Here is a 56,160-nt window from a genome sequence, read left to right on the forward strand (position 1 = left end):
ATCATCAAACGAATGAAGCATATATGTGTTCTTTGCGTTTGATATATATCAAACGAATAATTCTACAGGAAAGAATAAGGAACAATTATAATGGCCCAATCAATTCTTTCAGCCTAATTCCAAAAACATATCATCAAAATTAATTACAACCCGATGAAATAAATTAATAAAATCCATTCATTTAATACAGATAAAGATCAGCCAGACCGAAACACTCTCTCACCGGGAAGCGGAGATCCTGCGGCTTCTATGTCAGCATACAAACGATATGCTACACAGGAACCCCGTATTGCTAAGAGCTATGGGGAGACGATAGTTTTTTCAACGCCCGGAGTATGGACGTGTTTATTACTAAACTACGTAAGAAACTAAAAGCCGATCCCTCGGTTCAAATAATAAATATCCGTGGGATCGGCTATAAGCTAATTATTTAAAATGATCAAAAGAACAATTCAGGTTCGCGCCGTGCACTGAAGTTTTTATGAAGCATGGCCGTATAAGGCGTATCAAACGTACGTGCTCCTTCCGGGCATTCCTTCACACAGGCACAGCATTTAATACAAAGAACAGGATCACTGAACATCCGGTCATCGACAATCGAAATGGCAGTAACCGGACAAACATCAATACAATATTCACACAGTGTACATAGCTCTTCATCCGTAACCGGAGCCTGTGGTGTCGACGGTCCTTTTACTTTATAAGGGTAATTCCCTTTCACCTCCAGCACTGGCAATTTCGACAAACAGCCAGCATCATCCAGTTTCTTCAGCGTATCATGTCCAAACTGAGAAGCCTTGAACAGATCATCCTTATCCGGACGACCTGCCGCAATAGGCATATCCTTCCGGCTATAAGAATGTTCACCGACAAAAGCACCGGCACTGACAGGAATAAATCCCTGCACTACCAACGTATCGCTCAGCTCTTTCAAAGCATCTTCGTAATCGCGGTTCCCATAGACAACCACTGGTATGACCGGCGTATCTTTTCCCTGAAACATACGGATACGTTCCATCGCCGTTTCTGCAACACGTCCGCCATAGACCGGGACAGCAACGATCACCAGTTCATTCTCTCCTATTAGCAACGGTTCCTTTAAGCCTTCGCAGGTTATATCCGACTCAGATAAAGTTTCCGCTTCCAATCCTTCCGCAATAGCATAAGATATCTTAGCCGATGTATGCGTCGGAGAAAAATAGATTAAATGTATATTCTTATACTGCATATCTTTTATTTTATCGCCGCATCGATCTTTTTCATCAATTCGGCAAACTCTTCTTCCGTATATCCTTTGCCGGTATAGATCACTTTACCGTCCTTACCTATCAAATAGGTTCGGGGAATCAGGTTCTTGGCAAACGCACCGAAGATCGCCCGGTTCTTGTCGGGGTATAACGGGAAAGTAAAACCTTTTTTCTCGTTGTACTTCGCCAGTTCGGCATCCGTATGTTCACGACCGATCACCAGCATTTGAAAACTCTTGTTATCCTTATACTTCGGCCACAGTTTCTGCTGTACCTCAGCCAGTTCTTTCTGGCAGGGAGGACACCAAGTGGCAAAAAAGTTTATCAGGACTACTTTTCCTTTCAGAGATGCTGACGACGTTTGTGTTCCGTTATCGGAAACGATCGTAAATGCAGGCATCTGGTCACCTACCTTTATTATGTCTGCATCGTTTTGTGCATGAGTAATAAAGGCAAAGATCATAAAGATGGCGGTTAAGAGACTTTTTTTCATAAAAATTTTATTTTAAACTTTGGGCTACGTCATAGCCTGCTTTCAATGCTTTCAGGTTCATCTCGACCACTTCTTCACCCTTACGGCCAAAGATATGACGGATACCATCTGCTATTTTATCATATTCGATACCGATAAAAGGAGTTGCTGCCCCCAGCATAACAATATTCGCAGCACGGGCCGTAGCCACTTCTTTTGCAATTGCCTCCACATCGAGAATTACTTTATGCGGCAGCTTATTCAATTCTTCATTCACCTTGTCGATATCCGGATAGTTGGGGATATTGACAAACGGCTGTGAGTTTGTCACCAGCCAACCCTCTTTTTTCAGATAAGGAAGATAACGGAGACTCTCCATCGGTTCCAGTGAAATGATCAGGTCGGCATGTCCTTTCGGGATCAGATCGGATGCGATCGGCTGGTCTGACAAACGCAAATTCGACTGTACGTCACCTCCGCGCTGGCTCATTCCGTGTACTTCCGCTTGTTTCATATACAGACCTTCTTTCAAAGCTGCTTCTCCAATAACGGCGGCAATAGAGAGGATACCTTGTCCTCCTACACCTGACAATATAATATCTGCTCTCATTTCTTACTTGCTTTTTTCTTTCTGGTTAATGTCTGGATACATTCACGACGCGGGATCAGGACAGATACGCCCTTATATTCAATCTCTTCGCGGATGATCGTTTTCATCTCTTCGTAATTCTTTTTCAACGGGATCATCACACGGATATGAGCCGGATCGACGCCGATACCGGCACAAATAGCTTCCAGACGTCCTGTTCCGGCTGAATCTTGCCCACCGGTCATCGCCGTTGTTTCATTATCGGAGATAACGATCGTTATATTCGTATTCTCATTTACACAATCCAGCAAACCGGTCATACCCGAGTGCGTGAAAGTAGAGTCTCCGATCACTGATACCGCAGGGAATACACCGGCATCGGAAGCACCCTTTGCCATAGTGATAGAAGCCCCCATGTCAATACAGGAGTCGATTGCACGGAATGGAGGCAAAGCACCTAACGTATAACAACCGATATCACCGAATACTTTCGGATCTTTATATTCGGCCAACACTTCGTTCAGCGCTTCATAGACATCGCGGTGACCGCAACCCTGGCACAAAGCGGGCGGACGCTGTTCAACCACTTCCGGTATCGCATAGTAACTGTTAATTTCTTTACCCAAAGCCTTCCCAACAGCATCCGGAGTCAATTCACCGTCACGCTGTAAAGTTCCGTCCAAACGGCCATGTACAATAACACCTTTCCCCAAGAAACCTTTCAATTGTTCTTCCACTACCGGATAACCTTCTTCCAGTACCAGGATTTCCTTGCATTCGTTTGCGATCTTTTCCACCAACTTACGTGGTAACGGATACTGGCTGATCTTCAGTACCGGATGCTCAAACCCGTCCGGATAATTCTCAGACAGATAATTGAAAGCAATTCCTGTAGTAATAATACCCAACTCTTTATCCGGAGCATCGAAATACTTGTTATATATTGAGTTTTCAGAAGATTCGGTAAATACTTTCTGAGATTCCAGTAATACTTTGAAACGCTTACGTGCCAAAGCCGGAAGCAGGATAAAACGCTGGCGTCCGTCCGGCGGGCAATTCATTGTATTTTCATCTTTGATCGGACGTGTCACTACACCTGCACGGGAATGTGCCATACGGGTAGTAATACGCATCAGGATCGGATAACCCAGTTTTTCAGAAAGCTCGAAACCTTCATACACCATATCGTAAGCTTCCTGCTGGCTGGAAGGTTCCAGCATCGGGATCATGGCAAAATTACCATATACACGGTTATCCTGTTCATTTTGTGAAGAGTGCATAGATGGATCATCCGCTGTAATAATGATCATACCGCCGTTAATACCACTCATTCCTGCATTCATAAAGCAATCTGCTGCCACGTTCAGTCCGACATGCTTCATACAGCACAAAGAGCGCTTTCCGGCATAACTCATACCTAATGCAGCTTCCATTGCAGTCTTTTCATTCGCACTCCAACGGCTATGTATCCCCCGTTCTTTCGCTACTGCCGAGCCTTGGATATACTCGGTAATTTCTGTTGAAGGAGTACCCGGATAGGCATAAACACCGGAAATACCGGCATCAATCGCAGCTTGTGCGATTGCCTCATCCCCCAAGAATAGTTGTTTTTCCATGTATATTTGTTTTCTTAAATTGATTTTTATGTTATACCAACTGCCAAAGATACAGTTTTTACCCCAACAAGCGGTAAAAAATTTATCGAATCTTTCTCCTGTTAAGCTCAGCCCTGTAGCGGTTTGCATTACGGTTATGTTCCGTCAATGTCGCTGCAAAATTGTGGCGTCCCGAAAAATCCTCTTTGGCACACATATAAAGATAATTATGCTTCATATAATTCAAAACGCTGTCCATCCCTTTGATGGTAGGAATACGTAATGGCCCCGGTGGAAGGCCGGGATATTTATATGTATTATAAGGAGAATCGATCTCCAGATGTTCAAACAGGATACGCTGCAAGGTAAAATCACCTACGGCGAACTTCACAGTCGGATCTGCCTGTAAGGGAATTCCACGATGCAAACGGTTAAGATATAATCCTGCTACAATCGGATATTCATCCGTGGCTGCTGTTTCTTCCTCCACAATAGAAGCGAGAACAGAAACTTCAACCGGGGTCAGGTTTATGGCCTTTGCTTTTTCCAAACGTGCATCTGTCCAGAAAGATTTATACTCCCGTTTCATACGTTGCATCAGTTTCTCTGCCGGAATATTCCAATAGACTTCATAAGTATTCGGGATAAACATTGCCATGACTGTTTCAAGCGTGAATCCCAACGAATCACAGTAGGCGGAATCATTGAGCAAAGAGAGCAATTCTTCTTTATCCAGCATCAACTGGTCATCCATACGTTCGGCTAGATCATCCTTGAAACGGATATTATTAAATGTAAGACGGGTTGCCACCTGATGTCCGCGCCGCAGATCGTTCAAAAGCTCCAGGTTACTCATCCCCGGTGATACGGCATATCGCCCGGTCCTTATGTTCTCCTGATATTTCAATATCCCTGCCAATTGCTTAAAGCTACCGAGCCGGCTACAATCAGCGGAATCGATCAATTGGCGACACAGGTCATCAAAATTTTTTTCCTTTCCTATATATAGGTAGACTGTTTCTTTCGACATAAAATTCGGAGCCCATGCCAGACGATATCCCCAAAAGCCCGCTCCCGCCAGCAAAAAGACTAAAAATACGACTCCCCCGATTAGTATATTACGTTTTCCTCGTTTTTTCTTATTCATTTTTTAATCCAATAAAATACTGATTATCAGAACAGGTTACAAAAGTAGTATCTTTTTCTCAAAAAATAGATGCAAAATACTTTGTTTATTAAAAAACATACGCCTATCTTTGCAGCGCAATTCTAAGGAAGAAGCACAGAACACATGGAAGTGTGGGTGAGTGGCTGAAACCACCAGTTTGCTAAACTGACGTACTCGTAAGGGTACCGCGAGTTCGAATCTCGCCGCTTCCGCTCCAAGGCTGTTAGTCGAAAGACTGATAGCCTTTGTTGTTTTATCCACCTCCAATAAAACCATTTTTCAGATCCTTTCAAAGTATTTTGTCAATGGAGTGGCACAACTACGCCATCCTAATGGGAGTCTTCATAAGTATAAGTGTTCAAATACTTTTTTAACTGATAATACCTGTAGAATCCAATGAGAAGCAGAATCACACTAACACCTATGCATATCCATGCTACTGCTATCAGATGTTGAATACTTTTGATTTCAAATATGCCGAACCCGACGGTCAAAAGATATAACGAGGTACGTATATAAGAAAAAAGAGTTCGTTCATTTGCCAACCTGGTTCTTTCCAATGCCAGATAATCCCTCAATATAATTTTCTCATAATTTTTAAACCCATTCATTTATTATCCCTTTCTTTCTATATAACATGATGACTTTATATTTTAAACACACAAAACAGAGCTGTTGTTTACCTGCTTTTTGAGGATATTTTCATCAGATTTCCACGATTCCACAATCCAATTCCACAATCACATCACCATTGAGAAAATAATCATCACTGATAATCAGCATTTTACTCAGAACAAATCATTTTGGCATGCCAATTGAACTATCATAAATGTATTAGCATAAAAGATTGTTTAATTAAAAATTTAAAGTCATGAAAAAAGTATTAGTTGTTATGGCAATGGTGATGGGTGTTGGTTGTATGAGTGCTATCGCAGCAGAAACAAGCGTTGATTCAGTGGCTTGCTGCCAGGCGTCACAGGATGAATACAAAAAGATTGAAGTAACGGAAGTACCGGATGTTGTGAAAAGTGCAGTTGAAAAAGCATATGCAGGTCAGACAATCAAAGAAGCCTCTGTAGCAGAAAAGGACGGAGCAAAAACTTATAAACTGGTAATCGCTACAGCTGAAGGAACTGAAAGCACTGTTACTTTCAATGACAAAGGTGAAGAAGTAAAATAAATTAACAACCCACAGGTTATAAAACGGTTAAGATAAAATGTCCGGGACTTTTAAAGAAGCCCGGACATTTTTGTTCTTTAACTTTCATACTTTTCAGCCCATCCCAGAATTACCGGACTGTGTACATCGACACCGAATTCTTCCGCTTTTAACAGGATGCGATGTGCCAATAAAGACTTTTTATCTTCCGGCGCATATCTGAAATAAGCTTCGGCTGCCCTTACATGAGCACCGTCCGGCATTGGGAATTCCCGCGTTTCAGGAAGACCGAAATCAGAAGAGGGAAGTTCTTTACGTTCTTCTGTCGTTAATTTGTCACTAAATTCATTTGCCATAACAATCCATTTTTCAATTCGCTTATAATAACCCGGACAGCAATCGAAAAGCTCACTATTATGACAACATTTAGTAATTATTCTATTAAAACAGAATCAGTCAACAAGAAACAGAGAGGTTATTCTTCCTTTTTAAGCAAGATAATATCCAATATGGAACTGACAATATCCGCTTTCTTCACCACCATTAAATGATCACCTCCTTCAACCGGAAAAACATCTTCGAGCCGGTCATAAGGAAATATCTGGTCGGAAGTTCCATGGATATGATAGAGATGTTCGCTTTTATTATCCGGTACCCAGTCTGTGATCTGTTCCACCGCCCATTTTATATAAACCGGATCAGTTACCGTCATATATTCAGCCAGATCAGAATTGGATGCATTATATACCAAACGGTTAAATGCATTCGTTATAAAATCAGTCGAAGAGAAAAGCCGCTTAGGCATAAATTCCATCAGATTCACTTTACGGACTGCCTGGAAAAGAATAGGGATTTCTTTCTTGCTTTTAAAAGAAGAAATAATCACACATTTCTCCGGTTTCAGGAAAAGGGTCATTTCCTGCATGACCACTGCACCGAAAGAATAGCCGATCAGGATAAACGGAGAGGAAGTATCGATCACTTTTGCCATAGTCCGGGCATATTCGGACAAGGATTCGTCCGGCCGGGGAATATACCATTCAATATAAACCTTCCTATACCCTTTCGGAAGCCTCAGCTTATCAAATACCTTACAATTATAGCACATTCCGGAAATAAAATAGACATCGATATTCTTTACATCCTTCTTCCGGAACCAGTTTACCAACGATGATAAACGATTCCATATTCCGGGAGATTGTGCTTTATTTCCTTCCATACTGCTTTTACTCTTTATAAGCATAAAGATAGTGGTTTTGTTCAAAAACCTTATATTTATAACCAAAAGAATGTTTTACTCATAAAAGAACACGAAGATGACCGAAAAAGAAAAAATGCTGGCCGGTGAATCATATGATTGCGGCGACAAAGAGTTAATCACACGCTGGCACCTTGCCAAAAAACTGGCAAAACAATATTACGATACAGATACAACCGATAAAGAACAGCTGAACAGTATCCTCGACCAGTTACTCGGATCAAGAGGTGAAAATGTATGGGTTTCAGCTCCTATTCATGTCGATTATGGCGAAAACATACACCTAGGAAACAATATCGAGATAAATATGAATTGAAGTTTAAGTTTATTACATGTACCGGGGAAACGTCATTTCCATCGTTAATGTTTACATATTCGGATAAACCTTGCAAACAAAAATGCAGCCTTTGCATCCTTTGCAAAAACTGCATTCCATTAATTATCCACTAAGATCACAATATCAGATATTACCTACCATTTTAGACGGATCAACCCAATTATCAAAATCTTCAGCCGTTAACAAACCCGATTCGACGGCCGCCTGTTTCAAAGACTTATTCTCACGATAAGCCTTCTGGGCTATCGATGCAGCCTTGTAATAACCGATCTTCGGATTAAGAGCCGTTACAAGCATCAATGAATCGTCCAGATGTTTCTTTATATTCTCTTTTACAGGCTCGATACCGATAACACAATTATCATTAAAGCTCCTGCAACCATCGCCAATCAGGCGGGCACTATGAAGAAAGTTATAAATAATCATCGGTTTGAATACGTTCAATTCGAACTGCCCGTTTGCCCCACCTACCGAAATAGCCACATCATTGCCCATCACTTGTGCGGCGATCATTGTCAATGCTTCGTTTTGGGTCGGGTTTACTTTACCCGGCATGATGGATGAACCGGGCTCATTCTCCGGAAGATGGATCTCACCTATCCCGGCACGTGGACCGGAACCGAGCATGCGGATATCGTTTGCAATCTTCATCAGACTGACGGCTATACCCTTCAGTGCACCATGGGTAGACACGATCGCATCGTGAGTAGCCAATGCTTCAAACTTATTCGGCGCGGTAACAAACGGCAACCCGGTCAGTTGTGCAATTTTACGGGCAACATTCTCTCCAAAGTTATCAGGCGTATTGATACCCGTACCGACAGCAGTACCACCTAATGCCAGTTCTGCCAAATGCGGCAAAGTACTTTTCAGGGCATGAATACCATATTCCAATTGAGCAGCATAACCACTAAATTCCTGGCCAAGCGTCAACGGCGTAGCATCCATAAAATGGGTACGTCCTATTTTCACGATCGGCATGAACTCACGGCTTTTCATTATCAAACTCTTATGTAGCATCTCCAGGGCCGGGATCGTATTCTCCCTAAGCATTTTATATGCTGCGATATGCATAGCCGAAGGGAAAGTATCGTTCGACGACTGCGACTTATTCACATCATCGTTGGGCGACAATATCTTTACCTCATCCGTCAATTTTCCACCATTCAACACATGCCCGCGATAAGCTATCACTTCATTCACATTCATATTGGTTTGCGTTCCGCTACCGGTCTGCCATACAACCAAAGGGAAAGAGTCATCCAATTTTCCATCCAGTATCTCATCACAGACACGTACAATCAGGTCGCATTTTTCCTGAGATAAAACTCCGGCATCTTTATTTGCCAGGGCCGCTCCCATCTTCAAATAAGCAAATGCCCGGATAATTTCTTTCGGCATCCGGTTTATATCCTGTGCAATCCTGAAGTTTTCAACACTACGTTGGGTCTGTGCACCATAATAGGCATCGATTGGGACTTTCACGTTTCCCATCGTATCTTTTTCTATCCGACATTCCATAAGTCTTTTTCTTTAATATCTTTTTTATAAAACCGTACAGATAATGAAATGTTTATACCTCAGGAGCATATATTTTGAAGTAACGAACCTTCATATAGCCATAAGTAAGGACGAAAAGCACGAAAACATATAAAAGCTCGGCCGTCCAGTAAACCATCAGCGGGACATCAAACTGTACCAATACCAAAAACAGATAGGCAAGATAAATCAGGATCGTAATCAGTTCAAAAACAAAAGCAGTCCGTGTCCGGCCCGTTCCCGTTACAGCATTACAATAAATATGTGCCGGAACCGACAGGAAATAATTGGAGAGCATTACAACAAAAGGCCAGAATGCATTCCGGATCAACTCTTGATTTTTAGTATAAATACCTAATACCTCATCCGAAAAAAGGAAGGTAAATACAAGCAACGGGATTCCCTGCATGTAGCTCAAACCCATCATCTTCCGGCATAAAGGCATGATATTACGATATTCCCCGGCACCGATCAGATTGCTGACCAAAGATCCTGTTGTCGTTGAAAAGGAACAGACTATTACAAAAAATACAGTAGAGATACTACGGACTATATTTGCAATGGCTAGCTGCTCCTCTCCCAAATGTTCAATCACCACAAAAAACAAGAACCAGGGAGCCACGGCCGTAAAAGAATACATCATGCTCCATACCGAAAGCTTAAATAGCCGAAGTTGCAATTGCCAATCGTATACAGGCCGTAGTCCATAATAACGCTTGTCTATTTTGCGGCAAACATATACCACTAAAACGATCAGAAAAGAAAGTTCCGAAATGGTGGAAGCCAATGCGGCTCCGGATATTCCCAGCCGGGGAAACCCGAAGTTACCGAATATCAACAGATAATTCAATACAATATTAGTAATTACCATTACGACTGCCCCCGTTGTCAGTATCCGTGTCTTTGTTATTCCCACAAAGAAAGCCCGGAAAGCCAAAGCCGGAAAAGTAAACAACAGACCGAACGTACGCCAGTCCAGATATTTTATTACAGCCTCATACACTTCTTCCGATGTGATCAGTTCAGATAATAAGGCCGGAGAGAATAACCAGGACATTACGAACATAGATCCGGCCAACACAATAAGAAAGAACAGTCCCTGAAAGAATACTTTCCCCGTCTCATTATAATTCCCTTCTCCGTTACGACGGCCTACCATCACTTGTAACCCCAGACTGAAACCAAACCCCAGCATATAGATAGCCAGGTAATACATACCCGCCAATGCGGCAGCTCCCAACTCCACCTCTCCATAGTGTCCCAGAAAGATAGCGTCTGTAATATTAATCAATTGCTCTATAAGAATGCTCATCATCACAGGAAAGTTGATGAGCCATATTTGTTTGTATGTGAAATTCATAATTCAACTTAGTATATATGCGTCACTATACATTCTTTTCAGAAGAATGCATCACGACAATTAATTATAAAATAAGATTTGTACCCTGTATGATAAGAGGATAGCGAATTACAGACAAAGAAGGTCTTTGCCTTATGTCAAAGGAAACTACGCTATATACAGAGTTGACACTTCATAAGTTGAATAATCGGATTATTTGTAACAGTTGCAAATGTAAACGTTTTTCCTGACTATGACTACTAAAACGGCAGAAAATGAAAAATATAAAAAGGACGACACTCCTGCCGTCCTTTCCGTTCAATCACAAATGACCTTCTTATCTGTCGGAATACAGTCCAATCGTATTTCCTTCACTATCGGAAAACATAGCAAAATATCCGCGACAGTCAGCTTCAATCTTTGTCTTTTCCCTAAGAACCTTTCCCCCGTTGGATTTGATCAGAGAGAGTGTAGCTTCCATATCGTCTACATGCAAATGGATAAGTACACCGTTCTTTGACGGGAGAAAATCGGCAGCCCATGATACGGCACCCGGAGCCAAACCGTCTTCATCAGGGAAGAAAGCCATCTTTTCGGCATCGCACTCCATCACATCCAACTTCAGGCTCAACACTGTTTCGTAAAACTTTACGCCCCTTACGAAATCAGAGGCCGGAATCTCGAAGAAAGAAATTAACTTTTTCATGTTCACTTTTTTAGATAAACAGTTTCTGTCTTTTGACAATGCAAAGATAGAGTATGCCAAAAGCCGAGACTTGGAAAAAAAGGACATTAGCCGTTCTCCTGTGAGAAATAATCGGAATAGGGAGCACAAACGCCCAGATACTCTTTCGGGGTATATCCGGAGAAAACCTTAAATTCATTAATCAGATGCGGCTGGTCATAGAAGCCACATTCATAAGCCAGTTGGGAAAAACTTATATCCGGAGTAGATTGCAGTACATATAAAGCATGCTGGAAACGGACAATCCGCAGGAACTCCTTCGGGCTGATCCCAACATGTCCGGTAAAAATACGTTGAAACTGTTTAGTACTCAGATAAACAGATGAAGCAAGATCAGAGATACGCACTTCTCCTCCCCGCCGGTTGATCGTCCGAATAGCAGAAAACATCCGTTCGAGATTATGTTCTTTCGGAGGATTGAGACGGGACAGAAGGAAATGTTCGACCAGGCAGATACAATTCCTGTCGTCTGCTTCATATAATATACGGTCTTCCAGTTCCTGCAATTCGCGGTCGCCCAACTCATCGGCAGAAACTTTTTGGTTGCAAAACTCACTGACGGGCATCCGGAAGAATGCACTTACCGAATGTGTATGGAAGACAACGGCCAGTATCCTGATCGTTCCGGAAAAGCTCAGTTCGGAGTAACCGACATACTGCCCGCACAAAATAGACTGGCTGTTTACACGGCGGCTGTCGTGTGAGGAAGATAATAATATTGGATTCCCCCGATAGAAAAGCATCTGCACATTCCCGGTCGGGATGATGCGCTCCGTGTTTTCTATAGGACTATCCGTCTCCAACAACCAGTAATGCCTGACATAAGGAGCAAGTACCGGCAAAGGTAATAGTATCTGAAACGATTCCATGCCGGCAAATATACGAATTTATTCAATCGGTATATGGATTTCAGTCACCAGCTCTTCAGGGGCCGTGTTAGCCGGATTATTCAGATACTTTTCATATCCCGGCGCATCAAGCGGCCTGTATCCACTTTCAGGAATCAGGTGCAGATAGATCGTATCATATACCGATTTCAGATGTTCATACGAACCTTTATAGCGGAAGATTAGATATTTAGCAGCAGGTAATTGCTTTACGCCAACCTCCCCTTTCGGTTCGGCTGTTTTCGGTAAAACCAGGCAAACATACGTGCGCAGCTTGTCAGGTTCCGTCACTTTTGGGTCGTCATGATAGATACAGATATGCTCGATCCCTTCCGAATACAGGTTCTGTTCTTTCACAAAGGCCCACAGTTTCTGCCAGGCCCCGCAAAAATCGAGAGTCATATAGGCTCCCGATAAACGGACATAGGCAATCTGACGGTCAGGATATTCTTTTACTTCAGTTTCTATATTCAAATCATGTCTTACTTCAACAGGTCTCATAATAATGTAATCTTTATTTTTACGATAATTATTAGGTGAAATACCATAGAACAGTTTAAAGGCCTTCGACAAGGAAGACGGGACATCATAACCTACGCGCCAGGATATTTCCTGTACCGACATATCCGAGTAACGCAGTAACCGAGCTGCAGTCTCGACCCTCATCCTGACAATAAAAGCACCGATATTCTCTCCCAGGAATGCTTTTACGATCCGGTGGAAATGCCAGGGCGAAAAACCGGACATCTCTGCCAGCATATCCAGATCAATTGTTTCGCTCAAATGATTGTTGATATACTCTACCAGGATATTTATTTTACGTTGATACTCTTCTTTTGTTGCGGGTCTTTGTTCCATATTCATTTTGTATTTCGCTACAAAGATAAGAGCGGGGAGGATAAGATACTTTTCCTATCTTGCTAAAAAAGGGCGACCATCACTGGCCACCCTTTCCATGTTCACGTTGAATTATCGTTTGTTTTTAAATCAGAGAGTGAATGTTTAATATCTAGTTGTTATAGGAATTTTACATAAGATTTATTTCTTCCGTTAGTAATCATCCTTATCGTACTCATCCGGATGAAACTCCCATACATCATCAAAACGTATAAGCCCACTCATGCCAGCTAAGACAAAACCTCTCTTGCCATTTGAGAAAGATGCCTGTGCCTTACGACTTACCCCTTTGAATTTGGCTACATTCTCCCACAAATCAGTTGAAGGAGAATATTTCCAGGTATCGGTACACAGACTTCCGCTTTCACCGCAAGTCAGATAGGCTGAACCATCGATAACAAAAGTTGCTGCCGACACACGAGCTATCGCATACTCATCATCATAACTTTCTTCCGAAGTATCCGAAATATTACGCAATTGTGTCCATATCCCTGTTGAAGGGTTGAACCTCCAGAAATCATCTGCATAAACTCCGTTATTCAATCCGCAGCAAATATATGCCTTGTCGTCGATCACGAAAGCGGATGCGCCACTCCGTTTACATCCATCGAAATAGAGCTGTTCCCAACTATCGGTATCCGGATCAAACACATAAAAGTCTTTCAAAAAACTGCCGTCATAGCCGCAACCGACATAACCTTTACCATCGACACCGAAAGCCACTGCATCATAACGTGCACCGCCGGGAAAGTCGGCTCTTTGTGTCCAACTATTGGCTGCCGGATCATATTCCCAGAAATCATCCAACTTATTGCTTCCGTCATATCCGGTTCCGAAATATCCTTTCCCGTCAACCGCCATGGCAACTCCCGAGTTACGCGCCGCACCGGGAAAGTTCGCTTTCTGTGTCCAGGTATCCCGGTCCATATCATATTCCCAGAAATCCGACAAACGGCTCGTTCCATCAAATCCACAGACCAGATATCCGTAATCTCCGATCGTAAACGATGCGACATCACTACGGGGAACCCCGTCAAAGTCGGATATACGATACCATTTTCCCATCAAGCAATCTTCCGTGTCATCATCATCGGGAATGATATCGTCATCCTCCTTACAAGAGACCATCGTTACGGAGAACATGGTCAACAGCAATAGAAACAACCTCTCAAATACATTCATACCACTTCTTCTATTTACTGATACAAAAGAACAAAGTATCTTACCTACGCACAAATAAAATCGACCAACAGGACTAATCTCCCGATGAACAGACTATTATAAAAGGTAAAGCCCATTCAGACGCACAAGCAGTAATTGTCTTTACAAAAAGAAAGGGCGACCATCACTGGCTACCCTTTCCGACGTTCACGTTGAATTATCGTTTGTTTCTAAATCAGAGAGTGAATGTTCAATATCACCAATTGTTATTGAAAAATCCTTGTTATTTTTAAGCCTTTCCAGGACCAGCGAACCGATCTTACGGGCACTGGCCTCATCCGGGAAAGACCTCAGCGTGTCAATTGCAGGAATGGAGGGCTGATATATCAACACCTTCTTGTTCATCACGATCTGATAGCCCCAGCCATCCTCCAATTGAAACGTTTGCAACTCCGGTTGCCGGCCGTCGGGAGACCCCACATCTCCATGACGGAAATAAAGAAATAAAACAAGTACCGGTAACAGCACCAGGCCCCAAAGAGCCTTTCTACCTTTAATAATCATCATCGTCGTATTCATAAGGGTGAAGTTCCCAAATGTCATCAAAACGGTAAGTGCTGCTCTTTCCCGTCGCCACAAATCCCCTTTCACCATTGGAAAAAGAAACAGCAACTGTACGGGCCGTACCTTTAAACTTGGCTACATTCTCCCACAAATCGGTTGCAGGATAATATTTCCACGTGTCGGAACGTATACTCCCACTTTCCCCGCAGGTCAGATAAACTGCCCCGTCGATAACGAAAGCCGATGCATTCGTTCGTACTATATTATAATCATCATCATAACTTTCATCCGAGGTATCGGCTATGTCGCGCAACTGAGTCCATGTCTCTGTTGAGGGATCGAACATCCAGAAGTCATCCACATAAGTACCGTTATTCGTTCCGCAACAAATATATGCTTTATCGTTCATCACGAAACTGGTTGCACCGCGCCGTTTGGTTCCGCCGATGCTGACGATCTGTTGCCAGCTGTTGGAACCGGGGTTAAACGCATAGAAATCTTTCAGATAATTCCCATCATAACCACAACCGATATATCCTTTGCCACTTACACCGAAAGCGACAGCATCATAACGTGCACCACCGGGGAAATCAGCTTTTTGTGTCCAGCTATTGGCGGTAGGATCATACTCCCAGAAATCGCTCAGTTTATTCGATCCGTCATATCCGGTTCCGAAATACCCTTTACCGTCAACTGTCATGGCAACTCCCGAGTTACGCGCCGTACCGGGGAAGTTTGCTTTCTGTGTCCAGGTATCCCGGTCCATATCATACTCCCATAAATCCGACAAGCGGTTTGTTCCATCAAATCCACAGACCAGATATCCCTTATTCCCGATAGAGAACGAGGAGGCATCACTACGGGCCAAACCGTCGAAATCGGATACGCGATACCACTTTCCTATCAAATCATCATCATCGTCATCCCCACAGGATATCATTACCAGAGGCAGCAAGGCCAGCAGGAACAGAAATAGTCTTTTTTGTGTCATCATATAACGTGTTACTGTTTACGGATGCAAAAGAATAAAGTATCTCAAAATCCGGCAAATTAAATCGACAAACAGCCTTTCCTATCCGATGAATGGGGATTTTAGGAAGGTAAAATCCTTTTTGGGCCTTATACCGGACCTGTTACCGGCTAATCTGTGCAATCAGGCCATTAACAGAGAAATCCGGGGCATTGGCAGGTTATTCTTGCATGAAAAAGACTGAATCCGGTTCTTTGTGCGGTCAATTGAACAGTATATAATAATATGAAAAGAAACATTTTTCTGTTATGGATATGCCTGGCTATGGCCGGCAGCCTTTTCCAATCCTGCTATGACGAGAGTAATAAGTATGGTAACGGATTAGTCGACTCGGCTTTCCGCAACATCAGTACGGACACCAGCACAGTGACGGTTACCGCCCTGCTGATCGACTCGTTGGAGACTTCCGGCAAATCTCTTGTCATGTTAGGTGAATACACTCATCCTGTATGGGGCAAAATATCCTCCTCCAGCTATGTGGCTTATAACTGCCCGTCATACACGACCGATATCGATGCCCAGGTAGTACTCGACTCACTGGTCCTTTCCTTTAATTACGGAGGATATTATGTAGGTGACACCTTGTCGGCTCAACGGATCAACATACATAAGCTGACCGAAAAAGTGAGATTGAACGATAACGGTTATCTCTATAACACCTCATCGTTCGCCTACGAAACAGAGCCATTGGCCACCAGCACGTTCATCCCCCGGCCTCAAAGCGGGGAAAAGCTACTGGTACGTCTGCCCGATGAGATGGGACAGGATTTTCTGACCCGTTTCCACAAAAGGGATATCCAGGTCAGCTCCGACTATTTTGAAGATTACTTCAAAGGGCTCGTCGTCATACCGGAGGTTACGGGCAACCAGTCGCTGCTCTCTTTCCAGGTTGCAGACAGTTCGGCGACGTTGGTCCTTCATTACCACATCATCGACGAAAAGGAGAATGAACAGGTATTGACATTCACCCCTAACACGACTACCCAGTTCAACCATATCGACCACGACCGCACAGGTACAATTATGGAACCTTTTCCGGCAGGGCAGAAAGAGATACCGTCTGCCTTACTCGATAACCGAGGCGTTCTTTTCGGTGGCCTGGGATGGTACACACGTCTGGAATTTCCTTTTATCAATAACATCCTGATGCAAGGTGAACAGGTTGCTATCGAAAGTGCCTTGCTGAAAATCTACCCTGAACCCGGTACGTTCTCCGGAACCAACGCACTCCCCGACAGTATTTATCTCTATATCGCCGATGAGAACAATGTTGTCACCGATGCCGTAACAGATTATCTGGGAACAGCCGTACAAAGCGGTACTTTAGTGAAAGACGACACATACGACGAAAACACCTATTACTATTTCGATATCACTGACTTTATGCAACAGGAACTGGGAGCTTTCGGGATGTACAAACACAACCTGCAACTGGTGTTCAATGAAGACACTTATACGACGTCGTTCCGCAACCTGACTTTCAGTGACCAGCAGGGCCGTTCTCCTATTATCTTACAGCTAATCTACAAAATATATGAAAGTTATTAAATATCTGATCCTTTTCTTTCTGCCGGCCGTAACCGCCAATGCTCAAAACATTATGACCTCCTCGCCTTATTCGATGTTCGGACTCGGTGAGATCGTAACGGGTTTATATGGTTCCAATTCAGCTATGGGAGGCGTATCGACCGGTATGCGCGATGCCTGGCTGATCAATACGGAAAACCCGGCCGGACTGACCGGACTCGACACGCTCCGCCTCTTTGCCGAGACTTCGGCATTCCTGAAAAGCGAATCTTACCGGTCGAAAAGCGGTAGCAGTCATGCCTTCACCGGTAATGTATCGGCCTTTTCCCTGGCTGGACGCATTCTTCCCCGCTGGTATATGGCAGCCGGCCTGACACCTTATTCATCGGTCGGTTATTATTTCCAGAGTACACAACCGCTGGAAGGATCGCCCGATTCATATTACACCAGCATATTCGAAGGATATGGCGGACTTTCCAAAGTCTACCTGACAAACGCCTTCATGCTGACTAAAAACCTTTCGGTCGGTGTCAATGTAAGTTACATATTCGGCAACACGAAACTCACGGAAAGCCAAAGCGACATTTCAGTTGAAAACAGAATGTACACACATAATTTCTATGCCGACTTCGGATTACAGTATCACCGCCAACTCAACCGCGATGCCTCCTTTACGGTAGGGGCTGTCTACGGATATAAACAACGGCTGAAACTGGAAAACTCGATCGCCATTACTTACAGCAGCAACGAGACAGAACAAAGCAAGAAGAATACGACACAATACCTGCCGCAATATTTCGGAGTTGGAGGTTCGTTGGCTTATAAGAAATGGACGTATGCCCTCGACTACAGCCTCCACCAATACAGCTGTCTCTCATCGGGCGACAGCCGGGTAAAGTTCAAAGATTCGCATGAGTTGAAAATGGGTATCAGCTATTTCCCGGACGGATATACGTCGGGAAGTTACTGGAAACGGATCACGTACAAAGCCGGAGTAGATCTATCGACTCCCTACATGCAAATCAACGGACAGACCGGTTACTCGTACCGGGTGAGTGCAGGAATGGGACTGCCGGTAATGAACGGACGTATCAATGCAGCCTTTTATTATGACCGCACACAACTGAAAAATAATGTGTTCGGACGGGAAGCCTTCGGAGTAACGGTTTCATATACATTGAGCGAGTTATTCTATAAACTGAAGTTATAATTTATCACAGGAATGCCCCTGATCCGGAGAGTAGAACCGCCGATCCGGCATGCCTGTGATAACAGGGATAGCACTATAGTGTCAGTGCATGCCACGCTATTGTGTCAGCACACGTCACACTATAGTGCCGGAGAAGTAATATTCATCAGTAGTAAATTACTTTGAAGACGTCCCGCTTTCCAGAATACTGACAATCGAGAATAAGGTAAAGCAAATGCCTCCCAGACCGGCCAACACACGTGCCGGGACGAAATAGTAAGCATGAACCGAACCCAGTTCAAACAGAAATGCGGAGAGGAACAGACAAGTCAATGCCGTGAAAATAGGTATCAACGGGATTCGGTTGGACAATTTGAATTCGTGCCTCCATATCTTCGACAACAAAATCACTTTACTGGATATACTGTAACAAACCAGTCCCAGCCCTATCATTATATAACCGGTCGTCCCGTTTGCCGGATTAGCAGTTGCCAGGATCAGGATAATCCCCCAGACAACGCAAATACTTCCCATGATCAATACCATAACCGGCCAGAACTCCCGTTCGGTAGGTGTAAAAATATTCCTGATCTGCCGGGCGATCGTCGCTACCAAAGCAATCAGGCTGGTACAGATACAAGCCAGGCCGATCATGACATGCCCTGCTACAAAATATTCCGAACCACGATCACTCCCGGCCAACAGCCAAAAGGCCCACACCCAGGCAACCAGCGCGATCAGGCCGGCAATGGCGATCAGGGTCAGCCCCTGAGCACGGGTAAAAGCTTCGGGCGGAACATCATGGTCCGTCTTTTTCGCATTGACGGTAATCATCGTAAACCGGGTGGAAGAAGTTGCCGTAGTCGATACGCAAGCGGTGATCAACCCGACCCCGCAAATCACATGGCCGGCAACAAAGGAAGATGCATCGGGCGACCGCATGATACAGATCCCGGCTATCACGGTCAGAAGGGCTGACAAATACCCCAGTGCCGGAAGCGCATACCGGCTTATCTGCCCAAACGTATGGATGATCTGCCGGATAATCGTTGCCGCAGTCGAGAACAGTGCGATACAGATCATCCCCAGCGAGAATATCACCGGGCCTGCAACAAACCGACTCGGGTCTGTTCCATACGCCAGAACGAACCATCCATAACCGAAACAAAACAGGGCCATCAGCAGAGGTATCGCCCTGAACAGAACACTAATGCCGTAATTCATAGTCTATTTGTTTTTTAATTTTCATCCAAACAGACAGGATTACGGCATTGTTCCTCAAATTACATTTTTATAGAATCTTTTTAGTTATCAGAAGCTGACAGCCTTATTCCTGCAAGGCCAACCGCCCCATCAATGCAGGCAGGTAAGAGTCGCTGATCGGAATCAGTTCGTCACCGATGCGTATCCGCTTCCGCTCAATATAGCTGATATGCGAGAGAGATACGATATAGGAACGGTGTACCCGGCAGAACAAACCGTCCGCCAGATTTTCCTCAAAACGTTTCAGGCTTACCTGCGACAGGAGAGGCTTGCCCGTAGTACGGTGAATCTTCACATAATCGCCATAGCCCTCCAGGAAAAGGATATCTTCCCTGCGAAGACGAATGATCTTACTTCCTTCCCGAACAAAAACGGGTTGTTCGGTTTGTTCCCTGTGCAATACATCATGCACATCCGCCAATGCTTTATCCAACTTCTCAAAATAGCCCATCAAGGCGTTCAACGTAGAAGCATCCCCATCGAAAGTAATACATTTCAACATAGTTCCGTATCTTTTAAGTTTATGCTACAAATAAATAAGAAAGTTCGGTGAACAAAGGTTAAGGGCCGATAAATGGTACAACTTAGTCGGTGAATCGCCCAAAGGGGCGGGGCGAAAAAATTTACCGGAATGATGCAGTATTTCATCCGTTCACTCTTCCATCAGTATCCATTTCTTAAAAACAGGGGTCTTTGTCTTGCTGATAATGATACGTTCGGGAATAGGCAAAATGAGATTGACGGACAAACGGCTTCCGAACCACAAGTCGATATCTTTAATCGCTTTCCGGGAGATGATAAACTGGCGGTTTGCCCGGAAGAAATGCCTCTCGTCGAGTTGATCGCCCAAGGCATCCAACGTACGGTCTACCGGATGCTGTTTGCCATCGGAGGTATAAGCCGTCACTTTTTCATTTGCCGTATAGAAATACAGGATATCTTTTACCTGCAAAGGATAAAACTTATCTGTCAGCATGATAAGCAAACTTTTGATCACATGACGCCCCTGTATGACATCGTTGGTCTGCCGGATATGGGCCAGGCGTTCCTCGGGACTGAACAGGCGAAGTTTGCTCAAGGCACGTTCCAGTGAAGTGAGCGTTACGGGTTTCAACAGATAGTCGATACTGCTCACCTGGAAGGCTTGCAAAGCATACTCATCATAGGCCGTAGTAAAAACAACCGGAGCTTCGATCTCGACCTGTTCGAATATTTTAAAAGCGGAACCGTCTGCCAGATGAATATCCATAAAGATGATATCCGGTTGAGGGGCCGTATGGAAATAGACCACACTTTCTTCTATACTTTCCAGTTCCGCTACTATTTCGATCGGGATAATGGAGTTTTGAGCCAATATCGCTTTCAGGGTGCTTACCGCAGCCGTTTCATCTTCTATTATTACAGCATTCATACGATCTATTTCGGTTTATAATAATCTGGATCTTATTCATACCGGTTTATTCGATAAAGGAAGGGACACTTTGAAATATTCTTTCCGGTTGGAGATATTGATATCTTTACCGGTCAACAAACGGTAACGCCCCCAGAGATTCTTTAAGCCGATACCGCTACTGTGCTCCTCCTCAACCTTCGGCTGAACTTTATTGGAGACCACCAACATGTTCTCCCCTGTAGTATAAATGTCGATTTGCAACGGATACTGCTTGCTGATCACATTATGTTTGACTGCATTTTCAATTAACGGCAGTACGCTCAGGATAGGAAGCGACCAAAGTAGCAGGGCCGGTTCGGCCTGTATGGAAAAAAACAGTTTGCCTTCATAGCGTACCCCCAGCAGATAAGTATAGGCTTTTACGAACTGTAATTCTTCTGCCAGCGTAACCATTTCCTTCTTATTGCTTTGGAGGATATAACGGAATACATTCGACAGTTCATCCAGATAAGTCAGTGTCTGTTCCTTTTCTCCATTACGGATCAGCGAATTAAGACCATTGAGTGAATTAAAGAAAAAATGGGGATTGATCTGTCCCATCAGGGCATTGTATGATGTTTGCAGCTTTTCCGTTTTCAACTGTTCATATTCCAGCATCATCTGTTGTTTACCGCTGAGTAGACGGATCAGGAGCACACTCAGAAGTACGGTCAATAAAACAAACAGATGCTCCGTGAGTTGCGGATGAAAAAAGAAGGGAGGTGATGCCATCCGGCTAATGGCTACAGTCTCCATCCGGTCTCTCGCCTTTGAAACAGGCCGCCCGTATCCCGGAATGATCTTATCGGAAGAAGATACCTTCACATTCGGGACATCCTTTATAATAAACTCGTGAATCTCCATATCTTGCGCCAGAAATTCACTCTGGGCAAACGGGTAGACCGTCAGAAGCCCCAGCCCGACAAGAAAACTGACTGCCCCGGCAAACAAGACTACTTTATATTCTTTTAGCTTCAACAGTTTATCCCCCACCTTATACATCTGTACATCCACCATAAAAAGAATGAAGGCAAACAGGAAAAACCAAACCAAAGGAAAATAAAAGAAATAACCATGCAACAGTACAGGAGGCGCCATCATATATTTGTCATTCGTCATATTGACCGCATGATCATAACTACGCATCAACATCGGGAAATTGACAAAAAGGGTCAATAGTACGGATATTGTAAAACCAATCAACAACTCACTCTTTCCGGAACGTAACATACAGGACTAATTTATAGGACGTAAAGATAACGTTCCCCGCTTACATGAAAAATTCCTATCGACGAAACGGACAAAAACATCGGTGAAACGTCCCTTTTCCAATGAAACCTGTATCCAACAAAAAAGCCACCCGAATAAATCGGATGGCTTTTTGTATGGCAATTAAATCCAAACGGATTAGAATCTTCTTTCTTTGATTCTTGCTTTCTTACCTGTAAGAGCACGCAGGTAATACAATTTAGCACGGCGTACTTTACCCAGCTTGTTAACAGTGATGCTTTCGATGAACGGTGATTCGATCGGGAAAATTCTCTCTACACCAACGTTTTCAGACATCTTACGAACAGTGAAACGTTTCTTGTCACCATGTCCTGAGATACGGATCACTACGCCTCTGTACTGCTGGATACGTTCTTTGTTACCTTCTTTAATACGGTAAGCTACTGTAATAGTGTCACCACTCTTGAATGAAGGATACTCCTTCTTTGTAGCAAACGCTTCTTCTGCAATCTTAATTAAATCCATTGTTTTATAGCTTTTTAATTGTAATTTAAAATGAAACGCAATATAACGGGCGACCTGTCCCGACAGAGATTGCGCAAAGCGGATGCAAAGTAACGAAAGATTTATTTGATACGCAAATAGATTGAAGAATATTTGCGTCACTCGTATAAAACCTCGGCAGATTTGTTTATTTTTGGAGAATAATAATGATTACGTGAAGATGAGGAAGATACTTACAATACTGTTTTGCTCTGTGTGTTTACTGACTGCCAAAGCACAGACTATACCCAATATGTACCGTAACGTCGATCAGGCAAAAATGAATCACTGGGTTGATTCCGTGTTCGATACAATGACTTACAACGAACGGATAGGGCAACTCTTTATGGTCATAGCCGAGCCGAAATCGGAGAACCGCAATATGCAACGGCTGATGCGGTATGTGAATGAGATAAAGGTCGGCGGGATCCTTTTCCATAAAGGGAATCCGATCACCCAGGCGGAAGTGACCAACCGGCTGCAGAAAGCATCTCGTGTCCCGATGTTCGTTTCGCTGGACGGGGAGTGGGGGCTGTCCATGCGACTCAGCGGAACGACCCGTTTCCCGAAGAACATGATGCTGGGAGCTATCGAAGATGATAAACTGATCACAGAATATGGCCGGGAAGTAGCCCGCCAGTGCAAAGAGATGGGGATACAAATAAACTTTGCCCCAGACATAGATGTGAACAGCAATACAGACAATCCGGTCATCGGCCTGCGCTCTTTCGGTGAGAATCCGCGGGCTGTGGCCGACAAGGGAATTGCGTATGCCCGCGGTCTGGAAGGTGCAGGCATCATCTCCGTTGCCAAACATTTTCCCGGACATGGCGATACAGCGGAAGATTCACATAACACGTTACCGGCCGTCCACCACGACCGGGCACGTCTGGACAGTGTCGAACTATATCCTTTCAAACGATATATCTATGATGGTTATGCGGGAGTCATGACCGGACATCTCTATATCCCGGCATTGGATAAAACCCGTAACCTGCCTTCTTCCCTCTCCCGCCCTATCGTCACCGGACTGTTGAAAGAGGAGCTGGGTTTCAGAGGTCTGTGTTTCACTGACGCACTCGCTATGAAAGGTGCAACCACCCGCAAATCGGATAACCCGTCGGTGAAGGCGTTGTTGGCAGGAAATGATATTTTGCTTGCACCAGCAGCTCCGATCAATGACTTTACCGCTGTCAAAGAAGCGATCGACGAAGGTATCCTCAGCATAGAGGACATTGAGGCTAAATGCATAAAGATCCTTCAATATAAATATATTACCGGACTGAACAACTATCGTCCGGTCGACACGAAAGGGTTAAGCAAACGACTGAACTCACCGCATGCCGCCTGGCTGGCAGCCAAGCTCAACGCGGAAGCAATCACTTTGTTGAAGAACGAAGAGAATATAGTTCCGCTCAAACAATTGGATAAAAAAAAGATTGCAGCTTTGTCTATCGGTGCATCCGTCGGAAATGAGTTTCAGGAAATGCTGGGACGCTATGACAGTGTTGCTTGTTTTAGCATCAGCCGCAATTCAACTGCCGCACAAGTTCAGAACATCTATAAACAACTGGAAAAATACGATGTGATCATCTGCGGCATACATACTGTCCGTATCCCCGAAAGCCTGTTACTCCGCCAGTTAACCTCAAAAAAAGAAGTAGTCTTCGCTTTCTTTACCCTGCCTTATTCCTGTAAAGAATATAAGAGTTCCATCATGAAGGCCAAAGCGGTTGTCATGGGATACGAAGGCACCCCTCTTGCACAGGAATATGCTGCACAAGTCATTTTCGGAGGAGTCCCGGCCAAAGGCAAGCTGCCTGTCACGATTCCCGGACTATTCCATGCCGGTTCAGGTATCTTTACTGAAAAGACACGGCTCGGCTACCATGAACCGGAAGAAGTCGGAGCCAATGCCGTACGTCTGGACGTTATCGATGCGATTGCTGAAGACGGACTCGAACAAAAAGCTTATCCCGGTTGTCAGGTACTGGTAGCTAAAGACGGAATGATCATTTACGATAAATCATTCGGCTATTTTGATTACGACCAGAAACAGCAAGTAGAAGAAAAATCCGTCTACGACCTCGCCTCTGCCTCCAAGGCGGCAGGTACATTATTAGCGGTAATGAAAGCCTACGATGAAAAGAAGTTCACCCTCAATAACAAAATATCGGATTATGTTCCTGAATTGAAGGACTCCAATAAAAAAGACCTGAATATAAAGGAACTGCTTTACCATCAGTCGGGGGTTATCTCCACAATCAACTTTTACCTGGATGCAATTGATAAAGACAGCTATAAAGGAAGTCTTTACAGCCGCGAAAAGAATGCTACACATCCGGTACGCTTCGATGCCAAGACCTATGTCCGCAACGACTTCAAATACTTGCCGGAACTGGTATCTTCCACCCAAAAGCCGGGATTTACCACCGAAGTCGCCCGCAACTTCTACCTGCACGACTCTTTCAAAGACAGTATCATGCAGGATATAAAAGACTCACGGCTCGGTACACGCGGAAAGTACGTATATAGCTGTGTCAACTTCATCATGCTGAAAATGATGGTGGAAAATCAGATGAAACAGCCGATGGACCAGTTGCTTCATAACGATTTCTACAGTCGGTTGGGAGCCTGGCACACGACCTATAATCCACTCCAAAGAATGGACAGCCTGCAAATCGTCCCAACCGAGAATGACCAGTTCGTACGCCGCCAGTTATTACGCGGTTATGTACATGACGAGGCTGCCGCCTTCCAGGGAGGTGTATCCGGTAACGCCGGACTGTTTTCGAATGCCAACGACCTGGCGAAAGTTTTACAGCTTTTCCTGAACCAGGGCACATACGGCAACGAACCATACTTGTCAGCAGAAACCTGCCGCCTTTTCACTCAAAGCAAAAGCCCGACAAGCCGCCGCGGACTGGGTTTCGACAAGCCTGCCGTCGGAACGCACAAAGGTTCCCCCTGTAGTAACCTGACACCACCTTCGACGTACGGCCATACAGGTTTTACCGGAACTTGTTTCTGGGTGGACCCGGATAATCAGTTACTTTATATATTCCTCTGCAACAGGGTTAATCCGTCACGGACCAACAACAAACTCAGCGCCTTAGATATCCGTACACGCATACAGGATGCAATCTATAAGGCGATTGATAGGAAAAGCCAAAAAGATTAGTATTTTTGCACCACCTTATTATAACAACATTAATTACTAAAACAAATAAAGTATGCTATTCGGACACGGTGATGACTTTTACAATTCGCAGAATGAAGTGAAGATAAACTTCAGTTCTAACGTATGGCACGGTGCTAACCTTGATAAACTCAAGGAACATCTTAATGAACAGTTCAGTAAACTGACACGTTATCCGGAGCCGGATGCTGCATCACTGAAAAGACTGCTTGCCCGCCGGTATGAAATAAAAGAAGAAAATGTAGTGGTGACAAACGGCTCGATAACTGCCTTCTATCTGATCGCCCAGGCATGGAAAGGGGCTAAATCCACCATTGCCGTACCTTCATTCTCGGAATATGAAGATGCTTGCCGCCTGCATGAACATGAAATCAATTTCTTCTCTACCTCCGATGATCTTTCGGAACTTTCTCTGGAAGGACAGGATTTCTGCTGGATATGTAATCCTAACAATCCGGACGGAAAACTGCTTCACCGTTCTGAGCTTCTGAGATTGATCGCAGCTAACCGCAATACGAAGTTTATCATCGACCAGGCTTATGTAGCCTTTACGACAGAAGACATGTTGAAACCTTCCGACGTAAAGAACAACCCGAACCTGATCCTGATCCAGTCCATATCGAAAGCATACAATATTCCAGGATTACGTATCGGCTATCTGGTCGCTTCTCCTGAAATAGCAGCGGAAGTAAACAAATATATCATCCCCTGGTCGGTCAATGCCATCGCACTCGAAGCCAGCAAATATATCCTGATCCATCCGGCCCAGTTCACCCTGCCTATCCGCAAATGGCAACGTGAAACAGCCGAACTGATCTATCAGCTGAATAAATTCGACAATCTGGAAGTGATACCAACGGCCACAACATTCTTCCTTGTCCGCCTGAAAAAAGGGACAGCTGCCGAATTGAAAAAGTATTTATGGGACAATTACGGTATCCTGATCCGCGATGCATCCAACTTCCGCGGACTGGATGAAACGTATATCCGCCTGTCCACCCAGACAACAGTAGAGAATCAGATTCTGATCGATGCGATCCGCGAATGGTTCGCCCAATTATAAGTAAAGAGTTGATTTACAATTTATAATTCAATCCCGGCATATCTATCAGATTGACATGCCGGGAATGTTTTTTCAGTTCTAAACGATTAAGATCGTTATTCCCACCATCTAAAAGACAACCTTCCTGGTATTAGATGTAAAAGTCCGTACATCTTTATAGGTAATGCATGCTTTTCTTTTTCGTAAAGCATACACTACACATATGCAACCTATGCCTTACAAAAATAAAACAGAGACCTTACTTATATCAAAGTCATAAGAAAAACGGTTAAAAGTCATATGCTTAACGATTAATATACAGGATAAAATTGCTTAATCCTCAATACCCGGCACCAAACTGTATACAACAAATAAAACAACAAGAAAAAGAGAACGATCTATAATATCCTTTACAGAAACTTTTATCTTTGTAAAGAATTACCAGTATCGTCTTGAGTTTGAACACTCCGGTCGATAAGAGATCCGAATTATACACATTAATATTAATATAAAAATATCGATTCTATGAATCTTTGCAACCGACTTTTACGACAACTGATCATATGCCTTTTTTGTCTCTTTACAGTCGTTAGTTTACAGGCACAGATCAGCGAGGGAGGCCTGCCGCCTAGTTTTCAGTTCAAATCTAACTTGCGAAGTACAGAGCAAGCCATACAAATCCCGGTAAATTTCAGTGTCGAAGACCTAAAAGTTGTCGATGCATGGCATGTTAGCCAAGGTGCTCCGCTGTGTATTGCCAAAGTAATCGACACCGACTTCAACATAGCGAACGACGGGGACTGGATCACCTTACCTGATGGCCAGCAAGTATGGCAGTTACATCTGCAGGCGAAAGATGCAATTGCCCTGATCTTCTATTATTCCGACTTCTACATTCCGGAAGGAGGCAAATTGTATATTTACAATGCAAACAAAACCCAGGTATTGGGAGCCTATACCAACCGTACACATCCTCAAAACGGAGCTTTTGCAACCGAACTTATCGCTGGTGATGAAGCTGTACTGGAATATGTACCCGCCCCCTCTGGAAAAGAAGTGCTTCTGCGAATCGACAAGGTAGGATACGGATACAACCACTTATCCATTGAAGCCCCCGGTGCCGGTCAGTCAGGTCCTTGCCAGGTTAACATCAATTGCGAAGAGGGAGACAGCTGGCAACTCCAAAAGAAAGGAATCATTCAGATGATACAATTGATAGACGATGCCACCTATATCTGTTCTGCTTCTTTGATAAATAACACAGCGAAAGATAAAAAACCTTATGTATTAAGTGCCTTCCACTGCTCACAGAATATGTCTGGAACAAAGGAGGCTACCGAAGAAGAGCTGAATCAATGGTTGTTTTATTTTCACGAAGAACACTCGGGTTGCGATAACGAATCACCGATCCTTCCGATCAAAACCATGGTCGGTTGTACCCGAAAAGTTGCTATCCCTGTCGAATACGGTTCAGATGGCCTGCTCCTGTTATTGAATCAGAATATACCGGACGATTACGATGTGTTTTTCAATGGATGGGATCGTATAAACAAACCTTCTCTCTCCGGAGTCGGAATTCACCATCCGGCAGGCGACTATATGAAGATATCCACTTACGGTAAATATCCCACAGAATCAGCAACCTGGCGGAATAGAGACACTGGGCAAACAGGAGCGAAAAACGCTCATTGGAATGTCATCTACGATGCAACCCCCAACGGACACGGAGTAACCGAAGGCGGTTCTTCCGGTTCACCGCTGTTCAACAGTAACGGATTAATCATCGGGACATTGAGCGGAGGTGACTCCAGTTGCGAAGACCCCGAAGGCATCAACCTATATGGCAAATTATCCTTCCACTGGAATAAATACAGCGAAAACAATACAGGCAGGATGGATCTCTGGCTCGACCCATTGCAAACGGGAGTAACCACGCTGTATGGAATGACGCAAACGGGGGAAACGATAGGAAGTAACTATAAAGGCCCCGCCGATCTGACATATCAGGAAACAGACAACAGAGATATTTTATTGAAATGGTCGGCTCCCTTATACGATCAGTTAGCAGGATGGGGTACGTCAAGCCGTTACAATCAATACGGATTACGAGGGGAACCTTTCTATTTCGCACAAAAATGGGACACGAGCGACTTGTCCCCCGTGCATAAGAAAACGATTACACACGTCTGCATCTATCCGGTATCGAATGTAACATACGGTATATATATCAAGCAAGGAAATCGTATCTATGAAGAAGATGTCATCGAATCCGATCCTGACAAATTCAATTCGGTCAAACTCAAAACACCCTTTGTAATCGATTCTAATCAGGAGCTACTGGTAGCCATCCATGTGAAAGAATATGGCAATGACGTTTATCCGGCTTTCGTTGATGAGGGACCGGCAATAGATGGAAAAGGAAATATTTATTCGTTAGACGGAAAAGAGTGGAAAACTTTCGCAAAGGAGGAGTTAAATGCCAATACACTCCTGGCCATTAACATTTCATCTCAGGATGGTGAATTAACTTCAAACTATACGGCATCCGGTATGCGACGCATACCGGTTACTCCAGCCGAACCCTCGGAGACACGTCGGTTGTCAGTCAAAAGATCAAATGTTGTTTCTGATTTGCCCGAAAGTTCCCTGATCACAGCTTTCCCTGAATTGACGGAATATAAGGTATATCAGGATCAATCTCCACTAGCGACACTGCCGGGCTCACAAACACAATATACGGTCAAAAACAGAATCTCCGACGTATCGCTGTTTCAGGTATCGGCCCTCTATGGGAAAGAGGAAAGTCTTCCCGTCAGTGCCCGAATAGAAACAAGCGTCAGCAACGAACTGACACCGGTTAAAGAGGAAATAGATATTCACCCTCGTGTATTCAGCGAAGAAGTTCAGATACAAAATCACCAGCAGGTAAAGGTGTTGGAAGTTTATTCTTCTGATGGCAAACTGGCACGGAAAATACAACGTCCGAACAACATACTGAACACCAGCAGCCTATCCACTGGCATTTATTTCTTCAGGCTTTCTACAGAGGAAGGGACAAAGACCATACAAGGTATAAAGCACTAAAGGATAAATCTGCATATACATAAAAAGCCTCTCTGATAATTCTACCAGGGAGGCTTTCAAATATATATCAAATCTATTTCTTACTTTTTGTAAGTCTTATAGCCATAGACAGCCAGGTTACCCAATTCTTCTTCAATGCGAAGCAGCTGGTTATACTTAGCCATACGGTCTGAGCGGCTCAACGAACCGGTCTTGATCTGTCCTGAATTAGTAGCAACAGCGATGTCGGCAATCGTAGCATCTTCCGTTTCTCCTGAACGGTGTGAAGTTACAGAAGTATATCCGTTACGGTGAGCCATCTCGATAGCATCCAGTGTCTCAGTCAATGTTCCGATTTGGTTTACCTTAATCAGGATAGAGTTGGCACAACCTTCTTCAATACCTTTTTTGAGGAATTCTACGTTTGTAACAAACAAGTCATCACCCACCAGCTGAATACGGTCACCCAAAGCCTTGGTTAACTTCTTCCAACCTTCCCAGTCGTTTTCATCCATACCGTCTTCGATCGAGTCGATCGGATATTTATTTACTAATTCGGTCAGATATAATACTTGTTCGGCAGCTGTACGCTTTGCACCATTCGGACCTTCAAATTTGGTATAATCGTAAGTTCCTTTCTTATCATAGAACTCAGACGAAGCACAGTCCATAGCGATAGTTACATCCTTACCCGGCTCGTATCCGGCAGCCTTAATTGCAGCCATAATAGAACCCAGTGCATCCTCTGTTCCGTTAAGAGCCGGAGCAAAACCTCCTTCATCACCAACAGCAGTACTCAGACCACGGTCGTGCAAAACTTTCTTCAATGCGTGGAATACTTCGGCTCCCATACGCAAACCTTCACGGAAACTCTTTGCGCCTACCGGGCGGATCATAAATTCCTGAAATGCAATCGGAGCATCGGAGTGCGAGCCACCATTGATAATGTTCATCATCGGAACAGGCAGCACATAAGCATTCGTTCCGCCGATATAACGGTAAAGCGGCTGGTCCAGATAATTGGCGGCAGCTTTAGCTACGGCAAGCGAAACACCCAGCATGGCATTGGCTCCCAGCTTAGACTTCGTCTTTGTTCCGTCCAAAGCGATCAATTTATGGTCGATCTCACGCTGGTTCAAAGCACTCATACCGATAATTGCTGGTGCAATAATCTTGTTCACATTATCTACGGCTTTCAGAACACCTTTGCCGCTATAACGTTTTTTATCGCCATCACGAAGTTCGATTGCTTCGTTTTCACCGGTTGAAGCACCAGAGGGAACAGCAGCACGGCCAAACGCACCACATTCAAGAAGTACATCTACTTCTACTGTCGGATTTCCACGGGAATCAAGGATTTCTCTACCTATTACTTTTTCAATTTTCATAACCTAAATATTTAGTACTCTATTATTTTTCACTCAGTACAAATATAACAAAGTTTACACGCTGATTGTTGCCAGTCCCTTATAGAGTTTTTCGATGAATAAATAGAAGAGTTTCTTTTTCAATTCAATATTTTATCTAAATTTGCGCCTTGTAATGGTTGACAATTTTTTCCTAAAAAGTTTCAACCATTTGCAACTTCCAACTGTTTTAACATAAAAAGTCTTGTTTTGTTGGGTTATGAAAAAGATTCTATCCATATTGACACTCTTTATTCTGGTCCTTATCGGTCAGGAGGTAGTGTTCAATGCAGATAGTGGAACGATAGTCCAACAAGGTTACACAAATGACAATGCAAGCACCTCTTCTCTGAATAAAGAGCTTAAGAAGTTTGAGTTAGGGAAAATTCCTCTTGAGTCTTACGATATAACAGCCCGTACCAAACCGGCTTCCGATAACTACGAACGACTGTTCAAATTATCGAACAACAATAAAAACCTTCTCCTCCTACATCTGAAAGGTCAAGCTATACAATATAAAGTATCAGAGACTTTATCTACTATTCAAACCATAAACTACTCTTCGCTTCGTAAATGTGGAAATCTTTGGATCTACGTTTTACGAAAACTCGTTATTTGATATTATAGATTAAACAACTGTAATCGATGGTTATGCCTTTTTTGTAAGGTATGATCCGAATGCACATTCCCTTATTTGTGCACTCAGACTATTATTTTCTGTTTATTATCTCCAATATAATATCAAAATTATGAAAACAAATAAATCTGTTATATTAAAAACATCCAACGGCGTATCAGCCGGTATCGTTATTATCGTTTGCTTTATCCTGGCTGTATGTTTCTTTGAATTCGTCCTGGGTAATCCATCTAACTTCATGGATAATAATCCTGACAACCATCCGCTTCCCGGAAATTATGCAGGTACGATCTATAAAGGGGGTTATATAGTTCCTGTTGTAATCACTCTTCTATTGACTGTTATTACATTAAGTGTAGAACGTTTCATCGCTATCAGCCGCTCCAAAGGGAAAAAAGGATTGATGGGGTTCGTGCAGACCATAAAGAAAGACCTGGAAGAAGGTAATCTGGATGCCGCAAAAGCAGCCTGTAAAGAACAGCAAGGCTCCGTTGCCAATGTCGTTAACGCAGCTCTGACACGCTATGCGGATGTAGAACAAAGAGCAGACCAGACAAAAGAACAAAAGATGGTCATCATTCAAAAAGAGATTGAAGAAAGTACGGCGCTGGAATTACCTACTATGGAACAGAACTTGCCTGTCATCGCTACGATCTCAACGTTAGGTACCTTGTTTGGGTTGCTGGGAACAGTATTAGGTATGATCCGTTCGTTCGCCGCTTTGGCTAATGCAGGTGCTCCCGACTCCGTTGCTTTGTCTACTGGTATCTCTGAAGCGCTGGTTAATACGGCTTTAGGTATCGCCACCGGTGCCATGGCCATCATCTCATACAACTATTTCACCAGTAAAATAGATAATATTACCTATGCTATTGACGAGATAGGTTTCTCTATCGTACAGACATTCGCCGCTAAACACTGAAGCATATGCCTAAGATCATAGTAAAACGCAAAAGTACATTCATTGACATGACGGCAATGAGTGACGTAACGGTATTGCTGCTTACTTTCTTTATGCTGACATCTACCTTTATTCAGAAAGAACCGGTTATGGTAACGACACCGGGGTCTGTTTCCGAAATCAAAATACCGGAAACGAATATTCTTTCAATCCTGGTAGACCCGGACGGGAAAGTATTTATGAGCCTGGATAAACAGGAAGATAAGGCAAATGTATTGAAGATGCTGGGAAAAGATTATGGTATAAACTTTACCGACAAAGAAATATATGAATTCAGTCTGCTTCCTTCCTTCGGTGTGCCTATCCAGAATATGCAGGAGTTTTTGAATCTCCCGGGATCCGAACAAGACCGGTTAATAGTCAACTACGGAATCCCGGCCGACAGTACCAACAACCAGTTTAAAGCGTGGGTTCAACATGCCCGCGAAGTAAACCGTGACCTGGTGATTGCCATTAAAGCCGATCAACAGACTCCTTATCCGAAGATTAAGAACATTATGAACACATTGCAGGACTTGAGGGAAAACAGGTATAACCTGATCACTACTCTCAAAAATGTACCTGACAATGCCTAAACAACAAACGTTATGGCAGAAGTAAATACAGATAAAGGAAAAGGCGACGGCAAGAAAGGTAAACAGAAAAAGGTGAATATCCGTGTGGACTTTACTCCGATGGTGGATATGAACATGTTGCTGATTACTTTCTTCATGCTCTGTACTTCGCTCAGCAAACCGCAGACCATGGAGATCAGTATGCCGTCGAAAGACCATGTGACGGAAGCCGAACAGACGAAAGTAAAAGCCTCCAAAGCCATCACTCTTATACTGGGTGAAGACAGCAAGGTGTATTACTATTTCGGCGAACCGGATTACGAACATGTTGAATCGCTGCAGACTACCGACTTCTCTTCCACCGGATTACGTAACATTCTTTTGGAACGTAACGCCGATGCCGTACAGAAGATCACGGAACTGAAAGTAAAAAAGCTGAATAAAGAAATCTCCGAAGATGAGTTCAAAAAGCAAGCCGCAGAAATAAAAGGAGGTAAAGACGCACCGGTCGTACTGATCAAAGCTACCGACGATGCTTCTTACAAAGACTTAGTGGATGCACTCGACGAAATGCAGATTTGCAACATAGGTAAATATGCGATTGTCGATATCACTGACGGAGACAAATTCCTGGTTGATAATCTAAAAAGCGGGGGCGAACTATCCAAGGAGATCGCCCAGGCGAATAAAAAATGACGATCATGATTAATATTAATAATATAAATCTAAACTCACCGGAATGGACCGATTTGATCTTCAAAGGAAAGAATAAAGAATACGGAGCTTATGAGCTACGCAAAAATTCTTCCCGCAGACATATTCGTGCCCTGGTCGTCGTTACCATCGGAGCAATCCTGGTAATGACCATTCCGGCTTTAATCAAATCTGTCATCCCGCAACATACCAAAGAGCAGGTACTGGAAGTTACAACACTTTCCAACCTGCAGATGGAAACGAAGGTGCCGGAAGAAAATCAAATTCGTAATATCGAGGCCCCTCCTCCTCCCGTACTGAAAAGTACGATCAAATTTACTCCGCCTGTCATCAAAGCGGATAAAGATGTAAGGGATGAAGAGGAGATCAAAACACAGGAAGAGCTGACCACATCCAAGTTGGCTATCTCTGTTGCCGATGTAAAAGGCTCTGACAGTGAAGACGCAATCGACATCGCCGACCTGAAAGATAACAAAGAAGTGATCGAGGAGGAAACGACTCCTTACGTAGCTGTTGAACAGATGCCACAATTCCCCGGTGGGAACGAAGCACTGTTGAAATACATCAGTACTCATTTAAAGTATCCGGTAATCGCTGCTGAAAATGGTATCGAAGGAACAGTCACACTCCGCTTTGTTGTCAGTCCGACAGGCGAAGTCACCAAGGTGGAGATCCTAAGACAGTTGGATCCATCCTGCGACAAAGAGGCGATACGTGTTATCAAGTCTCTTCCGCAATGGGTCCCGGGAAAACAAAATGGTAAACCTGTACCGGTCTATTTCACAGTCCCGGTACGCTTCAGATTGCAATAAGATGGAGGTAAAGTGTATAAATACGAGGCTTGTTTGGGGTATATCCATGATTGTGATATACCTCGGCATGTCTTTTCTTCTAATCTTCACGAACTTGTTTAACGAGAATATGTCATTCTATATGCGGATGATATTTGGTGTCTTATTCTTTTGTTACACAATATTCAGAGGATATAGGCTGGTAAAAGACAATAAACGATGAGAAATCTATTGTATATAATAATATGTATAGCGGTGTTAGCTTCATGCAACAGCAAGAATAGCAATTCGCCGGACGATACTCCTACGAGCGGTGTAATAGCAATTGCCTCCGACGGTTGCTTTACTCCGATCATAGAGGAAGAGATCGCCGTGTTTGAAAGTCTTTATAAAGAAGCTGGTATCGTTCCCTACTTCTCCGGTGAAACAGAAACGATCAACCGCTTATTACATGACAGTACACGGTTGGCAATCGCTTCACGACCGCTAACCCAGGAAGAGACTGAATATATGAACGGCAGAAAGCTATTTCCCAAAAGTATTCATATCGCTACCGATGCTATCGCTTTAATCACAAACAGACAAAATACAGACTCTCTGATCGGCATTCCGGTATTAAAAGATATACTGACAGGCAAGATCAAGGACTGGGAAGAGTTTACTACGGATAATAAGTCAGGAAAAATAGAAGTGGTATTCGACAATCCGAATTCCGGAACTGTTCGTTATGCTATCGATTCAATCTGCGGCGGAGAACCGTTGAGTGGTAATCTCCATGCGATGAAAGATAACCGGCAGGTAATGGATTATGTATCTAGAACTCCGGGAGCACTGGGTATCATTGGAGTAAACTGGATCAGTAACCCACTGGATTCAACATGTATGAGTTTTCTGGACGATATAAAAGTGATGGCAGTCAGTCGTTACAGAAAAGCGACCGTTACCAATAGCTTTAAACCGTATCAGGCATACATAGCCCTAAAGGAATATCCAATGACAAGGTCTGTTTACCTGATCCTGTCAGAACCGCGTATGGGACTGGCTTCCGGTTTTACCACCTTTATCACCAGCGACCGGGGGCAACGGATCATTCTCAAATCAGGAATTCTTCCGGCTACACAACCTGTCCGGCTGGTCAATGTCAGAGATCAATTATAAACCCTATAAACATCAATCATTATGATAAAGAATTTATATATACTCATATTAAGCCTGATAGCGATAGCTATTCACGCTGATAACCAACAAGGTATTGCCTATTATAAAGCCGGTGAACCGACGATTGCAAGCCAGCTTTTCAATAAACAGTTAAACGGTTCTCCCGCAGAACAGGCAGAAGCGCTCTATTACCTGGGAGAAATAGCCTTCGACGCCGGAAAAACACCCGATGCCCTGGCTAACTATCAAAAAGGTTGGGTTGTTTCTTCCGATTACGCTTATAATAAGGTGGGAGAAGGGAAAGTATTACTAAAAACAGACAAGGCGGCAGCCCAAAAAGCATTTGATACAGCAACCAAAGTTGATAAGAAAAATGTATCGGTTTATGTAGCCATTGCCAGAGCTTATTCAACTTATGGAATGAATTCAGAAGCAAAGGCTGCTCTTGATAATGCCAAAAAGTATAACATCAATGATCCGGCAATTTACATATATGAAGGCGATATGTTAATCAGTGAAGATAAACCGGGAGATGCTGCCGGCAGATATGAACAAGCGATTCACTTCGATCCCTCCTGCAAAGAAGCTTATCTCAAATACGCAAATGTTTACCAGGGCGTTCAGCCGGCATTATCCATAGAAATGCTCCAAAAAGTAATTACAAACTATCCGGATTATCTTCCCGCCTATAATCAACTTGGCAATATTTATTCATTACAGGGAACATACTCCAAAGCGGTAGCTGCATATAAAACATATATGGCAGGAGGTCTTTACTCTATTGACAATCTGATTCATTACGCATCTGCTCTGTTCTTCAACAAGCAATATGCAGAAGCAAGTCAGGTGATTAATGATGGACAGGCAATCGATCCCAATAATTTCCTATTAAAACGTCTATGCATTTATAATAACTATGAAACAAAAGCATATGAAAAAGGACTTGAAGAAATCAATACATTTTTCAATGATCCGGATGCTAAATACATATGGCAGGATTACTTATACTACGGTCGCTTACTCAACAAAGCCAAGCAGTACGATAAAGCGGCAGAAGCATTGCTAAAAGCAATAAAAGAAAACCCGGCTCACACAGAAGTGTACAAAGACCTTGCTGAAGTATACAGTAATAGTGAAAAAGATTCTGAGGCGATTAATGCCTATACACAGTATATAGAGTCATTAGGTAAAGAATCGGAAGCGGCCGATTATTATCAACTGGGTAAATATTATTATTCAGCAGCGACCAAAGACAGCTTGGAAGCCAATAATTATTTAACAAAAGCCGATAGCCTGTTTGCTATAGTAAAAGAACGTGTACCAGATAGTCATCTGGGAAGTTTATGGCAAGCGCGAACACAATCTCAACTGGATCCGGAAACAGAGCAGGGATTAGCTAAACCCTATTATGAGACCTGTATTCCTATGCTGGAAAAAAATAAAGACAAATATCGTAATGAATTAACGGAATGTTACCGCTATCTAGCTTATTACTATTATCTTAAAGAGGATATGGAGAGTTCCAAATCATACTGGAATAAGATACTGGCAATTGATCCTTCTAATGCTACAGCACAGGAAGCATTGGAAAATATTAAATAAGATATTTAATATCCATATAAAACAAAGACAGCCGTCATAAAAATGACGGCTGTCTTTGTTTTATATAACTTACAGAAATTATTCTGCAGCCTTTTCTTCTGTTGCTTCTGTTGCAGGAGCTTCAGCAACCGGAGCAGCTGTTTCAGCAGCTGTAGATTTTTTACGAGAACGTCTCGTTTTCGTAGTTTTCTTAGTTGCATTATCCTTCAACATGTTTTCGTTGTAATCAACTAACTCAATGAAGCACATTGCAGCGTTATCACCTAAACGGTTACCAGTCTTAATGATTCTGGTATAACCACCCGGACGATCGCCGATCTTCTGAGCTACTTCTTTGAAAAGTTCTGTTACAGCGTTTTTATCCTGTAAAGTACTAAATACTACACGTCTTGAGTGAGTTGTATCCTCTTTACATTTTGTGATCAGAGGTTCAACAAACTTACGAAGTGCTTTCGCTTTTGCTGTTGTCGTAAAGATTCTCTTATGCTTGATCAAAGAAGAAGCCATATTAGACAGCATTGCTTCACGGTGAGTATTTGTACGACCTAAATGATTGAATTTCTTATTATGTCTCATCGCTTTACTTACTCTTTATCTAATTTATATTTCGTGATATCCATACCGAATGAAAGGTTCAGGCTTTCAAGCAGTTCATCAAGTTCAGTGAGCGACTTCTTACCGAAGTTACGGAATTTCAACAAGTCATTCTTGTTAAATTTAACCAGTTCACCCAATGTTTCAACATCTGCAGCTTTCAAGCAATTCAAAGCACGAACGGAAAGGTCCATATCTGCTAGCTTGCTCTTAAGCAACTGGCGCATGTGAAGAACTTCTTCATCGAATTCTTCATTGCCGTCAGTATCCACTGTCTCGATCGCAATCTTTTCATCTGAGAACAACATAAAATGATGAATCAGAATCTTAGCAGCTTCTTTCAACGCTTCCTTCGGATGAATAGAACCATCTGTGGCTATTTCAAGAACCAACTTTTCGTAGTCCGTCTTTTGCTCAACACGGAAGTTCTCGATTAAATACTTAACGTTACGTATAGGAGTGAAAATAGAGTCAATAGCAATAACGTGAACGTCTGCATTCGGATCTCTGTTTTCGTCAGCAGGTACATATCCGCGTCCTTTATTTATCGTTAATTCAATCTGGAAACTAGCGTTCGGATCCAAACGGCAAATAACCAGATCAGGATTCAATACTTCGAATCCGGTCAGTTGTTTACCTATATCACCGGCTTTGAACACTTCGGAACCCGAAACAGTAATACTTACTTTTTCATTCTCTATGTCGTCTACAATATGCTTGAACCGTACCTGTTTCAAGTTCAAGATAATGTTTGTTACATCCTCAATAACACCGGGGATTGTACCAAATTCATGGTCAACCCCTTCGATCTTAATGGATGTAATAGCAAAACCTTCAAGCGACGACAGGAGAATACGGCGCAGAGCATTACCTATAGTAATACCATAGCCGGGTTCCAACGGACGAAATTCAAACTTTCCGAAGAAATTGTCCGCTTCCAACATTAATACTTTATCGGGTTTTTGAAATGCTAATATCGCCATGGAAATCAATTATTATTTAGAATACAATTCTACGATCAACTGCTCTTTAATGTTTTCAGGAATGTCAGTTCTTTCCGGCAGATGCAGTAATTTTCCGCTTAAAGAAGACTGATCCCACTCAATCCAAGGATATTTGCTGTGATTGAATCCTGACAATGCATCAGCAATCACTTCCATAGACTTAGATCTCTCTCTAACACCAACGATCTGACCGGCTTTCAAAGAGTAAGAAGGAATATTTACAACCTTACCATCAACTGTAATGTGACGGTGAGAAACCAACTGACGGGCTGCTGCTCTTGTAGGAGCCATACCCAAACGGAAAACTACATTGTCCAGACGGCCTTCCAGTAACTGAAGCAGAACTTCACCGGTAATACCTTTTGAACGCTGTGCTTTTTCAAACAGGTTTCTAAATTGTTTTTCTAATACACCATAAGTGTATTTTGCTTTTTGCTTCTCGCGAAGCTGAATTCCGTATTCAGAAGTTTTTCTTTTTCTGGCGTTACCATGTTGTCCGGGAGGATAATTCTTTTTAGAAAGAACTTTATCCGGTCCGAATATAGCCTCACCAAACTTACGGGCAATTCTTGTTTTTGGTCCAGTATATCTTGCCATTTTTTTATTGTTTTAATTTTTCTGTCTGAATCTGGAACCGTGCAGCCGCGATTACAGAGAGGATAAGGTCTTTGTGCAATCTATTCACAATTCCGGATTCAATGTTCAAGAAACTATAGTTAATTATACTCTTCTCTTTTTCGGAGGACGACAACCATTGTGAGGCAGCGGAGTAACGTCAACGATTTCAGTTACTTCAATACCGGCACCGTGGATAGTTCTGATAGCAGACTCACGTCCGTTACCCGGTCCTTTTACGAATACTTTTACTTTTCTCAAACCAAGATCATAAGCTACCTTAGCACAATCTTGTGCTGCCATCTGAGCGGCATACGGAGTGTTCTTTTTAGAACTTCTGAATCCCATCTTACCTGCAGAAGACCAACTAATAACCTGACCTTCGCTATTGGCAAGAGACACAATAATGTTATTGAAAGAAGAATGAATATGAGCTTGACCGTAAGCGTCTACTTTTACGTTTCTCTTCTTTGCTGCGACTGTTTTTTTTGCCATATCAACTCTTATTATTTAGTAGCTTTTTTCTTATTTGCAACAGTTTTCTTCTTACCCTTACGAGTACGAGCATTGTTCTTTGTGCTCTGACCTCTCAATGGTAAACCAATACGGTGACGAACACCTCTGTAGCATCCGATATCCATCAGACGCTTGATGTTTAGCTGAACTTCAGAACGAAGATCACCTTCTACCTTGTACTCAGCGCCAATGACTTCACGTACTTTTGCGGCCTGATCATCTGTCCAGTCTTTCACTTTGATATCACGATCAACGCCTGCTTTCTCTAAAATAGATTTTGAAGCACTCCGACCGATACCATAGATATAAGTCAAAGCGATTTCTCCTCTTTTATTTTGTGGCAAGTCTACACCAACTATTCTTATAGCCATATTACTTACTTAATTATTTTGCAAAAATAATAAATTATCCCTGACGTTGTTTATACTTAGGGTTTTTCTTGTTAATTACATATAAGCGACCCTTTCTTCTTACAATCTTACATTCAGGGGTACGCTTCTTTAAAGATGCTCTTACTTTCATATCTAGTTATTTTTATTTATATCTAAAAGCAATTCTACCTTTTGATAAATCATACGGAGACATTTCCACTCTCACCTTATCACCAGGAAGAATTTTAATATAATGCATACGCATTTTTCCTGATATGTGAGCTGTAATTTCATGTCCGTTCTCCAATTCTACACGAAACATTGCATTTGACAATGCTTCTACAATAACTCCATCTTGTTCAATAGCTGCTTGTTTAGCCATATAAATCAAATTAAATTGCGTTACTTCCTAGGACTTCTTCTAAAAATTCAAATGAAGACAAAATCTGAGGACCGTCAGGTCTGATCGCTATACAATGTTCAAAATGAGCAGAGCACTTTCTGTCCTTTGTACGCACTGTCCAACCGTCCTTTTCAAAAACGATATTCTTACTTCCCATATTGATCATAGGTTCAATGCAGATACACATTCCACTACGCAATAAAGGTCCGCAGCCATATCGTCCATAATTGGGTACTTCAGGTTCTTCATGCATCTTGCGTCCGATACCATGTCCCACCAGTTCCCTTACAACAGAGTAACCTTTCGACTCACAGTATGTCTGCACTGCATGACTTACATCCCCAACACGTTTTCCTTCCACAGCCTGTTGAATTCCCTGATAAAGAGATTCTTTTGTTGTTTTCAACAATTTCTTTACTTCCGGAGCAACTTCACCTACACAAAATGTATAAGCAGAATCACCAACAAAACCATTCAATATCGTTCCACAATCGACAGATATTACATCACCTTCCTTTAAAACTGCTTTTGAGGAAGGAATACCATGTACTACCTGTTCGTTGACAGAAGCACATATTGAGTTAGGAAAACCACCATACCCTAAAAAGGCTGGAACAGCTCCATTATCCCTAATGAATTCTTCAGCAATCTTATCGAGTTGAAGAGTTGTCACCCCGGGAGCAATATGTTTTGCCAATTCTCCCAGTGTCCGACCGACCAATTGATTGGCCGAACGCATCAACTCGATTTCTTCATCTGTTTTTAAATAGATCATTCTACTAATAAGCGGCAACTGAGCCTGTACGACCCTTAATTCTTCCTGACTTCAACAAACCGTCATAATGACGCATCAACAAATGACTTTCTACTTGCTGTAATGTATCCAACACCACACCAACCAAAATCAACAAAGATGTTCCTCCAAAGAACTGTGAGAACTCCATACTAACACCGGCGATTCTAGCAAAAGCAGGCATAATAGCTACCAATGCCAGGAAGAATGCACCCGGAAGAGTAATGCGGTCCATGATTGTATCCAGATAGTCTTTGGTACTTTTTCCCGGTTTAACACCCGGAATAAATCCATTGTTTCTCTTCAAATCATCAGCCATCTGCGTCGGATTGATCGTGATAGCTGTATAGAAATAAGTAAAGAGGATAATCAATACTGCAAAGACAAAGTTATACCAGAAACCGGTATTATCCATAAATGCAGCCCAAAAACCACTCTGATCACCAGTACTGGAGAATCCTACAATAGAAATAGGAATAAACATAATTGCCTGAGCAAAGATGATAGGCATTACGTTTGCAGCATTCACCTTTAAAGGAATATACTGACGAGCACCACCATACTGTTTGTTACCTATGATTCTCTTAGCATACTGTACGGGTACTTTACGAGTTCCCTGAACCAATAAAATAGCACCGGCAATAACAAGTAAAAGAAACAGCATTTCAAACAAGAACATAACCAGACCACCAGTTTTTTCACTTGTTCTTGAAATAAATTCCTGGAACAATGAATGCGGCAGACGGGCTATGATACCAATCAAAATGATAAATGAAATACCATTTCCAACACCTTTATCTGTAATTCTTTCACCTAGCCATAAGATAAACATACTTCCTGCAGCCAGAATAATAGTAGAAGAAACGGTGAACAGGATACCCGGAGGTAATGCTGCTCCAGCGGCTTTAAGCTGAACGCTTAAGTTCACCAGATAAGTAGGTCCCTGGAATAACAGGATAGCTACTGTCAAATAGCGAGTCCACTGATTGATCTTTCTACGACCACTCTCTCCTTCTCTCTGCAATTTCTGGAAAGAAGGAACTGCAATGGCTAACAACTGCATAACAATTGAAGCGGAAATATAGGGCATAATACCCAATGCAAAAATAGAAGCATTAGAAAATGCACCACCTGAAAACATATCCAACAGTGCAAGCAATCCGCCTCTTGTCTGCGCCTGTAAAGCGGTTAACGCTTGAGGATCAATACCAGGAAGCACTACATACGTTCCGAAGCGATATATAGCCACCAATAAAAGAGTGGTGAGGATCCGATTTCTCAGATCCTCAATCTTCCAGATATTTTTTATTGTTTCAACTGCTCTCATGACTTAGAGTTTAACAACAGTTCCACCTGCGGCCTGGATAGCTGCTTCTGCACTCTTAGAGAAAGCGTGAGCTTCAACTTCTAATTTAGCAGTAAGGCTACCATTACCAAGAATTTTAACCTGTTGAGATGCAGAAATAAAACCAGCTTCGATCAATTCATCAACACCAATCTTAGTTATGTTCTGAGATTCAGCCATTAACTGTAATGTTGCGATATTGATAGCTTTATATTCCACACGGTTAATATTCTTGAAACCAAATTTAGGCAAACGTCTCTGAATTGGCATCTGACCACCTTCAAATCCGATCTTTCTTGAATAACCAGATCTAGACTTTGCTCCTTTATGACCTCTTGTTGAAGTACCTCCTAATCCTGAACCCGGACCACGGCCGATTCTTTTTCTGGTCTTAGTAGATCCTTCAGCAGGTTTTAAATTTGATAAGTTCATATCTTATAATTTATTTTTTCAACCAATTATTACTTTTCTACTGAAACCAAATGTTTCACTTTCTCAACCATGCCCAAGATAGCCGGAGTAGCTTCATGTTCTACTACACGGTTCAATTTTGTCAGGCCCAGTGCATCAAGTGTTCTTTTTTGGTCTTTCGGGCATTTAATTCTACTCTTAACTTGTTTAATTTTAATAGTTGCCATAATTTTTCCTCCCTAATTAACCTCTAAACACTTTTTCAACAGCAATACCCCTGTTCTGAGCAACAGTAAACGGACTTCTCAATTCACCCAAAGCAGCAATAGTAGCTTTTACTAAGTTGTGAGGGTTTGAAGATCCTTTTGATTTTGCCAAAACGTCAGTAATACCAACACTTTCTAATACAGCACGCATAGCACCACCGGCTTTTACTCCGGTACCGTGAGATGCCGGTCTGATCAATACCTGTGCGCCACCGAATTTAGCAAGCTGTTCGTGAGGAATAGTACCTTTGTGAACAGGAACCTTGATCAAATTCTTTTTAGCAGCTTCTACACCTTTAGCGATAGCTGTCGTTACTTCACCGGCTTTACCTAAGCCCCAACCGATGATACCATCTTCGTTTCCTACTACTACAATAGCAGCAAAACTAAAAGTACGTCCACCTTTTGTTACTTTAGTTACGCGGTTGATTGCAACCAATCTGTCCTTCAACTCTAAGTCGTTGGTCGATTTAACTCTATTATTAACTCCTGCCATCTTCATTAAAATTTAAGGCCGCCGTTACGTGCAGCATCTGCTAATTCTTTAATTCTCCCATGATACAGGTAACCGTTACGGTCAAAAACTACAGCCTTTACACCAGCTTCCTGAGCGCTTTTAGCGATCAATCCACCAACCTGGGCAGCGATTTCTTTTTTAGGAGCCTTAACATCTAATTTCAAAGATGAAGCAGCAGCCAAAGTTTTACCTGTAGTATCATCTATAACCTGTGCATAGATCTGCTTGTTGCTTCTAAACACAGTAAGGCGCGGACATTCAGGAGTTCCTGAAACTTTGCCACGTATACCTCGTTTTATTTTTAATCTTCTTTCTTCCTTCGTTGTCATGATAATTTCAGTTTACGTAGATTACTTACCTGCTGATTTACCAGACTTTCTGCGAATTTCTTCACCCACAAACTTAATACCCTTACCTTTATACGGTTCCGGCATTCTGAATGAACGAATCTTTGCACAAATCTGACCTATTAATTGTTTATCAGCTGATTCAAGGATAATAAGAGGATTCTTATTTCTCTCAGTCTTCGTTTCAACTTTCACTTCTTTCGGTAACTGCAAATAAATATTGTGAGTATAACCTAAAGAAAGATCCAGTAACTGTCCTGTGTTAGACACACGATAACCAACACCCACCAGTTCCAGTTCTTTTTTGTATCCTTCAGATACACCGATCACCATATTGTTGATCAAAGAACGATATAAACCATGTAATGCGCGATGGTTCTTGTCGTCTGTCGGTCTTGTTAAATGAATAACTCCATCTTCCAGAGTTACATTAATATCAGGATTAACAGCCTGAGTCATTTCGCCCTTAGGACCTTTTACAGTCACTACGCTATCCTTAATCGTAACCGTTACACCGGCTGGCACATGAATTGGTAATTTTCCTATTCTTGACATTCTTCTTTCCTCCTAATTAATAAACATAACATAATACTTCACCACCGATTTTAAGATCGCGGGCTTCTTTGTCAGTCATCACACCCTTAGAAGTAGAAAGAACGGCAATACCTAAACCATTCAATACTCTCGGCATTTCTTTGTAACCAGTGTACTTACGCAAACCTGGAGTAGAAACTCTCTGAAGCTTCTTGATTGCATTCACTTTGTTTACCAGGTCATACTTCAGGGCAATCTTAATTGTACCCTGAGGACCATCTTCTACAAACTTAAAATTAAGAATGTAACCCTTTTCGAAGAGGATCTTAGTGATCTCTTTCTTTAAATTTGACGCCGGCACTTCAACAACTCTGTGCTTCGCTTTGATTGCGTTACGCAATCTTGTCAAATAATCTGCAATAGGATCTGTCATATATAAATGAATTAAATTGATCCGGCCACCCGGACAATATTTAAATAAAAAAACTTACCAACTTGCTTTCTTTACACCCGGGATTAAACCATTGGATGCCATTTCACGGAATTGAATACGTGAAATGCCGAACTGGCGTACATACCCTTTCGGACGTCCTGTGATCTTGCAACGATTGTGCAAACGTACAGGAGAAGCATTTTTAGGTAAAGCCTGCAGAGCTTCATAGTCGCCGGCAGCCTTCAGTTCAGCTCTTTTAGCTGCATATTTAGCCACAAGCTTTGCTCTTTTAACCTCGCGGGCTTTCATTGATTCCTTAGCCATAACTTAGTCTTTTTTTGCATTTTTAAAAGGCAACCCAAATTCTCTCAACAGAGCATACCCTTCTTCATCTGTTTTCGCAGAGGTCACAAAGGTAATATTCATTCCTAATATTTTAGTAATATTATCGATATTTATTTCAGGAAAAATGATTTGTTCCTGAATACCCATGGTATAATTACCTCTACCATCTAACTTACTTTCAATACCTTTGAAGTCACGAATACGCGGAAGAGCGATACGAACTAATCTTTCCAAAAATTCGTACATCTGCTCACGACGCAATGTTACCATCACACCGATCGGCATTTTTTTACGCAACTTAAAGTTTGAGATATCCTTTTTAGAAACTGTTGCAACAGCTTTCTGACCTGTAATTGTAGACAATTCGCTGATTGCGATATCGATGATCTTCTTATCAGCAGCAGCCATACCTAATCCCTGATTGATAACAATCTTTTTCAGTACGGGAACCTGCATTACCGACTTATATCCGAACTCTTTCGTCAAAGCAGGAACAATTCTGTCCTGATATTCTTTTTTAAGACTGGCAGTATTGCTCATTACTTAATTTCCTCCCCTGATTTTTTAGAATAACGAACTAAAGCACCTTCAGCATTTTCTTTACGTCCGATACGTGTCGGTTTTCCAGTTTTCGGGTCAACCACGTTCAGGTTTGAAAGATGAATAGGAGCTTCTTTCTTTTCAATTCCTCCTTGCGGATTCTTTGCATTAGGCTTAGTATGCTTTGATACCATGTTAACACCTTCAACAATAGCACGGTTCTCGTCTACGAGTACCTGTAAAACACGACCTGTTTTACCTTTGTCTTCGCCGGTATTAACAAAAACTATATCGCCTTTTTTGATATGTAATTTACTCATTACCTTAAATTTTACGAATTAAAGTACTTCAGGTGCAAGTGAAACAATTTTCATATTTGTTGCACGAAGTTCTCTGGCAACCGGACCAAAGATACGGCTTCCACGAATATCACCACCGGCATTCAACAATACGCAAGCGTTATCATCGAAACGGATGTATGAACCATCCGGGCGACGGATTTCTTTTTTAGTGCGAACAATGATAGCCTTAGAAACAGCACCCTTCTTCACATCACTTGATGGGATTACACTCTTAATTGCAACTACAATTACATCCCCAACAGAAGCGTAACGCTTTCTTGTACCGCCTAATACACGGATACATAAACATTCTTTTGCGCCACTGTTATCTGCTACTACTAGTCTAGATTCTTGTTGTATCATGTTACTTAGCTCTTTCGATTATTTGAACAAGTCTCCATCTCTTTGTTTTGCTCAAAGGACGAGTTTCCATAATTTTTACGGTATCACCGATATTGCACTCGTTCTTTTCGTCGTGAGCATGATATTTCTTCGTTTTGTTAACGAACTTACCATAAATGGGGTGTTTTTCCTTCCATTTAATAGCAACAGTGATGCTTTTATCCATCTTGTTGCTAGTAACCACGCCCGTTCTTTCTTTTCTTAAATTTCTAGTTTCCATCAGGCTCAATTATTTGTTGTTAAGTTCTCTCTGGCGCAATTCTGTTTTCATGCGCGCAATCATCCTGCGTTGTTGTTTAATCTGAGCAGGGTTGTCTGTCGGAGAGATAGTGTGGTTAATAACCTTCTGATCGTAGGCAGCAACCTCAGCATCTACTCTTTCAAGCAATTCTTTTGTGCTTAATTCTCTAATTTCTGCAATCTTCATAACAATTACGCATTTTGATTAGCCATATCATAATCACGTCTCACAACAAATTTCGTTGTTACAGGAAGCTTCTGAGCCGCTAAGCGCAATGCTTCTTTTGCAACATCAAAGGGAACACCTTCGATTTCGAAAATAAGACGACCTGGAGTAACAGGTGCAACAAATCCTTCCGGGTTACCTTTACCTTTACCCATACGTACTTCGGCCGGTTTCTTTGTAATAGGTTTATCCGGGAAAATCCGAACCCAAACCTGACCTTGACGTTGCATATAACGAGTTACCGCGATACGGGCAGCTTCAATCTGGCGACCGGTAATCCATTTATTCTCTAACGCTTTTATACCAAACGAACCGAATGCCAGCTGGTTGCCACGTTGAGCTTCACCCTTCATGCGGCCTTTCTGCTGTCTTCTGAACTTGGTTTTCTTTGGTTGTAACATCTCTTCTTAATTCTAACGTTTAACGATTAGCTTTTTTTCTCTTGAAGTTCTTATCTCCTCTGTTGCCACCGGCATTCTCATTTCTGCGGCCTGAATCTTTAGAAGCAGTGAATGAAGGAGCAAGATCTCTCTTACCATAAACTTCACCACGGCAGATCCATACCTTAATACCCAGCAAGCCAACTTTCGTCAACGCTTCAGCCAAAGCGTAATCGATATCTGCTCTCAGAGTGTGTAACGGAGTTCTTCCTTCTTTGTACATTTCAGAACGGGCCATTTCAGCACCATTCAAACGACCAGATACTTGCACTTTAATACCTTCGGCACCCATTCTCATGGTAGAGGCGATAGCCATCTTGATAGCGCGACGGTAAGCAATTTTTCCTTCAAGCTGACGTGCAATATTGTTTGCAACAATAACTGCGTCTAATTCGGGTCTTTTTACCTCAAAGATGTTGATCTGAACTTCTTTGTCGGTAATCTTTTTCAACTCTTCTTTCAATTTATCAACTTCCTGACCACCTTTACCGATGATAATGCCCGGACGTGATGTGCAAACTGTTATTGTGATCAACTTAAGCGTACGTTCAATAACGATACGAGATACACTAGCTTTAGCAAGACGAGCATTCAAGTATTTACGGATCTTGCTATCTTCCAGCAAAGTATCTCCGTAATTTTTGCCGCCATACCAATTGGAATCCCAACCACGGATGATTCCTAAACGATTACTAACCGGATTAACTTTTTGTCCCATCTACAATTAATTTTGACTATCGTTTTTACTAAGTGTATCAACAAACAAGGTTACATGGTTCGAACGTTTACGAATTCTGTATCCTCTACCCTGGGGAGCCGGACGCATTCTCTTCAATGTAGTAGCGCAATCTACGCTGATTGAAGAAACAAACAACTCACCAGTTTCTGCTTTACGTTCATTTTTCTGCTCCCAATTGGCAATTGCTGAACGAAGCAATTTTTCTACTCTTGCTGCAGCTTCCTTGTTAGAAAACTTCAAAACACCAAGCGCACGGAATACTTCCATACCGCGGATCATGTCTACAACGAGACGCATCTTACGCGGAGAAGTAGGTACGTTACGCAACTTTGCGAAGTACATGGTCTTTTGGGCTTCTTTTCTTGCTTCAGCTGATATTCTTTTTCTAGCACCCATTTTTATTGATTCTTTTTATTTTCAGATTCCTGAATTCCTGTTACTACCGATACTTATTTTTTCTTGTTACCGGCGTGTCCACGGAACGTACGAGTAGGAGAAAACTCTCCCAGCTTGTGACCTACCATATTCTCGGTTACAAAAACAGGAATAAATTTATTTCCATTATGAACTGCAATAGTATGGCCTACGAAATCAGGCGAGATCATTGAAGCTCTTGCCCATGTCTTAACTACAGCTTTCTTTCCTGACTCATTCATAGTCAAGACTTTCTTTTCCAGCTTTACGTTAATATACGGGCCTTTTTTTAGTGAACGACTCATAGTTTACTTAATTAATCAGATTATTTCTTTCTTCTTTCAATAATATACTTTGAAGAATGCTTCTTCGGAGCTCTTGTCTTCAAGCCCTTAGCATACAAGCCTGTACGAGATCTTGGATGACCTCCGGAAGCACGACCTTCACCACCACCCATTGGGTGATCAACCGGGTTCATTACAACACCACGGTTGTGAGGACGACGACCTAACCATCTAGAGCGACCGGCTTTACCTGATTTTTCAAGACCATGGTCTGAGTTACCTACACTACCAATTGTAGCCTTACATGCAGCAAGAATCTTTCTGGTTTCGCCAGAAGGCATCTTAATAATTGCATAAGCACCTTCTTTAGAAGTCAACTGAGCAAATGCACCTGCAGAACGTACCATTTTAGCACCCTGTCCAGGACGAAGCTCAATATTGTGAATAATAGTACCAACGGGAATATTTGCCATCGGCAAAGTATTACCTACCTCAGGAGCGGCATCGCTACCTGAAACCACTGTCTGGCCAACTTCCAAGCCGTTCGGAGCAATAATATAGCTCTTTGCTCCGTCAGCATAATACAATAAAGCAATACGAGAAGTACGATTTGGATCGTACTCGATAGACTTTACTGTTGCAGGAATGCCATCTTTATTTCTCTTGAAGTCGATAATTCTGTACTTTTGTTTGTGACCGCCACCAAGATAACGCATAGTCATCTTACCTGTGTTGTTACGACCACCAGTACTGCTCTTACCTACCACAAGAGACTTCTCTGGTGTACTTGCAGTGATTTTATCAAATGCACCAATAACTTTGTGTCTCTGCCCCGGTGTTGTGGGCTTTAATTTACGTATTCCCATTTCTTTTTTTAGATATTACTAAAGAAATCAATTGTTTCTCCTTCTTTCAACGTTACGATTGCCTTCTTAAAAGCTGACTGTTTACCATTGATAATACCTGATTTTGTATAACGGCTTTTCTGCTTGCCAGAGTAGTTGATGGTGTTAACATCAACTACGGTTACATTATACATATCCTGTACAGCTTTTTTGATCTCCAACTTGTTGGCATCAGGAGAAACACGAAAACCATAGCGATTAGCCATTTTTTCTGTAATCGCTGTTTGCTTCTCTGTTACTATAGGTTTAATGATAATTCCCATTTCTTTACTCCTTATGCATTAAAAAGTTTTTCTATAACAGCAACAGAGCTCTCAGTCAAAACCAAATTAGCTGCATCAAGCACTTTGTATGTGTTTAATTCAGAGGCTGTTATAACACTTGTCTTTTCTAAATTACGAGCCGACAAATATACAAAATTATTTTTCTCCGGTAAAACCATAAGTAACTTTTTATCAGCCACTTTCAGGTTTTTAGCAATTGTTACAAATTCTTTAGTTTTCGGAGCTTCCAGAGCGAAATCCTCAATAACTACAATTGCATTATTTTTAGCTTTATAAGCCAATGCAGACTTACGAGCCAGACCCTTTACCTTCTTGTTCAATTTGAACTCATAATCTCTCGGTTTCGGACCGAAAACGCGAGCACCACCAACCAATACTGGAGAGTTGATATCACCACGACGGGCTCCACCACCACCTTTCTGACGGATCAGTTTGCGTGTACTACCAGAGATCTCACTTCTTTCTTTCGATTTGTGAGTACCCTGACGCTGGTTAGCCAAATACTGTTTTACATCCAGGTAAATGGCATGATCATTTGGTTCAATGCCGAAGATAGCATCGTTCAAAGTTACCTTTCTTCCGGTATCTTCACCTTTAATATTAAATACGCTCAGTTCCATTACTTTTCAATTAATACGATTGAACCTTTTGCTCCTGGAACAGATCCTTTAACCAATAAAAGATTATGTTCCGGCATTACCTTGATCACTTCCAGGTTCTGAACTGTTACACGTTCATTACCCATCTGTCCGGCCATACGCATGCCCTTGAATACCTTTGCAGGGTAAGAACAAGCACCGATACCACCGGGAGCACGCAAACGGTTATGCTGACCGTGAGTAGTCTGACCTACACCACCGAAACCATGACGTTTTACTACACCCTGGAAACCTTTACCTTTTGATGTACCTACTACATCAACAAAACCTGCATCTTCCAGATAATCCACAGTGATCACGTCACCCAGATTGTATGCAGTTTCAAAATTCTTGAACTCGGCCAAGTATCTCTTGGGAGTTACACCGGCTTTTTTGAAGTGACCCATTTCCGGCTGCGTTGTGTGTTTCTCTTTTTTGTCTTCGAAACCCAACTGTACAGCTTCATAGCCATCTTTCTCCAAAGTCTTGATCTGTGTAACAACACAAGGACCCACTTCGATAACAGTGCATGGAAGATTCTTTCCCTCGGCACTGAAAACGGATGTCATTCCGATTTTTTTTCCTAATAATCCTGGCATTTCACTTAATTTTTAAATAACTCACACTTTAATTTCTACTTCAACACCGCTGGGTAATTCCAGCTTCATCAATGCGTCAACTGTTTTTGCAGTTGAGCTATAGATATCTATCAATCTTTTATAAGATGATAGTTCGAACTGCTCACGAGATTTCTTATTAACGAAAGTAGAGCGGTTCACAGTAAAGATACGTTTGTGTGTAGGCAGGGGAATCGGTCCGCTAACAACAGCACCTGTAGCCTTTACCGTCTTCACGATCTTCTCGGCAGACTTGTCTACCAGAGAATAATCGTAAGACTTTAATTTAATTCTGATCTTTTGGCTCATATTGTTATATATGTTTCTAAATTATTTGATCAAATCAGCACGACCCTGTACTTCTGTCAGTACCTGCTTAGCAATAGAAGAGGATACCTGAGCATAGTGAGAGAACTGCATTGAAGATGTTGCACGACCTGAAGTGATAGTACGAAGAGCTGTTACATAACCGAATGTTTCAGCCAGAGGTACTTTAGCTTTCACTACACGTGCACCGGTACGGCTTGTTTCCATACCTTCTACCTGGCCGCGACGTTTGTTCAAGTCACCGATAACATCACCCATACTTTCTTCCGGAGTAACAACTTCCATCTGCATGATCGGTTCCATCAAAGCAGGACCTGCTTTTTCAGAAGCACTCTTGAATGCCTGGATACCTGCGATCTCGAAAGACAACTGGTCAGAGTCAACCGGGTGGAATGAACCATCGATCAAAGTCACTTTCAGTTTATCCAACGGATAACCGGCAAGGATACCGTTCTTCATAGCTTTTTCAAAACCTTTCTGTACTGACGGGATAAATTCCTTAGGAATGTTACCACCTTTTACTTCGTCGATGAACTGCAGAGTTCCTTCGAAGCTTTCGTCAGCCGGCTCAACGCGAACGATGATATCAGCAAATTTACCACGACCACCAGACTGTTTCTTATAAACTTCACGAAGTTCAACAGATTTAGTGATAGCTTCTTTGTAAGTAACCTGAGGTTTACCCTGATTACATTCAACCTTAAATTCGCGGCGCAGACGGTCAACGATAATATCCAGGTGAAGCTCACCCATACCGCTAATAACAGTCTGACCTGTATCTTCGTTAGTCTGTACACGGAATGTCGGGTCTTCTTCAGCCAATTTAGCCAATCCCATACCCAGTTTATCCATGTCTTTCTGAGTCTTAGGCTCTACAGCGATACCGATAACCGGATCCGGGAAGTCCATAGATTCCAGTGTGATCGGATGATTTTCGTCACACAGCGTATCACCTGTACGAATATCTTTGAAACCAACACCTGCACCAATATCACCACAACCGATCATTTCCATCGGGTTCTGTTTGTTTGAGTGCATCTGGAACAAACGAGAGATACGTTCTTTTTTACCAGAGCGGGTATTCAATACATAAGAACCGGCATTGATAGCACCTGCATATACACGGAAGAAGCACAGACGACCTACATACGGGTCTGTTGCGATCTTAAATGCCAAAGCTGTCATCGGTTCTTCGAACAACGGCTTGCGGATAATCACTTTTTCAGGATCACTAGGATCTGTACCTTCGATAGCAGGAGTATCTTCCGGAGACGGCAGATATGCACAAACTGCATCCAACAGAGTCTGAACACCCTTATTCTTGAAAGAAGAACCACAAGTCATCGGATTGATCTGCATAGCCAATGTTCCTTTGCGGATCGCTACATTGATTTCTTCTTCAGTTATAGTAGAAGGATTATCAAAATATTTTTCCATCAAAGCGTCATCGCATTCTGCCAGAGCCTCCAACATCTTATCACGCCATTCTTCAGCTTCAGCTTGCAGATCAGCAGGGATTTCTTCTACGCTATATTCAGCACCCATTGATTCGTCATGCCAGAAAATAGCTTTCATTTTAACCAAGTCTACTACACCTTTGAAAGTTTCTTCAGCACCGATAGGAATCTGGATAGGACATGGACGAGCGCCCAGTACATCCTTCATCTGACGGATCACTTCGTAGTAGTTTGCACCTGAACGGTCCATTTTGTTCACGTAACCGATACGAGGTACATTATATTTATCAGCCTGACGCCATACGGTTTCAGACTGGGGTTCAACACCACCCACTGCACAAAAAGTAGCAACAGCACCGTCCAGTACACGAAGAGAACGTTCAACCTCTACTGTAAAGTCAACGTGCCCCGGAGTATCGATCAGGTTGATCTTATACTTGTTACCCAAGTAGTTCCAGAATGTAGTTGTAGCGGCAGAAGTAATTGTAATACCACGTTCCTGCTCCTGAGCCATCCAGTCCATGGTAGCAGTACCATCATGTGTTTCACCGATCTTATGCGTCAAACCTGTGTAGAAAAGAATACGCTCAGAAGTCGTAGTCTTACCTGCATCGATGTGCGCCATGATACCGATGTTTCTTGTAAACATTAATTGTTTATCGTTTGCCATTGTATATCCTTTATGCTAAATTAAAATCTGAAGTGAGCGAATGCACGGTTAGCTTCAGCCATACGATGCATATCTTCTTTTCTTTTGAATGCGCCACCCTGGTTGTTGAAAGCATCTACAATCTCTGCAGACAGCTTGTCAGACATCGTCTTACCACCTCTCTTACGTGAGAAGATAATAAGGTTCTTCATAGAAATTGATTCTTTACGATCGGGGCGAATTTCAGTAGGTACCTGGAAAGTAGCACCACCTACACGGCGTGACTTCACTTCGACTTGAGGAGTAATATTGTCGAGTGCAGCTTTCCAAATTTCGAGAGCAGACTTTTCTTCGTTAGGCAATTTAGCCTTAACGTTTTCCAGAGCGGAATAGAAAATTTCGAAGGCAGTATTTTTCTTGCCATCATACATTAAATGGTTAACGAATCTCGTAACCTTTACATCACCGAAAACAGGATCCGGGAGGATCTGTCTTTTCTTTGGTTTTGCTTTTCTCATTTTGTTTCAAAAATTTCGTTTTTGTCTTTGGTTGCCTTTTTAATTTTGTCTTCAACGGTTCCGCTGAACCATTTACTCAACCTTATAGCCTATCCAAATAACTCAAACCAGCTTTAATACTTAATTTAAATTCTCAGTTTGAAAGGGTGATTTTTACTTCTTTCCTTTTGCTGGAGCAGCACCTGCTTTAGGACGTTTTGCACCGTATTTAGAACGACGCTGAGTACGACCGTTAACGCCAGCTGTATCCAAGGTACCACGTACAATGTGATAACGTACACCAGGAAGGTCCTTTACACGACCACCACGTACTAATACGATTGAGTGTTCCTGCAGGTTGTGTCCTT

The 56,160-nt window shown here is 42.5% G+C and carries 68 protein-coding genes, 1 tRNA gene and 2 pseudogenes (1 of these 71 only partly in view); 16 read left to right on the forward strand and 55 right to left on the reverse strand.

What is annotated here, in order from left to right; genetic code table 11:
- Positions 1–208: 208 nt before the first annotated feature.
- Positions 209–434, forward strand: a pseudogene (locus DWX23_RS17020) (helix-turn-helix domain-containing protein); the annotation flags it as partial.
- Positions 435–439: 5 nt separating this feature from the next.
- On the opposite strand, the gene DWX23_RS17025 reads toward DWX23_RS17020, so the two are convergent.
- From DWX23_RS17025 to mltG, 5 genes are all read right to left on the reverse strand, one after another.
- Complete coding sequence (locus tag DWX23_RS17025; protein ID WP_122375368.1) at positions 440–1,228, reverse strand: 4Fe-4S binding protein; 789 nt, start codon at positions 1,226–1,228, stop codon at positions 440–442.
- A 5-nt stretch (positions 1,229–1,233) separates the two neighbouring features.
- On the reverse strand, positions 1,234–1,740 hold the full coding sequence (locus DWX23_RS17030; RefSeq protein WP_122375369.1) for a TlpA disulfide reductase family protein: 507 nt from the start codon (positions 1,738–1,740) through the stop codon (positions 1,234–1,236).
- 7 nt (positions 1,741–1,747) lie between these two features.
- Positions 1,748–2,329, reverse strand: a complete 582-nt coding sequence (locus DWX23_RS17035) for an indolepyruvate oxidoreductase subunit beta (protein WP_122375370.1) — start codon at positions 2,327–2,329, stop codon at positions 1,748–1,750.
- Positions 2,326–3,924, reverse strand: a complete 1,599-nt coding sequence (locus tag DWX23_RS17040) for a thiamine pyrophosphate-dependent enzyme (protein WP_122375371.1) — start codon at positions 3,922–3,924, stop codon at positions 2,326–2,328. Before DWX23_RS17040 ends, DWX23_RS17035 begins: the two co-directional genes overlap by 4 nt.
- An 82-nt stretch (positions 3,925–4,006) precedes the next feature.
- On the reverse strand, positions 4,007–5,050 hold the full coding sequence (gene mltG / locus DWX23_RS17045) for an endolytic transglycosylase MltG (RefSeq protein WP_122375372.1): 1,044 nt from the start codon (positions 5,048–5,050) through the stop codon (positions 4,007–4,009).
- Positions 5,051–5,196: 146 nt separating this feature from the next.
- Between mltG and DWX23_RS17050 the strand changes: the two genes are divergently transcribed.
- A tRNA-Ser gene (locus tag DWX23_RS17050) sits at positions 5,197–5,283 on the forward strand.
- 117 nt (positions 5,284–5,400) lie between these two features.
- On the opposite strand, the gene DWX23_RS17055 is transcribed toward DWX23_RS17050, so the two are convergent.
- On the reverse strand, positions 5,401–5,682 hold the full coding sequence (locus tag DWX23_RS17055; RefSeq protein ID WP_122375373.1) for a DUF202 domain-containing protein: 282 nt from the start codon (positions 5,680–5,682) through the stop codon (positions 5,401–5,403).
- A gap of 260 nt (positions 5,683–5,942) precedes the next feature.
- Here DWX23_RS17055 and DWX23_RS17060 point away from each other — a divergent pair, with 260 nt between their 5' ends.
- On the forward strand, positions 5,943–6,251 hold the full coding sequence (locus tag DWX23_RS17060) for a hypothetical protein (RefSeq protein WP_122357171.1): 309 nt from the start codon (positions 5,943–5,945) through the stop codon (positions 6,249–6,251).
- 77 nt (positions 6,252–6,328) lie between these two features.
- Here the strand turns inward: DWX23_RS17060 and DWX23_RS17065 are convergent, their stop codons facing one another.
- The gene (locus DWX23_RS17065) at positions 6,329–6,586 is read right to left on the reverse strand and encodes a hypothetical protein (RefSeq protein WP_122357170.1); all 258 of its coding nucleotides are present in this window, start codon (positions 6,584–6,586) and stop codon (positions 6,329–6,331) included.
- Between the two features lie 119 nt (positions 6,587–6,705).
- The gene (locus tag DWX23_RS17070; protein ID WP_122375452.1) at positions 6,706–7,449 is read right to left on the reverse strand and encodes an alpha/beta fold hydrolase; all 744 of its coding nucleotides are present in this window, start codon (positions 7,447–7,449) and stop codon (positions 6,706–6,708) included.
- A 97-nt stretch (positions 7,450–7,546) separates the two neighbouring features.
- Here DWX23_RS17070 and DWX23_RS17075 point away from each other — a divergent pair.
- A pseudogene (locus DWX23_RS17075) lies at positions 7,547–7,801 on the forward strand (maltose acetyltransferase domain-containing protein); the annotation flags it as partial.
- Positions 7,802–7,948: 147 nt separating this feature from the next.
- On the opposite strand, the gene fumC reads toward DWX23_RS17075, so the two are convergent.
- From fumC to DWX23_RS17115, 8 genes are all read right to left on the reverse strand, one after another.
- A complete protein-coding gene (gene fumC / locus DWX23_RS17080; protein ID WP_122357168.1) occupies positions 7,949–9,346 on the reverse strand; it encodes a class II fumarate hydratase in 1,398 nt (465 codons plus the stop codon).
- Positions 9,347–9,398: 52 nt separating this feature from the next.
- Positions 9,399–10,724 (reverse strand): MATE family efflux transporter, encoded by a 1,326-nt coding sequence (locus tag DWX23_RS17085; protein ID WP_122375375.1) that lies wholly within the window; start codon positions 10,722–10,724, stop codon positions 9,399–9,401.
- A 316-nt stretch (positions 10,725–11,040) separates the two neighbouring features.
- The gene (locus tag DWX23_RS17090) at positions 11,041–11,409 is read right to left on the reverse strand and encodes a VOC family protein (RefSeq protein WP_122375376.1); all 369 of its coding nucleotides are present in this window, start codon (positions 11,407–11,409) and stop codon (positions 11,041–11,043) included.
- A gap of 86 nt (positions 11,410–11,495) precedes the next feature.
- Positions 11,496–12,317, reverse strand: coding sequence for a helix-turn-helix domain-containing protein (locus DWX23_RS17095; protein ID WP_122375377.1), 822 nt, complete (start codon positions 12,315–12,317; stop codon positions 11,496–11,498).
- Between the two features lie 18 nt (positions 12,318–12,335).
- Positions 12,336–13,193 carry a GyrI-like domain-containing protein gene (locus DWX23_RS17100; RefSeq protein WP_199673310.1) on the reverse strand — a complete coding sequence of 286 codons (858 nt, stop codon included), beginning with the start codon at positions 13,191–13,193 and terminating at the stop codon, positions 12,336–12,338.
- 192 nt (positions 13,194–13,385) lie between these two features.
- Positions 13,386–14,414 (reverse strand): kelch repeat-containing protein, encoded by a 1,029-nt coding sequence (locus tag DWX23_RS17105; RefSeq protein ID WP_199673312.1) that lies wholly within the window; start codon positions 14,412–14,414, stop codon positions 13,386–13,388.
- 186 nt (positions 14,415–14,600) lie between these two features.
- On the reverse strand, positions 14,601–14,972 hold the full coding sequence (locus DWX23_RS17110; protein WP_122375378.1) for a DUF4907 domain-containing protein: 372 nt from the start codon (positions 14,970–14,972) through the stop codon (positions 14,601–14,603).
- The gene (locus DWX23_RS17115; protein ID WP_122357182.1) at positions 14,947–15,948 is read right to left on the reverse strand and encodes a kelch repeat-containing protein; all 1,002 of its coding nucleotides are present in this window, start codon (positions 15,946–15,948) and stop codon (positions 14,947–14,949) included. The genes DWX23_RS17110 and DWX23_RS17115 overlap by 26 nt, the downstream gene beginning before the upstream one ends.
- A 264-nt stretch (positions 15,949–16,212) precedes the next feature.
- Between DWX23_RS17115 and DWX23_RS17120 the strand changes: the two genes are divergently transcribed.
- Positions 16,213–17,535 carry a DUF4270 family protein gene (locus DWX23_RS17120; RefSeq protein WP_122375379.1) on the forward strand — a complete coding sequence of 441 codons (1,323 nt, stop codon included), beginning with the start codon at positions 16,213–16,215 and terminating at the stop codon, positions 17,533–17,535.
- The gene (locus DWX23_RS17125; protein WP_122375380.1) at positions 17,522–18,724 is read left to right on the forward strand and encodes a hypothetical protein; all 1,203 of its coding nucleotides are present in this window, start codon (positions 17,522–17,524) and stop codon (positions 18,722–18,724) included. The genes DWX23_RS17120 and DWX23_RS17125 overlap by 14 nt, the downstream gene beginning before the upstream one ends.
- Positions 18,725–18,880: 156 nt before the next feature.
- Here DWX23_RS17125 and DWX23_RS17130 read toward each other — a convergent pair whose 3' ends face one another.
- The 5 genes from DWX23_RS17130 to rplS all read right to left on the reverse strand — a co-directional run bounded on the left by DWX23_RS17130 (position 18,881) and on the right by rplS (position 23,153).
- Positions 18,881–19,927 carry a DUF2776 domain-containing protein gene (locus DWX23_RS17130; RefSeq protein WP_122375381.1) on the reverse strand — a complete coding sequence of 349 codons (1,047 nt, stop codon included), beginning with the start codon at positions 19,925–19,927 and terminating at the stop codon, positions 18,881–18,883.
- A 103-nt stretch (positions 19,928–20,030) separates the two neighbouring features.
- Complete coding sequence (locus DWX23_RS17135) at positions 20,031–20,468, reverse strand: LytTR family DNA-binding domain-containing protein (protein WP_122357160.1); 438 nt, start codon at positions 20,466–20,468, stop codon at positions 20,031–20,033.
- A gap of 150 nt (positions 20,469–20,618) precedes the next feature.
- Entirely contained in the window at positions 20,619–21,377 is a 759-nt protein-coding gene (locus DWX23_RS17140; RefSeq protein WP_122357159.1) for a LytTR family DNA-binding domain-containing protein, read from the reverse strand.
- Positions 21,378–21,413: 36 nt separating this feature from the next.
- The gene (locus tag DWX23_RS17145; protein ID WP_122357158.1) at positions 21,414–22,628 is read right to left on the reverse strand and encodes a sensor histidine kinase; all 1,215 of its coding nucleotides are present in this window, start codon (positions 22,626–22,628) and stop codon (positions 21,414–21,416) included.
- A 177-nt stretch (positions 22,629–22,805) separates the two neighbouring features.
- The gene (gene rplS, locus DWX23_RS17150) at positions 22,806–23,153 is read right to left on the reverse strand and encodes a 50S ribosomal protein L19 (RefSeq protein WP_122357157.1); all 348 of its coding nucleotides are present in this window, start codon (positions 23,151–23,153) and stop codon (positions 22,806–22,808) included.
- A 199-nt stretch (positions 23,154–23,352) separates the two neighbouring features.
- Here rplS and DWX23_RS17155 point away from each other — a divergent pair, with 199 nt between their 5' ends.
- The 3 genes from DWX23_RS17155 to DWX23_RS17165 all read left to right on the forward strand — a co-directional run bounded on the left by DWX23_RS17155 (position 23,353) and on the right by DWX23_RS17165 (position 30,496).
- Positions 23,353–26,352 (forward strand): glycoside hydrolase family 3 N-terminal domain-containing protein, encoded by a 3,000-nt coding sequence (locus DWX23_RS17155; RefSeq protein WP_122375382.1) that lies wholly within the window; start codon positions 23,353–23,355, stop codon positions 26,350–26,352.
- 52 nt (positions 26,353–26,404) lie between these two features.
- Positions 26,405–27,433: an aminotransferase class I/II-fold pyridoxal phosphate-dependent enzyme gene (locus DWX23_RS17160; protein ID WP_122357155.1), complete on the forward strand. Its 1,029-nt coding sequence runs from the start codon at positions 26,405–26,407 to the stop codon at positions 27,431–27,433.
- Between the two features lie 504 nt (positions 27,434–27,937).
- Complete coding sequence (locus DWX23_RS17165) at positions 27,938–30,496, forward strand: T9SS type A sorting domain-containing protein (protein WP_122375383.1); 2,559 nt, start codon at positions 27,938–27,940, stop codon at positions 30,494–30,496.
- A gap of 80 nt (positions 30,497–30,576) precedes the next feature.
- Here the strand turns inward: DWX23_RS17165 and eno are convergent, their stop codons facing one another.
- Positions 30,577–31,863, reverse strand: coding sequence for a phosphopyruvate hydratase (gene eno / locus DWX23_RS17170; RefSeq protein ID WP_122357153.1), 1,287 nt, complete (start codon positions 31,861–31,863; stop codon positions 30,577–30,579).
- Between the two features lie 238 nt (positions 31,864–32,101).
- Here eno and DWX23_RS17175 point away from each other — a divergent pair, with 238 nt between their 5' ends.
- The 7 genes from DWX23_RS17175 to DWX23_RS17210 all read left to right on the forward strand — a co-directional run bounded on the left by DWX23_RS17175 (position 32,102) and on the right by DWX23_RS17210 (position 38,298).
- Positions 32,102–32,500, forward strand: coding sequence for a hypothetical protein (locus tag DWX23_RS17175; protein WP_122375384.1), 399 nt, complete (start codon positions 32,102–32,104; stop codon positions 32,498–32,500).
- A 130-nt stretch (positions 32,501–32,630) separates the two neighbouring features.
- Complete coding sequence (locus DWX23_RS17180) at positions 32,631–33,440, forward strand: MotA/TolQ/ExbB proton channel family protein (protein WP_122357152.1); 810 nt, start codon at positions 32,631–32,633, stop codon at positions 33,438–33,440.
- A 5-nt stretch (positions 33,441–33,445) separates the two neighbouring features.
- The gene (locus DWX23_RS17185; RefSeq protein ID WP_075558828.1) at positions 33,446–34,054 is read left to right on the forward strand and encodes a biopolymer transporter ExbD; all 609 of its coding nucleotides are present in this window, start codon (positions 33,446–33,448) and stop codon (positions 34,052–34,054) included.
- Positions 34,055–34,066: 12 nt separating this feature from the next.
- Positions 34,067–34,729, forward strand: coding sequence for a biopolymer transporter ExbD (locus DWX23_RS17190; RefSeq protein WP_122375385.1), 663 nt, complete (start codon positions 34,067–34,069; stop codon positions 34,727–34,729).
- 14 nt (positions 34,730–34,743) lie between these two features.
- Positions 34,744–35,559 carry an energy transducer TonB gene (locus DWX23_RS17195; RefSeq protein WP_183672393.1) on the forward strand — a complete coding sequence of 272 codons (816 nt, stop codon included), beginning with the start codon at positions 34,744–34,746 and terminating at the stop codon, positions 35,557–35,559.
- A 198-nt stretch (positions 35,560–35,757) separates the two neighbouring features.
- Positions 35,758–36,696 carry a PstS family phosphate ABC transporter substrate-binding protein gene (locus tag DWX23_RS17205; RefSeq protein WP_122375386.1) on the forward strand — a complete coding sequence of 313 codons (939 nt, stop codon included), beginning with the start codon at positions 35,758–35,760 and terminating at the stop codon, positions 36,694–36,696.
- Between the two features lie 21 nt (positions 36,697–36,717).
- Positions 36,718–38,298, forward strand: coding sequence for a lipopolysaccharide assembly protein LapB (locus tag DWX23_RS17210; RefSeq protein WP_122375387.1), 1,581 nt, complete (start codon positions 36,718–36,720; stop codon positions 38,296–38,298).
- A 78-nt stretch (positions 38,299–38,376) separates the two neighbouring features.
- Here DWX23_RS17210 and rplQ read toward each other — a convergent pair whose 3' ends face one another.
- From rplQ to rpsL, 33 genes are all read right to left on the reverse strand, one after another.
- Positions 38,377–38,874 carry a 50S ribosomal protein L17 gene (gene rplQ, locus DWX23_RS17215; protein WP_122357147.1) on the reverse strand — a complete coding sequence of 166 codons (498 nt, stop codon included), beginning with the start codon at positions 38,872–38,874 and terminating at the stop codon, positions 38,377–38,379.
- Positions 38,875–38,882: 8 nt separating this feature from the next.
- The gene (locus DWX23_RS17220; RefSeq protein ID WP_122357146.1) at positions 38,883–39,875 is read right to left on the reverse strand and encodes a DNA-directed RNA polymerase subunit alpha; all 993 of its coding nucleotides are present in this window, start codon (positions 39,873–39,875) and stop codon (positions 38,883–38,885) included.
- Positions 39,876–39,887: 12 nt separating this feature from the next.
- Positions 39,888–40,493, reverse strand: coding sequence for a 30S ribosomal protein S4 (rpsD, locus tag DWX23_RS17225; RefSeq protein WP_122357145.1), 606 nt, complete (start codon positions 40,491–40,493; stop codon positions 39,888–39,890).
- Positions 40,494–40,616: 123 nt separating this feature from the next.
- Entirely contained in the window at positions 40,617–41,006 is a 390-nt protein-coding gene (gene rpsK, locus DWX23_RS17230) for a 30S ribosomal protein S11 (RefSeq protein WP_005634781.1), read from the reverse strand.
- 11 nt (positions 41,007–41,017) lie between these two features.
- The gene (gene rpsM / locus DWX23_RS17235) at positions 41,018–41,398 is read right to left on the reverse strand and encodes a 30S ribosomal protein S13 (protein WP_009859527.1); all 381 of its coding nucleotides are present in this window, start codon (positions 41,396–41,398) and stop codon (positions 41,018–41,020) included.
- Positions 41,399–41,432: 34 nt separating this feature from the next.
- On the reverse strand, positions 41,433–41,549 hold the full coding sequence (ykgO, locus tag DWX23_RS17240) for a type B 50S ribosomal protein L36 (protein WP_005645768.1): 117 nt from the start codon (positions 41,547–41,549) through the stop codon (positions 41,433–41,435).
- 12 nt (positions 41,550–41,561) lie between these two features.
- Entirely contained in the window at positions 41,562–41,780 is a 219-nt protein-coding gene (infA, locus tag DWX23_RS17245) for a translation initiation factor IF-1 (protein WP_009318521.1), read from the reverse strand.
- Positions 41,781–41,790: 10 nt separating this feature from the next.
- Positions 41,791–42,576: a type I methionyl aminopeptidase gene (gene map / locus DWX23_RS17250; protein ID WP_122357144.1), complete on the reverse strand. Its 786-nt coding sequence runs from the start codon at positions 42,574–42,576 to the stop codon at positions 41,791–41,793.
- A gap of 4 nt (positions 42,577–42,580) precedes the next feature.
- Complete coding sequence (gene secY, locus DWX23_RS17255) at positions 42,581–43,921, reverse strand: preprotein translocase subunit SecY (protein WP_122357143.1); 1,341 nt, start codon at positions 43,919–43,921, stop codon at positions 42,581–42,583.
- 3 nt (positions 43,922–43,924) lie between these two features.
- Complete coding sequence (gene rplO, locus DWX23_RS17260; RefSeq protein ID WP_122375388.1) at positions 43,925–44,371, reverse strand: 50S ribosomal protein L15; 447 nt, start codon at positions 44,369–44,371, stop codon at positions 43,925–43,927.
- Positions 44,372–44,400: 29 nt separating this feature from the next.
- Complete coding sequence (gene rpmD, locus DWX23_RS17265; protein ID WP_009859531.1) at positions 44,401–44,577, reverse strand: 50S ribosomal protein L30; 177 nt, start codon at positions 44,575–44,577, stop codon at positions 44,401–44,403.
- A 16-nt stretch (positions 44,578–44,593) separates the two neighbouring features.
- On the reverse strand, positions 44,594–45,112 hold the full coding sequence (gene rpsE, locus DWX23_RS17270) for a 30S ribosomal protein S5 (RefSeq protein ID WP_122357179.1): 519 nt from the start codon (positions 45,110–45,112) through the stop codon (positions 44,594–44,596).
- Between the two features lie 5 nt (positions 45,113–45,117).
- A complete protein-coding gene (rplR, locus tag DWX23_RS17275; RefSeq protein WP_122357141.1) occupies positions 45,118–45,462 on the reverse strand; it encodes a 50S ribosomal protein L18 in 345 nt (114 codons plus the stop codon).
- Between the two features lie 21 nt (positions 45,463–45,483).
- On the reverse strand, positions 45,484–46,035 hold the full coding sequence (gene rplF / locus DWX23_RS17280; RefSeq protein ID WP_122357140.1) for a 50S ribosomal protein L6: 552 nt from the start codon (positions 46,033–46,035) through the stop codon (positions 45,484–45,486).
- Positions 46,036–46,051: 16 nt separating this feature from the next.
- Entirely contained in the window at positions 46,052–46,447 is a 396-nt protein-coding gene (gene rpsH / locus DWX23_RS17285; protein WP_122357139.1) for a 30S ribosomal protein S8, read from the reverse strand.
- A 54-nt stretch (positions 46,448–46,501) separates the two neighbouring features.
- Positions 46,502–46,771 (reverse strand): 30S ribosomal protein S14, encoded by a 270-nt coding sequence (gene rpsN / locus DWX23_RS17290; RefSeq protein ID WP_009859536.1) that lies wholly within the window; start codon positions 46,769–46,771, stop codon positions 46,502–46,504.
- Between the two features lie 3 nt (positions 46,772–46,774).
- On the reverse strand, positions 46,775–47,332 hold the full coding sequence (gene rplE, locus DWX23_RS17295; RefSeq protein WP_010800552.1) for a 50S ribosomal protein L5: 558 nt from the start codon (positions 47,330–47,332) through the stop codon (positions 46,775–46,777).
- Positions 47,332–47,652, reverse strand: a complete 321-nt coding sequence (rplX, locus tag DWX23_RS17300) for a 50S ribosomal protein L24 (protein WP_122357138.1) — start codon at positions 47,650–47,652, stop codon at positions 47,332–47,334. The genes rplE and rplX overlap by 1 nt, the downstream gene beginning before the upstream one ends.
- 18 nt (positions 47,653–47,670) lie before the next feature.
- On the reverse strand, positions 47,671–48,036 hold the full coding sequence (gene rplN, locus DWX23_RS17305; RefSeq protein ID WP_010800553.1) for a 50S ribosomal protein L14: 366 nt from the start codon (positions 48,034–48,036) through the stop codon (positions 47,671–47,673).
- A 1-nt stretch (position 48,037) separates the two neighbouring features.
- Positions 48,038–48,295: a 30S ribosomal protein S17 gene (gene rpsQ / locus DWX23_RS17310; protein ID WP_009859539.1), complete on the reverse strand. Its 258-nt coding sequence runs from the start codon at positions 48,293–48,295 to the stop codon at positions 48,038–48,040.
- A 9-nt stretch (positions 48,296–48,304) separates the two neighbouring features.
- Complete coding sequence (gene rpmC / locus DWX23_RS17315; RefSeq protein WP_075558840.1) at positions 48,305–48,502, reverse strand: 50S ribosomal protein L29; 198 nt, start codon at positions 48,500–48,502, stop codon at positions 48,305–48,307.
- Positions 48,503–48,507: 5 nt separating this feature from the next.
- Complete coding sequence (gene rplP / locus DWX23_RS17320) at positions 48,508–48,942, reverse strand: 50S ribosomal protein L16 (RefSeq protein ID WP_028730657.1); 435 nt, start codon at positions 48,940–48,942, stop codon at positions 48,508–48,510.
- A gap of 19 nt (positions 48,943–48,961) precedes the next feature.
- Positions 48,962–49,699, reverse strand: a complete 738-nt coding sequence (gene rpsC, locus DWX23_RS17325; RefSeq protein WP_122375389.1) for a 30S ribosomal protein S3 — start codon at positions 49,697–49,699, stop codon at positions 48,962–48,964.
- 6 nt (positions 49,700–49,705) lie between these two features.
- Positions 49,706–50,116 carry a 50S ribosomal protein L22 gene (gene rplV, locus DWX23_RS17330; protein ID WP_009859542.1) on the reverse strand — a complete coding sequence of 137 codons (411 nt, stop codon included), beginning with the start codon at positions 50,114–50,116 and terminating at the stop codon, positions 49,706–49,708.
- A gap of 53 nt (positions 50,117–50,169) precedes the next feature.
- Positions 50,170–50,439, reverse strand: a complete 270-nt coding sequence (gene rpsS, locus DWX23_RS17335; protein ID WP_122357134.1) for a 30S ribosomal protein S19 — start codon at positions 50,437–50,439, stop codon at positions 50,170–50,172.
- Between the two features lie 20 nt (positions 50,440–50,459).
- Positions 50,460–51,284: a 50S ribosomal protein L2 gene (gene rplB / locus DWX23_RS17340; protein ID WP_009859543.1), complete on the reverse strand. Its 825-nt coding sequence runs from the start codon at positions 51,282–51,284 to the stop codon at positions 50,460–50,462.
- 8 nt (positions 51,285–51,292) lie between these two features.
- Positions 51,293–51,586 carry a 50S ribosomal protein L23 gene (gene rplW / locus DWX23_RS17345; RefSeq protein WP_122357131.1) on the reverse strand — a complete coding sequence of 98 codons (294 nt, stop codon included), beginning with the start codon at positions 51,584–51,586 and terminating at the stop codon, positions 51,293–51,295.
- A gap of 11 nt (positions 51,587–51,597) precedes the next feature.
- Positions 51,598–52,227: a 50S ribosomal protein L4 gene (rplD, locus tag DWX23_RS17350; protein WP_122357129.1), complete on the reverse strand. Its 630-nt coding sequence runs from the start codon at positions 52,225–52,227 to the stop codon at positions 51,598–51,600.
- Positions 52,227–52,844 carry a 50S ribosomal protein L3 gene (gene rplC / locus DWX23_RS17355; protein WP_122375390.1) on the reverse strand — a complete coding sequence of 206 codons (618 nt, stop codon included), beginning with the start codon at positions 52,842–52,844 and terminating at the stop codon, positions 52,227–52,229. The genes rplD and rplC overlap by 1 nt, the downstream gene beginning before the upstream one ends.
- A 21-nt stretch (positions 52,845–52,865) precedes the next feature.
- The gene (rpsJ, locus tag DWX23_RS17360; protein ID WP_005634728.1) at positions 52,866–53,171 is read right to left on the reverse strand and encodes a 30S ribosomal protein S10; all 306 of its coding nucleotides are present in this window, start codon (positions 53,169–53,171) and stop codon (positions 52,866–52,868) included.
- Between the two features lie 21 nt (positions 53,172–53,192).
- On the reverse strand, positions 53,193–55,316 hold the full coding sequence (fusA, locus tag DWX23_RS17365; protein ID WP_122375391.1) for an elongation factor G: 2,124 nt from the start codon (positions 55,314–55,316) through the stop codon (positions 53,193–53,195).
- A 20-nt stretch (positions 55,317–55,336) separates the two neighbouring features.
- Positions 55,337–55,813: a 30S ribosomal protein S7 gene (gene rpsG / locus DWX23_RS17370; protein ID WP_028730651.1), complete on the reverse strand. Its 477-nt coding sequence runs from the start codon at positions 55,811–55,813 to the stop codon at positions 55,337–55,339.
- Positions 55,814–55,966: 153 nt separating this feature from the next.
- Positions 55,967–56,160, reverse strand: partial view of a 30S ribosomal protein S12 gene (gene rpsL, locus DWX23_RS17375; RefSeq protein ID WP_009859549.1) — the 3' portion only. It continues 208 nt past the right edge of the window; only the last 194 of its 402 coding nucleotides appear in the window; its start codon lies beyond the right edge, outside the window; it ends in the stop codon at positions 55,967–55,969.

The sequence above is a fragment of the Parabacteroides sp. AF18-52 genome (genome assembly GCF_003479145.1).
GTDB classification, from domain to species: domain Bacteria; phylum Bacteroidota; class Bacteroidia; order Bacteroidales; family Tannerellaceae; genus Parabacteroides; species Parabacteroides faecis.

Bases quoted from the DNA above. Each gene is read 5' to 3' on its own strand.
- infA (WP_009318521.1), bottom strand. From the start codon at position 41,780: ATGGCTAAACAAGCAGCTATTGAACAAGATGGAGTTATTGTAGAAGCA.
- rpmD (WP_009859531.1), bottom strand. From the start codon at position 44,577: ATGGCAACTATTAAAATTAAACAAGTTAAGAGTAGAATTAAATGCCCG.
- DWX23_RS17110 (WP_122375378.1), bottom strand. From the start codon at position 14,972: ATGAATACGACGATGATGATTATTAAAGGTAGAAAGGCTCTTTGGGGC.
- DWX23_RS17165 (WP_122375383.1), top strand. From the start codon at position 27,938: ATGAATCTTTGCAACCGACTTTTACGACAACTGATCATATGCCTTTTT.
- rpsQ (WP_009859539.1), bottom strand. From the start codon at position 48,295: ATGGAAACTAGAAATTTAAGAAAAGAAAGAACGGGCGTGGTTACTAGC.
- rplS (WP_122357157.1), bottom strand. From the start codon at position 23,153: ATGGATTTAATTAAGATTGCAGAAGAAGCGTTTGCTACAAAGAAGGAG.
- DWX23_RS17055 (WP_122375373.1), bottom strand. From the start codon at position 5,682: ATGAATGGGTTTAAAAATTATGAGAAAATTATATTGAGGGATTATCTG.
- rpsJ (WP_005634728.1), bottom strand. From the start codon at position 53,171: ATGAGCCAAAAGATCAGAATTAAATTAAAGTCTTACGATTATTCTCTG.
- DWX23_RS17070 (WP_122375452.1), bottom strand. From the start codon at position 7,449: ATGGAAGGAAATAAAGCACAATCTCCCGGAATATGGAATCGTTTATCA.
- rpsN (WP_009859536.1), bottom strand. From the start codon at position 46,771: ATGGCTAAGGAATCAATGAAAGCCCGCGAGGTTAAAAGAGCAAAGCTT.
- secY (WP_122357143.1), bottom strand. From the start codon at position 43,921: ATGAGAGCAGTTGAAACAATAAAAAATATCTGGAAGATTGAGGATCTG.
- DWX23_RS17205 (WP_122375386.1), top strand. From the start codon at position 35,758: ATGAGAAATCTATTGTATATAATAATATGTATAGCGGTGTTAGCTTCA.
- DWX23_RS17220 (WP_122357146.1), bottom strand. From the start codon at position 39,875: ATGGCGATATTAGCATTTCAAAAACCCGATAAAGTATTAATGTTGGAA.
- DWX23_RS17115 (WP_122357182.1), bottom strand. From the start codon at position 15,948: ATGACACAAAAAAGACTATTTCTGTTCCTGCTGGCCTTGCTGCCTCTG.
- rplC (WP_122375390.1), bottom strand. From the start codon at position 52,844: ATGCCAGGATTATTAGGAAAAAAAATCGGAATGACATCCGTTTTCAGT.
- rplB (WP_009859543.1), bottom strand. From the start codon at position 51,284: ATGGGAATACGTAAATTAAAGCCCACAACACCGGGGCAGAGACACAAA.
- DWX23_RS17185 (WP_075558828.1), top strand. From the start codon at position 33,446: ATGCCTAAGATCATAGTAAAACGCAAAAGTACATTCATTGACATGACG.
- rpsE (WP_122357179.1), bottom strand. From the start codon at position 45,112: ATGGCAGGAGTTAATAATAGAGTTAAATCGACCAACGACTTAGAGTTG.
- DWX23_RS17120 (WP_122375379.1), top strand. From the start codon at position 16,213: ATGAAAAGAAACATTTTTCTGTTATGGATATGCCTGGCTATGGCCGGC.
- rplN (WP_010800553.1), bottom strand. From the start codon at position 48,036: ATGATACAACAAGAATCTAGACTAGTAGTAGCAGATAACAGTGGCGCA.
- rpmC (WP_075558840.1), bottom strand. From the start codon at position 48,502: ATGAAGATTGCAGAAATTAGAGAATTAAGCACAAAAGAATTGCTTGAA.
- DWX23_RS17135 (WP_122357160.1), bottom strand. From the start codon at position 20,468: ATGTTGAAATGTATTACTTTCGATGGGGATGCTTCTACGTTGAACGCC.
- rpsG (WP_028730651.1), bottom strand. From the start codon at position 55,813: ATGAGAAAAGCAAAACCAAAGAAAAGACAGATCCTCCCGGATCCTGTT.
- rpsM (WP_009859527.1), bottom strand. From the start codon at position 41,398: ATGGCTATAAGAATAGTTGGTGTAGACTTGCCACAAAATAAAAGAGGA.
- rpsS (WP_122357134.1), bottom strand. From the start codon at position 50,439: ATGAGTCGTTCACTAAAAAAAGGCCCGTATATTAACGTAAAGCTGGAA.
- eno (WP_122357153.1), bottom strand. From the start codon at position 31,863: ATGAAAATTGAAAAAGTAATAGGTAGAGAAATCCTTGATTCCCGTGGA.
- DWX23_RS17060 (WP_122357171.1), top strand. From the start codon at position 5,943: ATGAAAAAAGTATTAGTTGTTATGGCAATGGTGATGGGTGTTGGTTGT.
- DWX23_RS17035 (WP_122375370.1), bottom strand. From the start codon at position 2,329: ATGAGAGCAGATATTATATTGTCAGGTGTAGGAGGACAAGGTATCCTC.
- fusA (WP_122375391.1), bottom strand. From the start codon at position 55,316: ATGGCAAACGATAAACAATTAATGTTTACAAGAAACATCGGTATCATG.
- rplW (WP_122357131.1), bottom strand. From the start codon at position 51,586: ATGGGAATTATCATTAAACCTATAGTAACAGAGAAGCAAACAGCGATT.
- DWX23_RS17095 (WP_122375377.1), bottom strand. From the start codon at position 12,317: ATGGAATCGTTTCAGATACTATTACCTTTGCCGGTACTTGCTCCTTAT.
- DWX23_RS17210 (WP_122375387.1), top strand. From the start codon at position 36,718: ATGATAAAGAATTTATATATACTCATATTAAGCCTGATAGCGATAGCT.
- rplV (WP_009859542.1), bottom strand. From the start codon at position 50,116: ATGGGTGCTAGAAAAAGAATATCAGCTGAAGCAAGAAAAGAAGCCCAA.
- DWX23_RS17090 (WP_122375376.1), bottom strand. From the start codon at position 11,409: ATGAAAAAGTTAATTTCTTTCTTCGAGATTCCGGCCTCTGATTTCGTA.
- rpsD (WP_122357145.1), bottom strand. From the start codon at position 40,493: ATGGCAAGATATACTGGACCAAAAACAAGAATTGCCCGTAAGTTTGGT.
- ykgO (WP_005645768.1), bottom strand. From the start codon at position 41,549: ATGAAAGTAAGAGCATCTTTAAAGAAGCGTACCCCTGAATGTAAGATT.
- DWX23_RS17160 (WP_122357155.1), top strand. From the start codon at position 26,405: ATGCTATTCGGACACGGTGATGACTTTTACAATTCGCAGAATGAAGTG.
- DWX23_RS17175 (WP_122375384.1), top strand. From the start codon at position 32,102: ATGAAAAAGATTCTATCCATATTGACACTCTTTATTCTGGTCCTTATC.
- DWX23_RS17180 (WP_122357152.1), top strand. From the start codon at position 32,631: ATGAAAACAAATAAATCTGTTATATTAAAAACATCCAACGGCGTATCA.
- DWX23_RS17100 (WP_199673310.1), bottom strand. From the start codon at position 13,193: ATGGAACAAAGACCCGCAACAAAAGAAGAGTATCAACGTAAAATAAAT.
- fumC (WP_122357168.1), bottom strand. From the start codon at position 9,346: ATGGAATGTCGGATAGAAAAAGATACGATGGGAAACGTGAAAGTCCCA.
- rplF (WP_122357140.1), bottom strand. From the start codon at position 46,035: ATGTCAAGAATAGGAAAATTACCAATTCATGTGCCAGCCGGTGTAACG.
- rplP (WP_028730657.1), bottom strand. From the start codon at position 48,942: ATGTTACAACCAAAGAAAACCAAGTTCAGAAGACAGCAGAAAGGCCGC.
- DWX23_RS17065 (WP_122357170.1), bottom strand. From the start codon at position 6,586: ATGGCAAATGAATTTAGTGACAAATTAACGACAGAAGAACGTAAAGAA.
- rplX (WP_122357138.1), bottom strand. From the start codon at position 47,652: ATGAGTAAATTACATATCAAAAAAGGCGATATAGTTTTTGTTAATACC.
- rplE (WP_010800552.1), bottom strand. From the start codon at position 47,332: ATGAGCAATACTGCCAGTCTTAAAAAAGAATATCAGGACAGAATTGTT.
- DWX23_RS17105 (WP_199673312.1), bottom strand. From the start codon at position 14,414: ATGAATGTATTTGAGAGGTTGTTTCTATTGCTGTTGACCATGTTCTCC.
- DWX23_RS17145 (WP_122357158.1), bottom strand. From the start codon at position 22,628: ATGTTACGTTCCGGAAAGAGTGAGTTGTTGATTGGTTTTACAATATCC.
- DWX23_RS17130 (WP_122375381.1), bottom strand. From the start codon at position 19,927: ATGAATTACGGCATTAGTGTTCTGTTCAGGGCGATACCTCTGCTGATG.
- mltG (WP_122375372.1), bottom strand. From the start codon at position 5,050: ATGAATAAGAAAAAACGAGGAAAACGTAATATACTAATCGGGGGAGTC.
- map (WP_122357144.1), bottom strand. From the start codon at position 42,576: ATGATCTATTTAAAAACAGATGAAGAAATCGAGTTGATGCGTTCGGCC.
- DWX23_RS17125 (WP_122375380.1), top strand. From the start codon at position 17,522: ATGAAAGTTATTAAATATCTGATCCTTTTCTTTCTGCCGGCCGTAACC.
- DWX23_RS17025 (WP_122375368.1), bottom strand. From the start codon at position 1,228: ATGCAGTATAAGAATATACATTTAATCTATTTTTCTCCGACGCATACA.
- rplD (WP_122357129.1), bottom strand. From the start codon at position 52,227: ATGGAACTGAGCGTATTTAATATTAAAGGTGAAGATACCGGAAGAAAG.
- DWX23_RS17190 (WP_122375385.1), top strand. From the start codon at position 34,067: ATGGCAGAAGTAAATACAGATAAAGGAAAAGGCGACGGCAAGAAAGGT.
- rplQ (WP_122357147.1), bottom strand. From the start codon at position 38,874: ATGAGACATAATAAGAAATTCAATCATTTAGGTCGTACAAATACTCAC.
- rpsH (WP_122357139.1), bottom strand. From the start codon at position 46,447: ATGACAGATCCTATTGCAGATTATTTGACAAGATTGCGTAACGCAATC.
- DWX23_RS17085 (WP_122375375.1), bottom strand. From the start codon at position 10,724: ATGAATTTCACATACAAACAAATATGGCTCATCAACTTTCCTGTGATG.
- DWX23_RS17155 (WP_122375382.1), top strand. From the start codon at position 23,353: ATGAGGAAGATACTTACAATACTGTTTTGCTCTGTGTGTTTACTGACT.
- DWX23_RS17140 (WP_122357159.1), bottom strand. From the start codon at position 21,377: ATGAATGCTGTAATAATAGAAGATGAAACGGCTGCGGTAAGCACCCTG.
- rplO (WP_122375388.1), bottom strand. From the start codon at position 44,371: ATGAACTTATCAAATTTAAAACCTGCTGAAGGATCTACTAAGACCAGA.
- rplR (WP_122357141.1), bottom strand. From the start codon at position 45,462: ATGACAACGAAGGAAGAAAGAAGATTAAAAATAAAACGAGGTATACGT.
- DWX23_RS17040 (WP_122375371.1), bottom strand. From the start codon at position 3,924: ATGGAAAAACAACTATTCTTGGGGGATGAGGCAATCGCACAAGCTGCG.
- DWX23_RS17030 (WP_122375369.1), bottom strand. From the start codon at position 1,740: ATGAAAAAAAGTCTCTTAACCGCCATCTTTATGATCTTTGCCTTTATT.
- rpsC (WP_122375389.1), bottom strand. From the start codon at position 49,699: ATGGGACAAAAAGTTAATCCGGTTAGTAATCGTTTAGGAATCATCCGT.
- rpsK (WP_005634781.1), bottom strand. From the start codon at position 41,006: ATGGCAAAAAAAACAGTCGCAGCAAAGAAGAGAAACGTAAAAGTAGAC.